The following is a 55,848-nucleotide window of genomic DNA, read 5'->3' on the forward strand; positions in this document are numbered from 1 at the left end:
GGTTCCGGCCCTGGAACCCCTGAGCGCGATTTACAGACAAGTGGCCAGTGCCCGCACAAGCTTTTGCGCGCGCGGATCCATCAAGACGTACGGCCCTAAGGTATTTGTCACAAAGCCGAAAGCCACATCGTGTTCTGGGTCAGCAAAGCCGATGGAACCGCCGGCACCCGGATGGCCGAACGCACGAGGGCCGAGGCCGTAGGTGGCGTTGGGGACGTCCGGTTGATCGAGCATGCAACCCAGGCCGAAACGGGTCCGGGTCAGTAAAGTCTTGTCCTCGCCGAGGCTGTGTTCGCGCGTCAGTTCGTCGAGCATTTCGCTTTCCAGCAAGCTGCCATCGAGCAGACCGGCATAGAACCCGGCCAGGCTGCGGGCATTGCCGTGACCATTGGCAGCCGGCTGCTGCATGCGTCGCCACTCGGGTTTGTTGGTGCTGGTCATGATCGACGGCGGGTTAGTGAACGCCCTCGTGGTCATGGCCGTCGGCTCGCGCATAGTCACTTGCAGCAAGCGCTGGGCGGCGGCGTCGCCGACATTACCCTTGACACGGGCGATGTGCGCCACGCGATGGAACTCTTCATCCGCCAGACCGACGTGGAAATCCAGCCCCAAAGGCTTCGCGACCCGTGCCACGATGGACTCACCCGGACCACGACCGTCGGCACGACGCAGCAACTCGCCGACGAGCCAGCCGTAGGTGATCGCGGCGTAACCGTGACCGACCCCCGGCGTCCACCACGGCTCCTCGGCGGCCAAGGCGTCAACCATGGTTTGCCAGTCGTAAAGGGCTTCCGGGGCCAACAGCTCACGCACCGCCGGAAGACCGGCCTGATGGCAGAGCAATTGACGCAAAGTTACCGACTCTTTGCCCGCCGCGGCGAACTCCGGCCAGTAGCGAGCAACCGGGGCATCCAGTTGCAGTTTGCCTTCGGCCACCAGTTGCAGGGCGGTCACAGCGGTAAAGGTCTTGGTGCAGGAAAACAGGTTGGCGATGGTGTCGCTGTGCCAGGCTTCAGCGCCATCCTTATCGGCGCTACCGGCCCAAAGGTCGACCACGGTTTCACCGCCGATCTGGATGCACAGCGCTGCGCCACGTTCCTGAGGATCGTCGAACAGCGCCGCGAAAGCCTCACGCACCGCTTCGAACTTCAGCTCGTAAAAACCCTGAATCTGCACCTCGCAACTCCCCTGGATAATGTTCTACAACGTGGCCCGCATTGTTCCAGCCCTAGAAGGTTTTGGGAACTGTGGCGGGCCGGGTGGTCGCCATACAGCCCGGCGAAAAACACTTAGCAAATCAACGTACCTGTCAGCACTCAGTGACCATTGCCGGCATGCCCACCCGCATGGCCAGCGCCCTGCCCTGCGCCTTTGCCAGCATCGCCTTTTTTGCCGCCCTCAGCTTCGTGACCGGCTTTATCCGCTTCAGCCTTCGCCTTCTCGGCTTCTTTACCGAGCTGATCGACGGTCTGCAAATTGCTCTTGCGTACGCTATCGACGAACCCCTGGAACGGCAGATCGGTGATGCCCACCAAACCAAAGTGCCCGTTCTCGCCATCCAGCAGACGACCGGTCACCGGTTGATCGAGGTATTGGAACCAGTGCACCCCGACGATCGACGGTTCGCTCATCGCCTGTTTGAGGAAATTGGCGTAAGCCGGCCCACGGTCCTCTTCCTTCGCCAATTGCGTCACGCCACCCCAGAACGGGCCGCGATCCGCGGCGCCGAAGTTGAACTCGGTGATCAACACCGGTTTATCCAGGCTGCGCAGCTTGGCGAAATCGTAACCGTCCTGCGGTTGCAGGGTATACATGTTGAAGCTCAGCACGTCGCAATACTGGGCACAGGACTCAACCGCTTCCGGGGTGCTGATGGCAAACCGACCGCCCAGCAACAGCTGATTCGGCGCGTGCCACTTGAGCGAGTCGGAAATGGTCTTGAAGTACGTGTCGGCGAAGACCTTCTGGAAGTATTTGAAGTCGGCTTCGATTTCCGGGTGTTCGGCGCTGGGCAGCGGCGGCACGAAGCCCGGGTCTTCCATCAATTCCCAGGCCGGCAAATCAATGCCCCAGGCTTTGGAAAGACCCGCCTGATTGCGGTATTTGTCCCGCAGTTGCTTGAGGAACGCGCGTTTGGCCGGCACGTCGGTAGTCATCTTCAACGTGCCGTACGCGAGGGCGTAGCGGGCTTTCGGGTCATCGCCGGGGCCGGCCCAGGCCAGTTCGTTATCGGCAAAGTAACCGATCAGCCACGGGTCGTCGCGATGGTCGCGGGCGGCAATGGCCACGGCACGTTCGGTGGCCATGGCGAAACGCGGGTCAAACGGGTCGGGCATGCCACCCCACCAGTCAGTGCCAGTGCTGATGCTGGCGTAATCGCCGACGATCGACAGCGGCAACGTGTACGGCACACGGTCAGCGCTGGCCAGCGCCGGGGCGCTCCAGTTGCCGAGGGTATTGAAGCCCCAGGCTTGCAGACGATCAAGGGTGTGGCTGGCCCATTGTTTTTCATCGACAACCGCTTTGCAGGGTTCGGCGGGGGTTTTCTCAGCCGCTTTCGCGGCCGTCGCTTCCACGGCGTCAGCCTTGGCGGCTTCGGCGACACCGGCCTTGGTGTCGCTGCCCAGTGCGCAAGGTTCGCCATACAAACGCTGCAGGTTGGCACCATAGAAATCGTACCAGCGACCGGCGTTATATCCACGGCCCTGATCGACACCGTTGCCACCGCGGTTGTCGCCTTCGCCATAGTGGCTGGCCAGCGGCTCGTCGGGTTTTGGCAGGGATTCGAACATCCATTCGCGACCGGCGATGTAAGTCTGGTTGACGTCCGGGGTGACGGTGTTGACCCCAAGCGAATAAAACGGATGCCCTTCAGGGGTCACCAGGTACCAGCGACCGTCGCGCTTCTCTGTGCGGAAAAAGCCGCTGGCCTTGAATGCCGGGCCTTTGTTCCAGCCACCGAACTTGTCCAGGGACGACTTCTCGCGCTCGGCCAGCCAGGTTTTCAGTTGCTGCTGTTCTTTGGCGGCGGCGCTTTTCAGTTGCTCGTCGCTGCTGACTTTCTCTGGCCATTTGGTCCGGGTTGACTGGCCGTAAGCGTCTACAAGGCCGCCAAAAGCCGCTTGGGTGAGCGCATCGCCGTCCTGCACGCCAAAGCGCTCAAGCAGAATACTTTGAGCGACTTTCGGCTGATCCATCGACAAGGTCACCGATACCACTTGGCTGCGCTCCAGCTCACCGACGCTGCTGGCCAGCAATACGCGTTGCCCCTCAAACATCATCGGCATCGGCGGGCCAGCTTTCAGGCCGAGGCTCAATGGCGAAAAGGGCTGCAGCGGCACCCATAACGTTTGCGCAGGGCCGGCCGGCAAGTCGACGCGGCTTATCAGCGTCTTGCCGTCGTTGCTCTGAATTTTCACGTACAGGGTCACGGCCCAGTCCATTGCACTCTGAATCCGTAAACTCATGAAGCCCGACTGCGACCAGTCCCAGGCGCCGGTCTGCGGCGTCAGACGCAAGGTCGGTTGGGCCACCGGGTTGAACGTCACCCGACGCAGCACTTCGCCCTCGGCCGTTTGCTCGGCGTTGGATTGCGGCAGGCTGGCGTCCTGAGTCGCCACTTGGACTACGTCGGCGGGGCGCACGAAGTTGAACAGCGTCTGTTGGCCGGCAGGGGCTGCCAGCACAGGGGCTGCGAACATCAGAGCGAAAACAGCGGGCAACGAACGGCGGATCATAAGAACGAAGTTCTCCCTAACGACCAACAATGGTCAATGGAAAAGCGATGGTAGAGAGATAGACAACGCGGTGGGCATATTTGCCCACCGGTGTATCAGGAAATTTCACGACGGAAGGGAGGCAACGCATTGAGGATTGCCTTGCCGTAACGCTGGGTGACCAGGCGTCGATCGAGCAACGTGATGGTGCCGCGGTCTTCTTCGGTGCGCAGCAAACGACCGCAGGCCTGGACCAGCTTCAGCGAAGCATCCGGCACCGAGATTTCCATGAACGGATTCCCGCCCCGAGCCTCGATCCACTCGGCCAGGGCCGCTTCGACCGGATCGTCGGGCACCGAGAACGGAATCTTCGCGATGACCACGTGCTCACAATACGCACCGGGCAAGTCGACCCCTTCGGCAAAACTCGCCAGGCCGAACAACACGCTGGAATCACCGCCATCGACCCGTGCCTTGTGCTTGTTCAGGGTTTCCTGTTTCGACAGGTTGCCTTGAATGAACACTTGCTTGCGCCAGTCGCGATCGAGGCCGTCGAACACGTCCTGCATCTGTTTGCGCGAGGAGAACAGCACCAGGGTGCCGCGCGAACCTTCCACCAAGGCTGGCAGGTCGCGGATGATCGCTGCGGTGTGGGCCGGCGCATCACGCGGATCGGCCTTCAGGTCCGGCACTCGCAGCACGCCAGCGTCGGCATGATGGAACGGGCTCGGGACGACCGCAGTCACGGCTTTTTTCGGCAGGCCGGCACGCATGCGGAAACGGTCGAAGGTGCCGAGGGCGGTCAGGGTCGCCGAGGTCACCAGCGCGCCATAGGCCACGTTCCACAAATTGCGCCGGAGCATTTCCGCCGCGAGGATCGGGCTGGCATTGACCTCGATGTCGAACAGCGAACCGCTTTCGGCCAGGGTCAGCCAGCGAGCCATGGGCGGGTTGTCTTCCGGGTCTTCTGCGGTGAACGCGCCCCACAATTCCCAGTTGCCCGAAGAGCGGGACAACAGGCTGCCAAACAGCGGATACCATTCTTCGGCCTGGTTACTGGCGATGCCGATGTTGACCTCGCCGTCCATGCCGTCCTTGAGCAGTTCGGTCAGTCGGGTAAAGACATCGGTCAGACGGGCAAAGCCCTTCTTCAACTCGATGCCCATTTCGCGCATGTGCTCGGGAATGACCCCGCCAACGAAGCGATGACGCGGCCGCTCGCGACCTTCGACGTCTTCGCCGGGCTTGAAATCGGCGACCTGCTCGCAGGCGGTGAACATGAATTGCTGCTGTGTCTTGATCTCCCGCGCGAGTTCCGGCACCTGCTCGATCAACTTGCCCAAGTCGCCCGGCAGCGGATGCTGGGCCAGCAATTTGGCGAGGTTCTTGGCGGTGGTTTCCAGCCAGTCGGCGGTGGAACGCAGACGTGTGTAATGGGCGAAATGGCCGATGGCCTTGTCCGGCAGGTGGTGGCCTTCGTCGAACACGTAGAGGGTGTCGCGCGGGTCCGGCAGCACGGCACCGCCGCCCAGCGCCAGGTCGGCCAGGACCATGTCGTGGTTGGTGACGATCACGTCGACCTTGCCCATGCCTTCGCGGGCCTTGTAGAAGGCGCACTGGCCGAAGTTCGGGCAATGACGGTTGGTGCACTGGCTGTGATCGGTGGTCAGACGCGCCCAATCGGCATCTTCCAGTGCGGTCGACCAACTGTCGCGGTCGCCGTCCCACTTATTGCCCGCGAGTTTCTCGATCATGCTGGTGAACAGCTTCTGACTGGCCTCATCAACCTCGATCTTGAAGCCTTCTTCTTCGAACAGCTGCGCCGTGGCGGTTTGCGCGTGACCTTCCTGAAGCAACATGTCGAGCTTGGACAGGCACATGTAGCGCCCGCGCCCCTTGGCCAGGGCAAAGCTGAAATTCAGCCCGCTGTTGCGCATCAGGTCAGGCAAATCCTTGTAGACGATCTGCTCTTGCAGGGCCACGGTGGCCGTGGCAATCACCAGGCGCTTGCCGGCGGCCTTCGCAGTGGGGATTGCAGCCAGGCTGTAGGCCACGGTTTTACCGGTACCGGTGCCGGCTTCCACCGCGACAATCGCGGGGTCGCCACTGCGCCGGCCTTCGTCGTCGGTGTCGATGTCACCGAGGACCTTGGCAATTTCGGCGATCATCAGGCGTTGCCCGTAGCGCGGTTTGAGGCTCTTGGCTTCGAGAAAACGCGAGTAGGCGCCCTGGATCGTGGTTTTGAGTTCGGTGCTGATCATGGATTGTCGGGCGCAAAAAACGCTGGATAAATTTTCAGTGGTACGGATCGGCGGCTATCATACCGCGCTAATTAATCCCGCGCAGAACGGAGTACCTCAATGACCGCTTTTAGCCTCGTTTATACCCTGCATGTCCTATCCGCCCTGGTATGGGTGGGCGGCATGTTTTTCGCGTGGATGGTCTTGCGCCCCGCGGCGATGAAGGCCCTGGAAGGCCCTGCCCGTTTAAAGCTGTGGATAGAAGTGTTTCAAGGTTTTTTCCGCTGGGTCTGGGTCGCGGTGGTGCTTTTGCCGATCAGCGGTGTGGGCATGATTCATTTGCAGTACAGCGGTTTTGAAGCGGCGCCGCGGTATGTGCAGGTGATGATGGGATTGTACGTGGTGATGACGGCGCTATTTATCCGGATTCAGGCATTGTTGTTGCCGGAGTTGCGCACGGCGGTGTCGGCGCAGGATTGGCCGACGGGGGCCTCGGTGCTGGGGAGGATTCGCAAGTTGGTGGGGATTAATCTGATTGTCGGGTTGGGGCTGGTGGCGATTGCTGCAGCGCGGCCTACGTTCTAAAGCCTCGCAGCTTTTGTGGCGAGGGGCATTCTTACAACCGCTGAACAGTCACCGCCCCCGTCGCACCCGCAGACCCAGGCTGGCCATCAGCACCTGGACGACCACTTTTTCCGCCATCGGCCTTGTAGACGAAGCAGCCCTTGGCCTTGCCACCCGCTCCCGGCTTGCCGCCGGGCCCGGCCACGCCACCGGCACCGCCGGCCACCTGAACCTTGATCTGTTGCGCCGGGTAATCGCGCGGCACTTCCAGCCTTACCAGCGCACCCGGTGCTCCCGGCTGACCGTCGCTGCCATTACTGCCATCAGCACCGCGACCGGCCTGACCCCAAGTACAACCCGGCGCCTGACCGTTGGCCCCATCGAGACCGACGAAACCCGGTGCGCCCGCGCCGCCGCGAGCGTCCACCCACAATAGCGGCGCGCTCAGCGCCCTGATCTGCACATTCAGGTTACGCCCGGAGCGAGCCGCTTTGAGGTAAGTCCCCGGCGCACCGCGAGCAGTGATCTGGCTGCCTTCGGACAACTGCGCACGACTGACCTTCAGCTCAAGCGGCTGTTCGCTGGGTACGATGGCGATCCGCGCTTCACGACCCAGACGCAATTCACCGACGATGACCTCGGTCACATTCGAGGGAATCAACAAGGTACCGTAATCGGCCACTTCCAGGCGTTCCAGCTGCAAGGTGCTGGCGGTGTTGGGCAAACGCATCAAGGAGTTGCTTTCGACGCTCACCACCTGAGCGCAAGCCAATGGGCTGATGAGTGCAGCGAGCAGACAGAGTTTACGCATGGGAAGCCTTCAGTACGGTGGGAGCCGGGATGGTTTGCAGGTGGAAAACGCCGAAAAAGAGGATCTTCAGGCGATCACGCCAAGGGTGAGCGCGACCTCTGAGACTGCGGTAGCAGAACACCGCCTCCAGAAAATGGAGCAGCGCCAACAGGCTGCCAACCAGATCGACCAATAGATGCAGAGGATTGATAAACGGCGTGAATTGATTGACCAGCACCACCAGCCAGAACAGCAGGGTCAATAACTTCCCCAGCGCCCAAAACACGTTCATACGCTCCCCCGTTGAGAATTATTCTTTGCGCGCACAGTACCGGCTTCCATGCGGGATAAGCCAGAGGCCAACGGAAAATTCTTCATGAAGGCCGTCGAATGGCCGCCGGACCGACTTCACTTGTCGCCCAACGGCTCTATTACGGGGCTCAGCGATTGATGTGCAACGCCACCCGACGGTTCTTCGCCCGCCCTTCATCCGTTTCGTTATCGGCCACCGGCTGACTTTCGCCCTTGCCCGCGCTGGTGACTTTGTTTGGCGCCAGGCCCTGACTCAACAGGTAGGCCGCCACGCTACTGGCGCGGTCCGTGTGAGAACACTCATGGTGAAAGCTCCTGTGTTACCGGCCAATGCCGGTTACACAGGAGTAAAGATCCGCATCCGCGACTGCACAAGCCGCGGAATACGAGGGGTTTAGCGGTTGATTTTGATTTCAGTGCGACGGTTCGACGAGCGGCCGTCAGCGGTTTGGTTATCGGCGACCGGTTGGCTTTCACCGGCACCGGTGACAGATACGAAGCTGCTGCGTGGTACACCTTGGGAAATCAGGTATTCGACCACCGAGTGCGCACGACGATCCGACAGTTTCTGGTTGTAGGCGTCACTGCCCACGCTGTCGGTGTGACCGGTTACGGTCAACTGGGCGGTACTTGATTCCTGCTTCAGGCGCGTGGCGATGGTGTTGAGGACTTCTTTATCGGAAGGAGTAAGTGTGGCTTTGTCGAACTGGAAATGAACATCGCGAATGACGATGACTTCTTCTTTAACCACGGCCGCTTCTTCGACCACTGGCGCAGGCACCGGTGGAGGGCAGCCGTCGGCATCGACCTGCACGCCTCTAGGCGTACCCGGGCACTTGTCGCGGCTATCCGGCACGCCATCGCCGTCTTCGTCGCCATCACCGTGAACCCAGCAATAGGCCGCAGCCGTGGCGCCGACGATCAGCGCGCCATACCCCGCCCATGCCGAGCTCTCGGTCGCGCCGAGACCTGCACCCACGACACCACCGACCGCCGCACAGGTCGGCCAGTCGGTTTTCTGCAAACCTGCGCAACCAGTCAACACACTGGTTAGCAGAACCAAGGGTAATGCTGTGCGAACTATGCTCATCTGGTTTTCTCCTGAGGGGACCGGCTTAGGACCGATTCAGGTAGTAAAGACCCGAGTTTTAATCTCCGCCAGCAATAGGCCATTGCAGTTTCGTCCCGTGTTCACGGTAGATCGACGCTTTTGAGAGAAACCACCTCTAGGCCCGGTCCCTTGAGCAGGCTAGTCTTGGCAGCTCTGATTGAGGAACTTAGATGATTGCAGGTATTTCTTCGCGCACGCCCCAGCAGGCGTTGGCCGCTTTGCTTGATCGTTACGCCCCCGCGCGCCTGTTGCTGATTGGCGCCAGCGAATTCCCCGCGCTTGAGGCCTTCAAGCTGGCGCACCCGGACACCTGTGTTGCACACGCGGCACCCAGGGCGTTGCCGGCCGAATTGGCCGCGCGCCGGTTTGACTTGGCGCTGGTGGTCGATTGCCTCGAACATTTGCCCAAGCGCGATGGCCTGAATCTGCTTGGCGGGATCCGTAACCTCAACGCCAGTCGCATCGCGGTGCTGGCGGACTTGCCGGCCAGCGGCTGGCAGGAGACCGACTTTTTCTCCCTGGCCCTGCAGGCCAGCGAACGCTTCCAGCGCGACGATCAGGTGCTGACCCTGTTCACCTATGATCTGCTTGACTACAAACAAGTACCCGACTGGCTAAACTCACGGTTCTGGGCCAATCCGGAAAACTTCGGTAAATATTGGTGGTAACGCAATGAGTACGTCCATTTGCCCCTGCGGCAGCGGCACCCTGCTGGATGCCTGTTGCGGTCATTACCATGCCGGCCATCTGGCGCCTTGTGCCGAAGCCTTGATGCGTTCGCGCTACAGCGCCTATGTATTGGGGCTGATCGATTACCTGGTGACAACCACCCTGCCCGCGCAACAGGCCGGCCTCGATCGACAGTCCATCAGCGACTGGAGCGTCCAAAGCACCTGGCTGGGCCTTGAAGTGGAAAGCTCGGAGGTCTTCGGCGGTCAGCCGGAACACGCCTTCGTGACCTTCACCGCGCGCTGGCACGATGGCAGCGGTGAACACAGCCACCGCGAGCGCTCGTCGTTCGTGCAGAACGCCGGCCACTGGTACTTCATCGACCCCACCGTACAACTCAAGGCCGGACGCAATGATGCGTGCCCTTGCGCCAGCGGACAGAAATTCAAGAAGTGTTGTGCGGGTTATTTCAGCAGTTGAGGTAATCGCAAGAGACTAGACTGGGCATCAAAGGGAGTCACTCCATGCTCAGTCAACGGCGCGTCTTTCAAACCCTCACCTTGCTCCTGTTTCTGGGGCTCGGCGGCTGCGCGTCCTGGTTCGGCGACGATTTGCCGGAGCCGCAGGTGCATCTGGTCAAGGTCGAAGTGGTCCAGGCCAAGCTGATGCAGCAACGATTCCTCCTGCACTTTCGCATCGACAACCCCAACGACAGTGACCTGACCGTGCGAGGCATCGAGTACCGCATTCACTTGGGCGACATGCTGCTGACCGAAGGCGAGCACGAGCATTGGTTCACGGTCGGTCCCAAGCGCAGTGCCTACTTTAAAGTGCCGATCCGCACCAATCTTTGGCCCAAGGTCCGGGATCTGGTGAAACTGCTGAAAAAACCCGACCAGCCCATCCCCTATCGCCTGGAAGGTGAATTGGAAACCGGTTTATTCATCGCCCACTACGTGCACCTGGCGCGTAATGGCGTGATAATCCCCGCCGATTTAATTCCGGAGCAAAACCGATGACCCAGCAACCCCATGTCCATGGCCCTGACTGCAACCACGATCACGACCATCACGACCACCATGATCACGACCACGGCCATGTTCACGGTCCGAACTGCGGCCACGCCCACCAGGAACCGGTGCGCAACGCCCTGAAAGACGTCGGTCGCAACGACCCTTGCCCCTGCGGCAACGGCAAGAAATTCAAGAAGTGCCACGGCGCATAATGCGTTGAAGCACTGTTCTGCGCAGAAGCCGGGCGTCCCCCGGCTCCTGCACGGTTTCAGTCGGACTTGAGAATTGCCGCAGTGCTCACGACCGTCGCGTATTCCCCATGCAAATTCCCCAGCGACATCGCATGCACTTCCTCGGCTGTATGGGCTTTACCAAAGAAGTCAGCCTTGTCGAAGGTAAAGCACGCATCCTCCGCCACCCACGCATCAAACCCAAGATTCCCGGCCGTTCGCACCGTGGACTCCACCGAGTTGTTAGTCGCCACGCCAACAATCACCAGTTGATCAATCCCAGCCTCGCGCAAACTCGCCTCCAAACGGGTCGAACAAAACGCATCCGGGACCTGCTTTTGTATGAGCTGCTCACCGGTTCGTGGCTGGAACCGCACCTGAAACTCCACCCCGGACTGCTCCGGCCAGAACACCGATTCCGGCGACCGGGACAGGTGCTGCACGTGAATCACCGGTCGCCCGGTTCGCCGCCAATGCGTTAGCAAATCGAGGATTCGCTCCTCGGCCTGAGGGTTATTTCGGCGACCCAGTTTGGGATGCAGGATGCCTTTTTGTTGATCAATGATGATCAGCGCCGCGTTCGTTTTGAGCTCCATGCCGGTTTTTCTCATGCTGGGTCATTGAATTTCACGCACTTCAGCATCACCTCCTTTTACAGGCAAGCGATCGAACGCAAACAGGACGAATCCTGAAAAACGACGCAATCCCCTCGCCACCGGTGAAGAAATAACCCCGCCGCCGCTTGCGCGGCTACCTCCTGCTCACTAACGTAGCGCCCTTAATGTGCCCGGCCTCGGAAGTCCGTTCATCTTTTGACGAGTGGCTAATGTTGTCAGACAAGGCGCCGCGACGAGTCATAGCCCGCTATGGCGAGGAGCGGCAACGCAGTCTGGCGACATTAGACGCCGTCAAAAGTGAACAGCGACTTTCGAGGCCGGGCACCACTACCCCCGCAGGAGCTTTGCCATGGCCTCGCCAGCCCTTACACATTTCCTTCCCCGGTTCGGCGTTGCCGCAGCAGTGGCCAGTGTTTTAAGCCTGACCGGTTGTCAGACCTGGAACACCCAGGACACCCTCCCGCCGACCAGCGGCGTGCAGCCGCTCAAGGGCCTGGCGCAGAACGTTTCGGTGCGCCGCAATGCCATGGGCATGCCGTTGATCGAAAGCAACACTTTCCACGACGCGCTGTTCGCCCTTGGATACGTCCACGCCAGCGATCGCATCACGCAAATGGTCACCCTGCGCCTATTGGCTCAGGGCCGCTTGTCGGAGATGTCCGGTCTGGACCTGCTGGACGCTGATCGCTACATGCGCGCCGTCAACCTGAAGAAAAGCGCCGGCGAGCTATACAAGGCGTCTTCGCCGCGCCTCAAACGCTTCTTCGAAGTCTATGCGCGCGGGGTCAACGCCTACCTGTTCCGCTACCGCGACAAGTTGCCAGCAGACCTCGCGGCCACTGGTTACAAGCCTGAATACTGGAAGCCGGAAGATTCAGCGCTGATTTTCTGCCTGCTGAACTTCAGCCAATCAGCCAACCTGCCCGAGGAAATTTCCTCACTGATGCTGGCTCAGACCGTCAGCACCGACAAACTCGCGTGGCTGACGCCGTCTGCCCCCGATGAAAAACTGCCGCTGGCCGACGCTGAAAAACTTCAGGGCATCAAGCTCAACGGGCAAATCCCGGGCCTGGCCGACATCAGCAAAGCCACGAGCCAACTGTCCGATCTGAATCTGCTGGGCGCCACCTCGTCGAACAACTGGGCGATCGGCCCGCAACGCAGCCGCAGCGGCAAAAGCTTGCTGGCCAGCGACAGCCATGGACCACTGGGCGTGCCGTCGTTGTTCAGTTACGTGCAGATTCGCGCGCCGAAGTACCAGGCTTCTGGTGTGACGATTGCCGGTTTGCCAATGGTGCTCGGCGGTTTCAACGGCAAAGTGGCGTGGAGCATGACCACCGTCATGGGCGACAACCAGGACCTGTTCCTGGAAAAAATCAAACGCCAGGGCAACGGACTTTCCTACGAGGTGGGCGGCAAATGGCAGCCGGCGATCATGCGTAACGAAACCTACTTCGTCAAAGGCCAGCGGCCGATTCGCGAAGTGGTGTACGAAACCCGTCACGGCCCGCTGCTCAACAGTGCCCAAGGCACGACGCTGGCCAACGGGTTCGGCCTGGCCTTGCAGACGCCAAACTTCACCGACGACAAGACACTGGACGCGTTTTTCGACCTGTCCCGGGCGCAGAACGTCGAGAAAGCCTCGGACGCCAGCCGTGAAATCCGCGCCATTGCGCTGAACCTGGTATTTGCCGACGCCAGCAACATCGGCTGGCAAGTCACCGGTCGCTACCCCAACCGTCGCGAAGGTGAAGGCCTGATGCCGTCGCCGGGCTGGGAAGGTCGTTACGATTGGGACGGTTACGCCGACCCGATGCTCCATCCCTATGACCAGGATCCGGCCCAAGGCTGGCTCGGCACCGCCAACCAGCGAGTCATTCCCCATGGCTACGGCATGCAACTGTCCAACTCCTGGTCAGCGCCGGAACGTGGCGAACGCCTGGCCGAACTGGCAGGCGTGGGCAAACACGACACGCGCAGCGTGATCGCCATGCAATACGATCAGACCACCACCTTCGCCGCCAAACTGAAGAAAATGTTTGCAGCACCGGGCATGTCCCAGCCGCTCAAGCAGGCCATCGAAGCGTTGCCTGACGCGGATCGCGGCAAGGCTCGCGAGGCGTATACCCGCCTGATGGCCTTCGACGGCAAACTCAGCCCAACCTCCGCCGATGCGGCGATTTATGAGCTGTTCCTGCAGCAAAGTACCCAACAGACTTTCCTCGATGAACTGGGTCCGGAAAGCAGCCCGGCGTGGAAAGCCTTTATCGCCAACGGTAAGTTGTCCTACACGGCGCAGGCCGACCACCTGCTGGGGCGTGAGGACAGTCCGTTCTGGGATGACACTCGCACACCGCAGAAAGAAGACAAACCGGCGATCCTCGCCCGCAGTCTGGCGGCGGCGATCAGCGCTGGCGACAGTCAGTTGGGCGGCGATCACAAAGCCTGGCAGTGGGGCAAACTGCACCGTTATGAATGGAAGAATGCCAGTGGCCAGACCGTGCGCGGGCCATTCGCGGCGGGTGGCGATCACACCACGCTCAATACCTCGGCGTTCGCCTGGGGTCAGGATTTCAACACGACCCTGGCACCGGCCATGCGCTTTATCGTCGACTTCGGCCAGGCCGAACCGCTGATGGGACAGAACGGCACCGGCCAGTCCGGTAACCCGGCCAGCCCAAGCTACCTCAACAGCATTGATCCTTGGCTCAAAGGGCAATACATGAGCTTGCCGATGCAGCCGCAGAACTTTGACAAGGTGTATGGGAAGACGCGGTTGACGCTGACACCTGGCAAGTAATCCCTTTCGCGACTGATTTGATCGTTCCCACGCTCCGCGTGGGAACGATCATCATTGGCCGATGAAAATTCAACAGAACTTCCAGCCTCGCGCAAACCTCATAGCTAACAAGTCCCTCCATTTTTGGTAACAACATGGACCTTGTTATCGCGCGTCCTGAGGGTTTGTACTGCCCGCCCGGGGATTTCTATATCGACCCGTGGCGGCCGGTCGAACGTTCGGTCATCACCCATGCCCACGGCGACCATGCCCGCACCGGCAATCAGCACTATCTGGCGGCCGCGGCCGGCGCAGGGATTTTGCGTGCGCGACTGGGCCAGGACATCGATCTGCAAACGCTGGCGTATGGCGAGCCATTGTTGCATCACGGCGTAAAACTGAGTTTTCACCCCGCCGGCCATGTGCTTGGCTCAGCCCAGGTGCGTATGGAATACGGCGGTGAAGTCTGGATCGCCTCGGGCGACTACAAGATCGAGCCCGACGGCACCTGTGCGCCGTTCGAACCCGTGCGCTGCGATACCTTCATCACTGAATCGACCTTCGGCCTGCCGATTTATCGCTGGCAACCCCAGGCGCAGGTCTTTGCCGAGATCAATCAGTGGTGGCGGGCCAATGCCGCCGCCGACAAAACCAGCGTGCTGTTCTGCTATTCCTTCGGCAAGGCCCAGCGCATTCTCCACGGCATCGACGCCAGCCTCGGCCCCATTCTGGTGCATGGCGCTGTGGAACCGCTGAACCGGGTTTATCGCGAGAGCGGTATTTACTTACCGCCAACGATCTATGCCGGCGAGGTCAAAAAGAGCGATCCGATGATGCGCAAAGCCTTGGTCATCGCCCCACCTTCTGCTGGCGGCAGTACCTGGATGCGCCGATTCGGCGACTACAGCGACGGCTTCGCCAGCGGCTGGATGCGTTTGCGTGGCACACGGCGGCGGCGCGGCGTGGATCGTGGCTTCGTACTGTCTGACCACGCCGACTGGCCGGGCCTGCTCTGGGCCATCGAACAGACCGGTGCGGAACGGGTCATGGTGACCCATGGTTCGGTGGGTGTACTGGTGCGCCATCTGCGCGAACAGGGTCTTGATGCTCAGAGCTTCAGCACCGAGTACGGCGACGATGAGGAAGAAAACGCCGCCGTCGAACCCGAGCGCGCCGAGGTGCTGCCATGAAGGCCTTCGCCGAGTTATACGCCGAACTCGACGCCACAACGTCGAGCAACGCCAAACTGGCGGCGATGCAAAACTACTTCGCCAACGCCGCGCCGGAAGATGCCGCATGGGCTGTTTACTTTTTGTCCGGCGGGCGACCTCGACAACGGGTGCCGGTGCGCATCCTGCGAGAGCTGGCGGTGGCGTACTCCGGCCTCTCGCCGTGGTTGTTCGAAGAGAGTTATCAGGCGGTCGGCGATCTGGCGGAAACCATCTCACTGGTATTGCCCGAAGCACTTCACAGCTCCAGTGACGGATTGGCGGTTTGGATTGAAGACAAACTGCTGCCACTGCGCGGTGAAACCCCGCAAGTCCTCGCCGAGCGACTGCCAGCCCTGTGGTCGCAACTGGACCGCCAGAGTCTGATGCTCTGCATCAAACTGATCACCGGCAGTTTTCGCGTCGGCGTCTCCAAGTTGCTGGTAACCCGTGCCTTGGCGGCCATGGCCGGGCTCGACAGCAAACGAGTGGCCCAGCGACTGGTGGGTTACACCGACCTGTCCCACCGCCCGAGCGCGCCCGGTTACTTGAAGCTGATCGCCGCTGAATCAACTGACGAACATGCGCAACGCGGTGGTCAGCCCTACCCGTTTTTTCTCGCCCACGCGCTATCGCAACCCGTTGAACAATTCGAAGCCCTGCTTGGCCCCGCCAGCCACTGGCAAGTGGAATGGAAGTGGGACGGCATCCGCGCGCAGGTCGTCAAACGCGACGGGCGACTGTGGATCTGGTCGCGAGGTGAAGAGTTGGTCACCGAGCGCTTTCCCGAACTCGATAGTCTGGTTCACGGCTTGCCCGATGGCACCGTGATCGACGGTGAAATCGTTGCTTGGAAAGCCGCACAACCCACCACCGAGGACGTCTTCGACCCTCCTTCCCCAGCCTCACCCGCGGTAAAACCTTTCGCTCTGCTGCAACAACGGATCGGCCGTAAAACCCTGGACAAAAAAATCCTCGAAGCAGTGCCGGTGGTCGTCCTCGCCTACGACCTGCTGGAATGGCAGGGCGAAGACTGGCGCAATCAGACTCAGGCCACGCGTCGCACTCAGTTGCAACAGGTGGTTAAAACCTGCGCTAACCCGGTGCTGCTGCCCTCGCCTGTGCTCACTGGCGAAGACTGGTTCGACCTCGCCCGACAACGGGAAGCCTCCCGCCGTCTCGGTGTCGAAGGCATGATGCTCAAAGCTCGGGATGCGCTGTATGGTGTCGGGCGGACCAAGGACATGGGCGTCTGGTGGAAATGGAAAGTCGACCCGTTCATCGTTGACGCGGTGCTGATCTATGCGCAACGCGGCCATGGTCGCCGCGCCGGTCTCTACAGCGATTACACCTTCGCTGTGTGGGACGGGCCGCCTGACGCGAGCGAACGCACACTGGTGCCGTTCGCCAAGGCTTATTCAGGGCTGACCGACGAAGAAATGCGCCAGGTCGACAGCATCGTGCGCAAGACCACTGTAGAGAAATTCGGGCCGGTGAGCAGTGTGACGCCGAGTCTGGTGTTTGAACTGGGATTTGAGGGCATCGCCCTGTCCAAAAGACACAAGAGCGGCATTGCAGTGCGGTTTCCGAGGATGTTGCGCTGGCGGCAGGATAAGTCGGTTGAAGAGGCTGACAATCTTGGGACGTTGCAGGATTTACTCAGCTGACTATCAGGTTATGCTCCACGCCAGTGCATCAAATTTTCAACGCCCGTTTTCGTGCACAAATCCCTCCTTGCCATTTCTTGAATCACCTTTTAAAACGCTTGTTCGGGACTCTGGTTCGGAAATTGCTACTTTCAGTAGGTCTTACGCTTTCCAGTAACAATAATTCTGCGCCACAAGCGCTCATATTGGTTCTTAGGGATTGAATAATGAAAAAAGCATTGCTGACCCTTTCTGCACTGGCGTTGTGCATGGCTGCCGGCTCCGCGCTGGCCAAGGAATACAAAGAACTGCGTTTTGGCGTTGACCCTTCTTACGCTCCGTTCGAGTCCAAAGCAGCTGACGGTAACCTGGTGGGCTTCGATATCGATCTGGGTAACGCGATCTGCGCCGAGCTGAAGGTCAAGTGCAAATGGGTCGAAAGCGATTTCGACGGCATGATTCCGGGCCTGAAGGCCAATAAATTCGACGGTGTGATCTCTTCGATGACCGTCACCCCGGCCCGCGAAAAAGTCATCGACTTCTCCAGCGAGCTGTTCTCCGGCCCAACCGCTTACGTGTTTAAGAAAGGTTCCGGCCTGACCGAAGATGTGGCTTCGCTGAAGGGCAAGACCGTCGGCTACGAGCAAGGCACCATTCAGGAAGCGTACGCCAAAGCTGTTCTGGACAAGGCGGGCGTGAAAACCCAGGCCTATCAGAACCAGGATCAGGTGTATTCCGACCTGATGTCCGGCCGTCTCGACGCGGCGATCCAGGACATGCTGCAAGCCGAACTGGGTTTTTTGAAGTCGCCAAAGGGCGAGGGCTACGAAGTCAGCGAGCCGGTTGACAGCGAATTGCTGCCAGCCAAAACGGCTGTCGGTATCTCTAAAGGTAACAAAGACCTCAAGGCACTTTTGGATAAAGGTATCAAAGCGTTACACGACGATGGCACCTACGCCACCATTCAAAAGAAACACTTTGGCGATCTGAATCTGTACAGCGGCAAATAATGCGCGGCGCCCATCTCACGACGGGCGCTTTTTTTATCCGATCAGGTTGCTGATTTATGTTCGAAAACCTCTTACAAAATCTGGGGCTCTCAGCCTTCAGCCTCCAGGGCTTCGGTCCGTTGCTGATGGAAGGCACCTGGATGACCATCAAATTATCGGCGTTGTCGCTGCTGGTGGCCGTGTTGCTCGGCCTGCTCGGTGCCACGGCCAAACTGTCGAAAGTCAAACTGGTGCGAGTTCCGGCACAGGTCTACACCACGCTGATTCGCGGCGTGCCGGACCTGGTGCTGATGCTGCTGATTTTCTACAGCCTGCAAACCTGGTTGACGTCGTTCACCGATTTCATGGAATGGGAATACATCGAGATCAACCCGTTCAGCGCCGGGGTCATCACCCTGGGCTTCATTTATGGCGCGTATTTCACCGAAACCTTCCGCGGGGCGATCCTCGCTGTGCCACGGGGCCAAGTCGAAGCCGCCACCGCTTATGGCCTCAAGCGCGGCCAGCGTTTTCGTATCGTGGTGTTCCCGCAGATGATGCGTTTCGCCCTGCCGGGCATCGGTAACAACTGGATGGTGATGCTCAAGGCCACCGCGCTCGTCTCGATCATCGGCCTTGCCGACTTGGTCAAGGCTGCGCAGGATGCCGGTAAAAGCACCTATCAACTGTTCTACTTCCTGGTGCTGGCAGCCGTGATTTACCTGCTGATCACCAGCGCGTCCAACGTCGTCCTGCGCTGGCTCGAACGCCGCTACGCCGCCGGTTCCCGGGAGGCCGTACGATGATCGAACTCTTGCAGGAATACTGGAAACCCTTCCTTTATACCGACGGCTATAACATCACCGGCCTGGCCATGACCCTGTGGCTGCTCAGTGCGTCGATCTTCATCGGTTTTGTGGTGTCGATTCCACTCTCCATCGCCCGGGTTTCGCCGCACCTCTACATCCGCTGGCCAGTGCAGTTCTACACCTACCTGTTTCGGGGTACGCCGCTCTATATCCAGCTGCTGATTTTCTACACCGGTATCTACAGCCTGGCCGCCGTGCGTGCCCAGCCAGTACTCGATGCGTTCTTTCGCGATGCGATGAATTGCACCATCCTGGCCTTCGCCCTGAATACCTGCGCCTACACCACGGAGATTTTCGCCGGGGCAATTCGCAGCATGGCTCATGGTGAAGTCGAAGCGGCCAAGGCTTACGGTCTGACAGGCTGGAAGCTTTATGCCTACGTGATCATGCCTTCGGCCCTGCGTCGCTCGTTGCCTTATTACAGCAACGAAGTGATTCTGATGCTGCACTCGACCACCGTGGCGTTCACTGCGACCATCCCGGACATATTAAAAGTCGCGCGGGATGCCAACTCGGCGACCTTTCTGACCTTCCAGTCGTTCGGCATCGCCGCGCTGATCTACCTGACCGTTACCTTTGCGCTGGTCGGCCTGTTCCGCCTCGCCGAACGCCGATGGCTGGCCTTCCTCGGGCCGACCCACTAGGACCCGCTTTCAGGAATAAAGAGACGAACATGCGCCACCAGATTCATGACCTGCTGGCCCCACTGCCGGGGACCGCACGACAGATTCACAGTTTCCACTTCGGCCCATCGTCGGCCAAAGGCAAGATCTACATCCAGTCGTCCCTGCATGCCGATGAAATGCCCGGCATGCTGGTGGCCTGGCACCTCAAGCAACGTCTGGCGGAGCTGGAAGCCGCCGGCCGCCTGCGCAGCGAAATCGTGCTGGTGCCGATAGCCAACCCGGTCGGCCTCGAACAAGTGCTGATGGATGTGCCGCTGGGCCGTTACGAACTCGACACTGGGCAGAACTTCAATCGCTGGTTCGTCGATGTGAGCGAAGCCGTCGGCAACGAGATCGAAGGCCAACTCGGCGACGATCCGCAGCTCAACCTCGAACTGATTCGCAGCTGCCTGCGCAATGCCCTCGCTCAGCAGACTGCCAGCACGCAACTGCAATCCCAGCGCCTGACCCTGCAACGGCTGGCCTGCGATGCCGACATGGTGCTGGACCTGCATTGCGATTTCGAAGCGGTCGCCCACCTCTACACCACGCCAGAGGCCTGGCCGCAGGTCGAGCCGCTGGCGCGGTACATCGGGGCCGAAGCCAGTCTGCTGGCCACCGATTCCGGCGGTCAGTCGTTCGATGAATGCTTCACCCTGCTCTGGTGGCAGTTGAAGGAGCGCTTCGGCGAACACTTCAACATTCCGTTGGGCAGTTTTTCGGTCACCGTTGAATTGCGCGGTCAGGGCGACGTCAATCACCCGTTGGCCAGCCTCGATTGCCAGGCGCTGATCGATTACCTGATTCACTTCGGCACGATTGCTGGCGAACCCGCTTCGCTGCCCCAGCTGCCCTACCCGGCCACACCCCTGGCCGGCGTAGAACCGGTGGCAACACCGGTCGGCGGGTTGCTGGTGTTCACCGCGCTGCCAGGGGAATACCTCGAAGCCGGGCAACTGATCGCTGAAATCATCGACCCGATCTTTGATCGCGTCACCCCCATTCATTGCACCGTCGCCGGATTAATGTACGCCCGCTCGCTACGGCGCATGGCCACTGCCGGCATGGTGATCGCCCACATTGCGGGCACCGAAGCCTATCGCAGCGGCTACCTACTTTCGCCTTGAGGATGCATGCCCCATGTACAAACTGACCATCGAAGGCCTGCATAAAAGCTATGGCGATCATCATGTGCTCAAAGGTGTTTCACTCAAGGCCAACACCGGCGACGTCATCAGCCTGATCGGCGCCAGCGGCTCGGGCAAAAGTACCTTCCTGCGTTGCATCAACTTTCTCGAACAGCCCAACGATGGCGCCATGAGCCTGGACGGCCAGAACATCCGCATGATCAAGGATGGCCACGGCATGCACGTGGCTGACGCCGATGAACTGCAACGGATCCGCACCCGCCTGGCCATGGTGTTCCAGCACTTCAACTTGTGGAGCCACATGACGGTGCTGGAAAACATCACTATGGCCCCGCGAAGGGTGCTGGGTTGCAGTAAGAAAGAGGCCGAAGACCGTGCCCGACGTTACCTCGACAAGGTCGGGCTGGCAGCGCGAGTGGCCGATCAGTACCCGGCGTTCCTCTCCGGCGGTCAGCAGCAACGGGTCGCCATTGCCCGCGCATTGGCCATGGAACCGGAAGTCATGCTGTTCGACGAACCGACCTCGGCGCTCGACCCGGAACTGGTGGGCGAAGTGCTCAAAGTGATCCAGGGCCTGGCCGAAGAAGGCCGGACCATGATCATGGTGACCCATGAAATGAGCTTCGCCCGCAAAGTATCGAGTCAGGTGTTGTTCCTGCATCAAGGGTTGGTGGAGGAAGAAGGCGCTCCGGACGACGTGTTGGGCAATCCGAAGAGTGAGCGGTTGAAGCAGTTCTTGAGCGGTAACCTCAAGTAAAACTAATCCCGTGCCGGCGTGGTCACTGAAAGAAGACTTTCAGAGCGCACACGGCCGGCATGGGAACCTCCTCCGACTTCGCAAAACAATGGTTCACCGCTCGCGGCTGGAAGCCGTTCGTCTTTCAGAAACACGTGTGGTCGGCAGTTAAACGCGGTGAGTCCGGGTTGCTGCATGCCAGTACCGGCGCCGGTAAAACCTATGCCGTCTGGTTTGGCGCGCTTAATCGCTACGCCTCTTGTGTTGAACAACCTCGTAAACGAGAAACGGTTGCCGACCCGTTGACGGTGCTGTGGATAACGCCCATGCGCGCGCTGGCTGCCGACACCGCTCGCGCACTGGAAACCCCGCTACACGACCTGCAGATTCCGTGGAGCGTCGGCCTGCGAACCGGCGATAGCAGCAGTAGCGAACGTGCGCGTCAGCGTCGACGATTGCCCACCACGTTAATCACTACCCCGGAAAGTCTCACCCTGATGCTCGCCCGTGCTGACGCACAAACGGCGCTGTCGACCCTGCGCATGGTGGTGGTCGACGAATGGCACGAACTGTTGGGCAACAAGCGCGGCGTGCAACTGCAACTGGCCCTTGCCCGTTTGCGCCGCTGGCATCCTGAGCTGATTGTCTGGGGCGTTTCCGCGACCCTGGGAAATCAGGCCCACGCCGAACAGGTATTAATCCCACAGGGCGCTGGCATCAGCGTCCAGGGCCAAACCCATAAAAAACTACACGTCGATACGCTGCTACCGCCCGCCACCGAGCGATTTCCATGGGCCGGGCACATCGGGCTGAAGATGTTGCCGCAGGTCATCGCCGAGATCGATTCCAGCCCCAGCAGCCTGGTGTTCACCAACACCCGTGCGCAATCGGAGATCTGGTATCAAGCCCTATTGGAGGCGCGCCCCGATTGGGCTGGATTGATTGCCCTGCATCACAGCTCACTGTCACGAGACACGCGTGACTGGGTCGAGCGCGCCCTCAAGGAAGGTCAGCTCAAAGCCGTTGTCTGCACGTCCAGTCTGGATTTGGGGGTGGACTTCCTGCCAGTGGAACGCGTGCTGCAAATCGGTTCGGCCAAAGGCGTGGCGCGACTGATGCAGCGTGCGGGGCGTTCCGGTCATGCACCGGGGCGGGTTTCGCGGGTGACGCTGGTGCCAACGCATAGCCTCGAACTGATCGAGGCCGCTGCGGCACGGGACGCCGTAGCACAACGGCGAATTGAACCACGCGAGTCACCCTGTAAACCGCTGGATGTGCTCGTTCAGCATCTGGTCAGCATGGCGCTGGGGGGTGGTTTTCTGCCCGATGAGTTGTACGAGGAAGTCCGCGGCGCCTGGGCTTATCGCGACCTTACGCCAACGGACTGGACTTGGGCGTTGGCTTTCGTACGCCACGGCGGACTTTCCCTGACGGCTTATCCGGATTATCGCCGGGTCGAACCGGATGAACACGGTGTCTGGCGCGTACCCGATGCGCGATTGGCCCGCCGACATCGCCTGAGCATTGGCACCATCGTCAGCGACGCGAGCATTCAGTTGAAGTTCTGGAGCAAGGGTGGCGGCGGCAAGCAATTGGGCAGCGTCGAGGAAGGTTTTATCGCACGGCTCAAGCCCGGCGACGGTTTTCTGTTCGCGGGGCGCTTGCTGGAGTTGGTGCGGGTGGAAAACATGACCGCCTATGTAAAACGCAGCATCGCGAAAAAAGCTGCGGTGCCGCGCTGGAATGGCGGGCGCATGCCATTGTCCAGCGAGTTGGCCGATGCGGTGGTCGCGCGCTTTAGTGCGGCGGCGCAGGGCGAGTTCGCTGGGCCGGAAATGCAGGCGCTGCGCCCACTTTTAGAGGTGCAACAACGCTGGTCCGGGCTACCGACTTCGGACACTTTGCTGGCCGAAACGCTGAAATCACGCGAAGGCTGGCACCTTTTCCTCTATCCATTCGCCGGGCGCCAGGTACATCTGGGGTTGGCGAGCTTGTTGGCATGGCGGGTCAGTCAGCAGCAGGCGGTGACGTTTTCTATGGCGGTGAATGATTACGGGCTGGAATTGCTCAGCGCTACCTGTGTGGATTGGTCCGACCCTCTGCACCCCGGACTATTAAGTCCGGAGCATCTGCTCAGGGACGTGCTCGCCAGTCTGAATGCCGGTGAACTCGCGCTTCGCCGTTTTCGGGAAATCGCACGAATTGCCGGGCTGGTGTTTGCCGGCTACCCCGGCGCACCGAAAAGCACCCGCCAGGTTCAGGCCTCGAGCGGGTTGTTCTTCGAAGTGTTCAAGCAATACGACGCGGGGAATCTGCTACTGGCCCAGGCAGGGGAAGAAGTCCTACGGGAGGAATTGGATACTCATCGACTGAAACAGACGCTGGAGCGGATCAACCGATTGAAACTGGACCTGCATCACATCAAACGTCCTACGCCGCTCGGGTTTCCGCTGCTGGTGGAGCGCATGCGGGAAAGCATGAGTTCGGAAAAACTCGCGGATCGCATCAGGCGCATGGTCACGGATCTAGAAAAAACCGCCGGAACCGGGAAAGCCAGATGAATACGCCCTATCCCGTGCAATTGGCTGGCGAAGAACTGTGGCTGCTGCCAGAAAAAGCCATCTACTGGCCCGCCCAACAAGCGCTGCTGATTGCCGACGTGCATTTCGGCAAGGCTGCGGCCTATCGAAGCCTCGGCCAACCCGTGCCTCACGGCACCACCGCCAGCAACATTGCCGTGCTGGACGGGATACTGGCCGCCCTGCCCTGCCATCAGCTGATTTTCCTCGGGGATTTTCTTCACGGCCCCGGTTCCCACGCAACGGCCACACTAAACGCCTTGGCTGGATGGCGCGCCCGACACCGCGATTTGCCTATGACACTGATCCGCGGCAACCACGACAGGCGAGCGGGTGATCCGCCGGCCTCGTTAAACATTCGTGTGGTGCCCGAGCCGTTGCTGCTGGGGCCGTTTGCCTTGCAGCATGAACCCGACCCGCACCCAGGCCGGCACGTAATCGCAGGCCATGTGCACCCGGTTTTTCGGCTGAACGGCCGGGGACGGCAGAGTCTGCGGCTGGCGTGTTTCAGGCTCGGTATGGAAATTAGCCTGCTACCGGCCTTCGGCGCATTCACCGGCGGATATCAAGTCGAACGGGACGATAGCTGTAGGATTTTTGTCATCGGCGCCAATGAAATATGGCCAGTCAGCTGAAGTCTTTAAGGACATCAGCTGACTGGCCATTCATTTCAGCAACAGATCAGGCTACAGGCGCGGGAGGCGGCTCATCCGGCAGGGTGGGCTCACCGGGCTCGGTAGGTTGTTCGTTGGGCGTATCGGGATCAGGCTGACCGGGGATGCCCCCTGCCATGCTGATGGGTGGATGTGCCAACAAGGACCAGGCCAAAACGCCAACCTGATTGGGCTCAAGCTTTGCCAGTTCGGCACTTATTCGCGGATCGATCTTCATAGAGCACTCCTGAGCGATGGCCCCGTCCGCATTGCGCGGACCGGGCAGTACACCCAATAGAGTGTCTACTCGCTCAAGAATTCCCACGACTTGCCAGACAAACCGATCAGGTGCGTGGCAGGGTGACGCCGCGCTGGCCCTGATACTTGCCGCCACGGTCCTTGTAGGACACTTCGCACTCTTCGTCGGATTCGAAGAACAGCATCTGAGCCACACCTTCGTTGGCGTAAATTTTTGCCGGCAACGTGGTGGTATTAGAGAATTCAAGGGTCACGTGGCCTTCCCACTCAGGCTCAAGCGGTGTCACGTTGACGATAATGCCGCAACGAGCGTAGGTGCTTTTACCCAGGCAGATAGTCAGCACATTGCGCGGAATACGGAAGAATTCCACGGTGCGCGCCAAGGCAAAGGAGTTTGGCGGGATGATGCAGACATCGCTCTTGACGTCGACGAAGCTCTTCTCGTCGAAGTTCTTCGGATCAACGGTCGCCGAATTGATGTTGGTGAACACTTTGAATTCATCGGCGCAACGTACGTCGTAGCCATAGCTCGACACGCCGTAGGAAATCACTCGGTCGGCGCCTTCGCCGCGCACCTGGCGCTCTACGAAGGGCTCGATCATGCCGTGCTCTTGCGCCATGCGGCGAATCCACTTGTCCGATTTGATGCTCATGGCGGGTGTCCTGAATAGCGAGGTGGAAAAAATCTGTCCGGCATCTTACCGGGCGCGCGCTTCGGGTTCAAAGTCCGGGGCACACAATTCTCGGCAATCCCCCGTGAAATCTGGCCCTTCGCCGCAATCGGGTGCACCGTCAGTCATGAAAACAGAGAAACCTTCGCAGGAAGCATTGGCACGTTCCGGAAAAAGGGTTAAGGTGGCGCCACTGTGCTGCTTGTGTCACTGAGAATCTCTACACGATATGTTGAATTTCGATCCAACCATCTACAAGAATTTTTCCTGCTCTTTGCACTCAGTCTCGGCCAGGGTTCTTCCTGCGTCGCAGTTATCTTTGTTCAAGGAGTTACACCATGTCTAATCGCCAAACTGGTACCGTTAAGTGGTTCAACGATGAAAAAGGCTTCGGCTTCATCACTCCACAATCCGGTGACGACCTGTTCGTTCACTTCAAAGCTATCCAATCCGACGGCTTCAAAAGCCTGAAAGAAGGCCAACAGGTTTCTTTCATCGCTACCCGCGGTCAGAAAGGCATGCAAGCTGAAGAAGTTCAAGTTATCTAACTTGTACTTGCTTTAGTAAAAAGCCCCGCCCTCAAAAGCGGGGCTTTTTTGTGCCTGCCTGTTTTGCAGGCAAAAAAAATCGCAGCCCGTGGCTGCGATTTTTTGCGTCTTACCAGGCCACGCCAAACCCTGCGGTGTAGCGGGTCTTGTCCAGATCGGCATCGTCGGTACCGCTGATAATGTCTCGCTCGGCCTTCAGGTTAAGCGACGCCCAATCCGTCACCTTGTAACGCAGCCCGATCTCGGCATCGAGGGCGTAGTCGGCCACACCCGACAGAGGCTTGCCAACTTCTCCGTTGGTGAAGAACTCCACCTTCTTGCCGATCAGGTAGCGGTTGTAATCCCATTTCATCGCCAGGGAATAGAAGTTTTCTTTGCCGCCGTCGGCGAACTCATAGTCCGTGCGGTTGACCAGCGAGCCCAAGGAGAATGCGCCCAACTCGTCGTCCCAGAACTGGTAACCAGGGCCCGTACCGACCGTGCGCTGGCGGGAAAGGTCTTCAACCTTGTCGCGTTTATAGACCGCCCGACCTTGCCAGAACCATTTCTCGGTCAGGAAGCGGTCAAGGGAGTACTCGCCCCGCCAGTTGTCCGTGGTGACTACGTCATCCTGGAACTCGCGGTTGTACTCGCCTTCCGCCGTGTGCCGCCACCGGCCATGGCGCGCAGTGGTTTTGAAGTCGATGTCGTAGTCATCGGTGTCTTTTTCGGCCCGCTGATAATCAAGCGCCGCGTCGACATTCCCCTTCCACACCAGATCCTCGACCACCGGTTTTGGCTTGAGAATCTGCTGAATACTGGCCAGCTCGACGGTCTTGGGAGCGTCGCCATTGGCCAAGGTGACCTTGCCGTCATCTGCCGCATGCAGCGCCTTGGCCTTTTCGCCCGTGTAGGCATCCTGCTTGACCAGCAACTGCTGATCACTTTCCAGGGTTTTAACCTGCTTCCAGTCGATCGGGACGGCACCGGCGTATTCGGTCTGGATCAACAGCTTGCCGCCATCGAAAACGGTGATCTTGCCGCTCAGCTTGTCACCGTTCTTCAACCAGACGGTATCGGCGAGTAAGGGTGTAGAAGCACTGGCGACAGCGAGGCACAGCAGGGTTCTGGACAACATAAGCAAATACAGGCTCAAATTTGCGAAAAAAAGTCGGCATTATCCGTAGGAATAAGACCCTAGCAAGGACTGACCCGACTAATTCTATTGAGTTCCTTTCTCAATGGGTGATCCAGGATTTACTCTACAGACGGTAATGCGAACTTTTTTTCAGGAACTGCGGACGTGACCGACTCAACCACTGAAACCGATAGTCCGGCGCAAATCCGACGCACGGCGCTCTACCTGACGCTGGCCCAAGTCCCCGAGGGCAAAGTCGTGAGTTACGGGCAGCTTGCCGAGCTGGCGGGATTGGGTCGCGCCGCCCGCTTCGTCGGGCGGACATTGAGCCAACTGCCGGGTGACAGCAAATTACCCTGGCATCGTGTGCTCGGTGCCGGCGGGCGTATCAGCCTGCCGGTAGGCAACCCTTCGGGGGATGAACAACGCGCGCGTTTGCGCCTGGAGGGCATCAGTATCCTGAACAATCGTGTTGATATTCAGCGCCATGGCTGGCGCCCGGTAGAGCACAGCGGTTAGAGTGCGCGCTTTGTTTCCGTATTTCTTGAGGCAGACTTCAGCCCATGCCCCGTAAAACATGGCGCGCCGCGCTCGCCGCCTATGCCAGCCCTTCGACGCTCGTACTGTTGCTGCTTGGTTTCGCCGCCGGCCTGCCCTACATGCTGGTGTTTTCGACACTTTCGGTCTGGCTGCGCGAAGCCGGCGTGGCTCGCGAAACCATCGGCTATGCAAGCCTGATCGGCCTGGCCTATGCCTTTAAGTGGGTCTGGTCACCGCTGCTCGACCAATGGCGCCTGCCATTGCTCGGCAAGCTCGGTCGACGACGTTCCTGGTTGGTGCTTTCCCAGGCACTGGTCATCCTCGGTCTGATCGGGATGGGTTTCTGCGACCCGCAAAAGCATTTGTCCTGGCTGATCGCTATCGCCGTAGTCGTCGCCTTCTCCTCGGCGACTCAAGACATCGCGGTCGACGCCTATCGCCTGGAAATTGCCGACGACAGCCGCCAGGCAGCGCTGGCCGCCAGTTACATGGCCGGTTATCGGATCGCAGCGCTACTGGCCACCGCCGGCGCCCTGTTCTTCGCTGAAGGCTTCGGTTCCACCGGTTTCAACTATAAGCATTCGGCATGGGCCGGCACTTACATACTTTTCGGCGCCTTGATGGTTCCGGCGCTGCTGACCTCCTTTTTCATGCGCGAACCGCCGGTGCCGCTGCGCACCCAGCTTCAGGCCGGGCGCTACAGCTTTGTGCATCAACTGGCATCGGTGTTTGTGCTGATCGTGTTGCTGGTTTCCGTGCCGGCCATGTTCACCCAGTTGTACAACACCGATTTCGCCAGCGTGCTATTCGAAGGCGTGAGCCTGCTCGACCTGCTGCTCGAAGACCGCGCGCTCCTGCGGGCAATCCTCTACACCACACTCACGGCTATATGCCTGTCGGCCATTGGACGCCGCGGCCTGGCGCCGGTGCTGACGCCGATCAACGACTTTATTCTGCGGTACCGCTGGCAGGCGTTTTTGCTGCTCGGGCTGATCGCCACCTATCGGATGTCCGACACGGTCATGGGGGTGATGGCCAACGTGTTCTACATCGATCAGGGCTTCACCAAGGATCAGATTGCCAGCGTCAGCAAGATCTTTGGCCTGATCATGACTTTGGTTGGCGCCGGCATGGGCGGCCTGCTGATCGTGCGCTTTGGCATCCTTCCGATTCTATTCATCGGCGGCATCACGTCGGCCGGCACCAACCTGCTGTTCCTGATGCTCGCCGACATGGGCGCCAACCTGAACATGCTGATTGGCACCATCTCCCTGGACAACTTCAGCTCGGGCCTGGCGACCTCGGCGTTCGTCGCCTACCTGTCGAGCCTGACCAACCTCAAATTCTCGGCCACCCAGTACGCCCTGCTCAGCTCGATCATGCTTCTGCTGCCACGCCTGATCGGCGGTTACTCAGGTGTCATGGTGGAGAAGTTCGGCTATCAAAACTTCTTCCTGATCACCGCCCTGTTAGGCGTGCCGACCTTGCTGTTGATCGCCTTGCACTGGTTCCAGGAGAGCCGTCGTGCAGGTCCGACACCAACGCCAGAACCGGTTCCGACCCAGATCGCGGAAGAATCATAGGCTCGTAACAAAGGAAGCATCGCAGAGGGTGCGGCGATTCCCGCCCTCCTGCCACACCGCCGACCGCACGCCTGTACGCCAGCAGATCTCGCCCGTACAATGTTCCGTCATTTCTCGTCATCAGCAACCGACAACGGCCAACCATGCGCACCAGTCAATTTTTGCTCGCCACACAGAAAGAAACGCCTTCCGACGCGGTCGTGATCAGCCACCAGCTGATGCTGCGCGCCGGCATGATCCGCAAACTTGCCTCGGGCCTGTACACCTGGCTGCCGATGGGCTTGCGAGTGATGCGCAAGGTCGAAGCCGTCGTTCGTGAAGAAATGAACGCCGCTGGCTCTCTCGAAGTGTTGATGCCGAGCACCCAACCGGCTGAGCTGTGGCAGGAATCCGGTCGCTGGGAAGAATACGGCCCTGAATTGTTGCGCTTCAAGGATCGCCACGGTCGCGACTTCTGCGCCGGTCCGACTCACGAAGAAGTGATCACCGACCTGATGCGCAACGAGTTGAGCAGCTACAAACAGCTGCCGATCAACCTGTACCAGATCCAGACCAAATTCCGTGACGAAATTCGCCCACGCTTCGGCTTGATGCGCGGTCGCGAATTCATCATGAAGGACGCCTACTCTTTCCACGCTGACCAGCCATCGCTGCAGGTCACCTACGACCGCATGCACCAAGCGTATTGCAACGTGTTCACCCGCCTGGGCCTGAAGTTCCGCCCGGTTGAGGCCGACAACGGCTCCATCGGCGGTGCCGGTTCCCACGAGTTCCACGTGCTGGCCGAGTCCGGCGAAGACGATATCGCCTTCAGCAACGGCTCCGACTACGCCGCGAACATCGAGAAAGCCGAAGCCGTGCCGCGCGAAACTTCCCGCGCCGCACCGAGCGAAGCGCTGCGCCTGGTCGACACGCCGAACGCCAAGACCATCGCGCAACTGGTCGAAGGCTTCAACCTGCCGATCGAAAAGACCATCAAGACCCTGGTGGTTCACGCTGAAGAGCAAGGCAAGCTGATTGCCCTGATCATCCGTGGCGACCACGAGCTGAACGAAATCAAGGCCGCCAACCAGCCTGGCGTTGCCAGCCCGCTGGTCATGGCGTCCGAAGCCGAACTGCGCGACGCCATTGGCGCTGGCGCCGGCTCCCTCGGCCCGTTGAACCTGCCACTGCCAATCATCATCGACCGTTCCGTCGAGCTGATGAGCGACTTCGGTATCGGCGCGAACATCGACGACAAGCACTACTTCGGTGTGAACTGGGAGCGCGATCTGCCGGTTCCGACTGTTGCTGACCTGCGCAACGTCGTCGCCGGCGACCCAAGCCCGGACGGCAAAGGCACCCTGGAAATCAAGCGCGGCATCGAAGTCGGGCACATTTTCCAGCTGGGCGACAAGTACAGCAAAGCGATGAAGTGCGAAGTGCTAGGCGACAACGGCAAGCCAGTCACCCTGCAAATGGGTTGCTACGGCATCGGCGTTTCACGCGTGGTGGCGGCGGCGATCGAGCAGGGCAACGATGCCAACGGGATCATCTGGAGCGACACGCTGGCTCCGTTCCAGATCGCTCTGGTACCGCTGCGCTACGAAACCGAACAGGTTCGCGAAGCCACCGACAAGCTGTATGCAGAACTCACTGCAGCCGGTTTCGAAGTACTGCTGGACGACCGCGACAAAAAAACCAGCCCGGGCATCAAGTTCGCGGACATGGAGCTGATCGGCATTCCTCACCGGATCGTGGTCAGTGACCGCGGTCTCGCCGAAGGCAATCTGGAGTACAAGAGTCGCACCGAACCCGAAGCGCAAGCGCTGCCGGTCGCCGACGTACTGTCCTTCCTCCAAACCCGTATCCGCCGCTGACACCAGATAGAGAAGTCATGTTCAAGCGAAACACCTTAGGCCTCGGTGGTGCCGCCCTGTGCGGCGCCCTGCTGGTCAGCGGCTGTGCCAATCACATGTCGCAACGCAGCGAGCACGAGGAACGTGTCGAGCGCAAATTGCTCGATCACAGCCTGCAGATCGATGTCGGCGAGCCAAAGGTGCTTGAGCTGCCGCAACGTCGGGTGAAGATCCACGAGCAGAAGACTTTCGAAGTCACCGAATTCGAAGTCACCCGCCACTACGACCGCTACACACCTTACCAACCCTGGCGCGAGGCTTACGAGATCCCGCTGGGTGCGGTGGCCGTGGTCGCCGGTGTCGGCGCGAACGTGGTCAACGTGTTCACTCTCGGCAACCTGCCGGACAGTGTGACGAAAGATTGGTTGAGCTACGGTTTCGCCGGGCTCAACCCGTTCATGAACGTGCAGTCTCATGGTCGCGCGCAGCAGAACCTGGCGGGAATCGACGAGGTCCAGCTCGACAAGCGCACCGAATACTCGAGCCTGCCATGGAGCGAGCGACCGGTTGAGGTCAAGGCTGGCAAAGAAACGTTCGATCTGAGCACCGACAAAAACGGCGTATTGCGCGTGAACCTGCTGGACAGCCCGTTCGCCGAACATGACATCAATCATCTGAGCCGACTGCTGATCAGCGTCGAAGACGCCCAGGACGATGTGCACACCGATTCGTCCCTGGCGATCAGCAGTTCCTTGCGTGGCAAGCTGCTCGAAGCTCACAGCCTGATTTACGACGACCTCGAAGACGACGAAGTGAGCCAGTGGGTACACCGGGTCAAACGTCTGTCGGAACTGGGTCTGGAAGAAGAAGCCACCGAGCTGGAACAGAGCCTGATCGAACTGACGCGCAACGATCCTGAGTTGCAGACCGAATTCCTCAAGTCGTTGACCAAGGATGCCGGGCGACTGGTAGCGGATCCGGGACCGAATTAAACCCGGAAAAGCTTCGCGGGCAAGCCTCGCTCCTACAGATTTGGGTTGAACGCGGTATCGCGCACGACACAAATCCGTAGGAGCGAGGCTTGCCCGCGAAGAGGCCTTGACACTCACCGAAATCTACCGCTCAAACAACTCCATCTGCTCAAAGCCACCCCGCAAATCCTCCAGCCGCACTCCAATCCCCAACAAACGCACCGGTTTGCCGCCGCGATTGAACGCCTGGGTCAGCAACAACTGATAACTCCCCAAATCCCGCCCTGCCCCGGCCTGCTCCAGAGTGGTCTGAGTGAAGTCATGGAATTTCACTTTGACGAACGGCTTGCCCGGCCGATAGCTGCTGTCGATCCGCGCCATGCGGCCGGCGAGGGTTTCCAGCAACTCGGGCAACTTATCAAGGCAGCTCACCAGATCCGGCAGGTCCACGTCGTAGGTGTTTTCGACACTGATCGACTGCCGGCGACTGTCGTTGTGCACCAATCGGTCATCGATCCCACGAGCCAGGCTCCAGAGTCGCTCGCCGAAGCTGCCGAATTCCCGCACAAGCGCCAACTTGTCCCATTCGCGCAGATGCGAGCAATCGACGATGCCAAGCTTGCCCAGTTTGTCTGCGGTCACTTTGCCAACGCCGTGCAGCTTACTCACCGGCAAACCACTGACAAAATCCTCGACCTGATCCGGCGTGATGACGAACAAGCCGTTGGGCTTCTTCCAGTCGCTGGCGATCTTGGCCAAAAACTTGTTCGGTGCTACGCCAGCCGAAACGGTGATGTGCAGTTGATTAGAGACACGACGGCGAATGTCTTGGGCGATCCGCGTGGCGCTGCCGCCGAAATGCGCGCATTCCGACACATCGAGGTAGGCCTCATCCAGCGAAAGCGGTTCGATCAAGTCGGTGTAATCGCGAAATATCGTGTGAATTTCCTTCGAGGCTTCTCTATAGGCATCCATGCGCGGCTTGACGATGGTCAGGTCCGGGCACAGTTTCAAGGCATGGCCGGAAGACATGGCCGAGCGCACCCCATATGCCCGCGCTTCATAATTGCAGGTGGCGATCACGCCACGTCGATCCGCCGAACCGCCCACCGCCAGAGGTTTACCGGCCAGGCGCGGGTCGTCACGCATCTCGATGGCGGCGTAGAAGCAGTCACAATCGACGTGGATGATTTTTCGCTGCGTCATATAAAAGCAGTGTTCATGGTGAAGAAAGGGAGTCTTGGCGAGTCAGATCGGCAGTATCTCACTGACACCTGTATATAGCACCAGTACTCAGAATGTTCTTTTCCACTTGTAGGAAAAGCGCCAGATGAATTTATTTTTTCAATCGAAAAGCGCCACCCGATAGAGCTGAAAGCCCTGCCACACCGGCCTTTCAGCCGATCACACGGCCCTTTTTTCAAGCTAAGCGATTGAACAGGAAGAGGTTTTCTCTGGATTGAAGGTTGACAGCCCGCCGATCCTCTGTAGAATGCCGACACACAGACGCGGGATGGAGCAGTCTGGTAGCTCGTCGGGCTCATAACCCGAAGGTCGTCGGTTCAAATCCGGCTCCCGCAACCAAACATCAAAAAAGGCTACTCGAAAGAGTGGCCTTTTTTGTGCGCGCTTGTTTTGTACAGATGAAGTGCTTTCGCCTGCGCAGCGCAGAAATGAGAAATCATTCTGATTCCGAAACTTAGGTCTCCCCCCACGACCGTTCGCCGGTCATTTACGCTTATTTGACCCTATTCAGGATTAACGGTTGACACCTAGGCGTATCTCTATAGAATGCCGCCACACAGACGCGGGATGGAGCAGTCTGGTAGCTCGTCGGGCTCATAACCCGAAGGTCGTCGGTTCAAATCCGGCTCCCGCAACCAAACATCAAAAAAGGCTACTCGAAAGAGTGGCCTTTTTTGTATCTGCTGAAAAAGTCCTTTCGCAACAATGATCTGCCACTGTGTAGTAAGCCGTTCGGCATCACCCACACTCTGAGCCCCGAACTATCTGAACCGCAGACAAAACCCTCTACGACTGAAGACGCACCCTCGCCGATACCCGGTGGGGGGCGTTAATATTTGTGATTATTTTTTTCTACAGGGATTGGTAACTTGGCTGGATACCCCCATCCTGTCGCGCACAATCCAAGAGGTGATTGATGCGCGCCAACTCGTCTGATCCACAAGACACCGTCACAGCGACACAACCGATCAAGGCCGAGCGTCTGCGCTTGCTTGATCGAATCAGCAAATACCGCCACCCCATCGGCCTGGCCGTCACTTTGCTGTTGTTCGCTATCGCGCTGATTGCCTGTCGCCACCTGCTGAGCGAACTCGATCTGTACGCTCTGCACGACTCAATTCTCGACGTTCCGAAACCGGCATTGCTGGGCGCACTGGGCGCGACCGTGGCCGGCTTCATCATTCTGCTGGGCTACGAATGGTCGGCCAGCCGCTACGCGGGCGTGACACTGGCGCCGCGAATCCTGGCCCTGGGCGGGTTCACCGCCTTCGCCATCGGCAATGCGATTGGTCTTTCGATGCTCTCGGGGGGCTCGGTTCGTTACCGTTTATATGCACGTCATGGCTTGGGAGCTTCTGAAGTCGCCCATATGACGCTGTTCGCCAGCCTCTCGCTCGGCTGCGCCCTGCCCCCACTAGCCGCCCTCGCCACCCTCAGCAACCTGCCTGCCGCCTCTGCCGCACTGGGTTTGTCCGAGACGTTGCTCGGCGCGATTGCGGTGGCCGTACTGCTGCTGTTCACGGTGCTGGCCATCGGCATCTACCGCCGCCGCCTGCCAGAACAGCCTTATCCCGACAACCTGCTGGTCAAGGCTGGACGCCGCACTTTGCGCCTTCCGGGCCGTCGCCTGACGTTCCTGCAACTGATCATCACTGCCCTGGACGTCGCCGCCGCGGCAACCGTGCTCTATCTGCTGCTGCCTGAAGCGCCGCCCTTTGGCGCGTTCCTGCTGGTGTACCTGCTCGCCCTGGCCGCCGGTGTGCTCAGCCACGTTCCCGGCGGGGTCGGGGTGTTCGAAGCCATTCTGCTGGCCGCCTTCTCCGACAAACTCGGCGCCGCGCCACTCGCTGCCGCCCTGCTGCTCTATCGCCTGATCTATGTGGTGCTGCCGTTGCTGGTGGCCTGCTTATTCCTGCTCATCAACGAAGGTCAGCGCCTGTTTCAATCGCGTCAGTCTTTAAGGGTGGCGTCCGGCCTGGCCGCGCCGATTCTGGCGTTGCTGGTGTTCCTGTCCGGCGTGGTGTTGCTGTTCTCCGGCGTCACCCCGGAAATCGACACCCGGCTGGAACACATCGGCTTTCTGATCCCGCATCGACTCGTAGACGCCTCGCACTTCGGTGCCAGCCTGGTTGGCGTACTGTGCTTGCTGCTGGCTCAAGGGCTGCGCCGCCGACTGTCGGCCGCCTGGATGCTGACCACCATATTGTTGCTGGTCGGCGCCCTGCTCTCTCTGCTCAAGGGTTTCGACTGGGAAGAAGCGTGTCTACTGACCCTGACTGCGAGCTTGCTGGGTGTTTTTCGCAGCTCGTTCTATCGCCCCAGTCGCCTGACTGAACTGCCGTTCTCGCCGCTGTATCTGGTGGCCAGCCTGTGTGTACTCGGTGCGTCGATCTGGCTGCTACTGTTCGCTTATCAGGACGTCCCGTACAGCCACCAGCTCTGGTGGCAGTTCACCCTCGATGCTGATGCGCCACGGGGCTTGCGCTCGCTGCTCGGTGCCGCAGTCCTGCTGGTGGTGGTGTCCCTGACCTGGCTGCTGCGCACCGCGCGCCCGGTGATCCATCTGCCGACGCCCGATGAGCTGGACCGCGCGGTAAAGATCCTCATGGCCTCCGCACAACCGGATGGCGGTCTGGCCCTGACCGGTGACAAGGCGCTGCTGTTTCACCCCAACGACGAAGCGTTCCTGATGTACGCCCGCCGCGGTCGCAGCCTGGTGGCCTTGTATGACCCGATCGGCCCGACCCAGCAACGGGCGGAAATGATCTGGCAGTTCCGCGACCTCTGCGACATCCACCACGCCCGTCCAGTGTTCTATCAAGTGCGCGCCGAGAACCTGCCGTACTACATGGACATCGGCCTGACCGCGATCAAGCTCGGCGAAGAAGCCCGGGTCGACCTGCTTCGCTTTGATCTCGACGCCAAAGGCAAAGAGATGAAAGACCTGCGCTACACCTGGAACCGTGGCACTCGCGATGGCCTGTCGCTGGAGATCTTTGATCCGGGGCAAGCGCCGATGGATGAGCTCAAGGTGATTTCCGATGCCTGGCTGACCGGCAAAAACGTACGCGAGAAAGGCTTCTCGCTCGGCCGCTTCAGCGATGACTACCTCAAGCATTTCCGCGTCGCGGTGATTCGTTTCGAAGGGCGCCCGGTGGCGTTCGCCAACCTGCTCGAGACCTACGGCCATGACCTGGCCAGCCTCGACCTGATGCGCGCGCACCCGGACGCCCCCAAGCTGACCATGGAGTTCATGATGGTCGGCCTGATTCAACATTATAAAAATCATGGATACGCGCGCTTCAGCCTGGGCATGGTGCCATTGTCGGGGTTGCAACCCCGTCGTGGTGCACCACTGACCCAGCGTCTGGGCTCGATGGTGTTCCGCCGTGGTGAGCAGCTCTACAACTTCCAAGGTTTGCGCCGCTTCAAAGACAAATTCCAGCCTGACTGGGAACCCCGTTATATGGCCGTGCCCGCCGGACTCGATCCGCTGGTTGCCCTGGCCGACACTGCTGCCCTGATTGCGGGCGGATTGACTGGATTGGTGAAACGCTGATGATTCAACGCTCCTTGCGGTACGTACTGGCCACACTGGTAGTGCTGGCCCTGATTCTCGGTGGCGGTTACTGGTACCTGAAACGCCCGGCGCCCGAACCGACACTCGAACTGCTGACCCCGGCCGATGGCGCCGCAATGACCCGTGTCATCCCGGGTAACACGCCACGCGCCCAGGTGCTGGTGGCGGTCATTGAAGACCAGAAGCTCAGCGACAAACAGTTGATGACCCTGAGCCGCACCGGTTCGGCGCAGATTGTTCAGGTGATCCTGCCCAAAGACTGCCTGCTGCAAAGTCGCGCCCTACAATCGGCCCTGAGAGAGCTCAAAGGCCCGGCGACCCTGGTCAGCGGCATCGGCCCTGGCGCCGTGCTGGCGTGGCGCTGGTTGTCCGAGCAGAAGGACGTCAAGGCTCAAGCCGTCTCGGTGGATTTGGCCCTGGAAAAACCCGGCTGCACGCACCTGCTACCGAAAAGCGCCACTCACGGTCACTGGCTGGTGGCATGGAACGACAACCCTGACGACACCAGCGCCGGCTTCGTACGTGATCAACCCAACGCCGAAACCAGCATCAGCGACTACGACATCAACCTGCCGCAAGTGCTGAACAACGAACTGCGCAAGCTCCTCGTTGGTGGCGATAAAGCCGCCGGCGGCCTGCAGATCCCGGTGGTCGAAGTGCCCGCCGGCCAAGCCAAGGACACCGTGACCCTGTTCCTCTCCGGTGACGGCGGCTGGCGCGACCTTGACCGCGACGTAGCGGGCGAGATGGCGAAGATCGGCTATCCGGTGGTCGGCATCGACACCTTGCGTTACTACTGGCAACACAAGAGCCCCGAGCAAAGCGCTCTGGACCTGACCGAACTGATGCAGCACTACCGGCAGAAATGGGGCACCAAGCGCTTCATCCTGACCGGCTACTCGTTCGGCGCCGACGTCCTGCCGGCGATCTACAACCGCTTGGAGCCATCGGAACAGCAACGGGTCGATGCGATCATCCTGCTGGCCTTCGCCCGCACCGGCAGCTTCGAAATCGAAGTCGAAGGCTGGCTCGGCAACGCCGGCAAAGAAGCCGCCACCGGCCCGGAAATGGCCAAGCTGCCGCCGGAGAAAGTCGTGTGCATCTACGGTGAAGAAGAAGTCGACGAGAGCGGCTGCACCGACAAGACTGCGGTGGGCGAAGCGATGAAACTGCCTGGCGGTCATCACTTCGACGAGAATTACCCGGCTTTGGCGCAGCGTTTGGTGGATGTGATCGAGAAGCGTCAAGCGAAGGAGACGGCGGCTCAGGAGTGATCTGAGCCCCACACGAAAAGCCCCCGCTACCTCACGGTTGCGGGGGCTTTTTACATGTACAAACATGCAGCGCTACCAGCTAGCCGGACTGCATGTGGATGTTCTGTGCTTCCACGGCTAAAGCTGAACATCTATCCACGTTACGTCATCTTCAACAGTGATAAAGTCGCTATCCGGTGCTGCCAGCAAGCTGCTTTGCTGCGACTCCGTCAATTCTGCCCAGAAGCCATCGGTTACGAACACCAGTCGCGCACCGACAGACAATGGGTGAAAAACAAAGTCAGGGTCCGGGGCACGATTAACCTTCAGGCATCGGGTTACCCAGTTTCGAGCCGGATCTTGCGCCAGCTCACGGTGCGAACGGTCGCGCCTCCAATTGGCCTTGCAGTGGGGCGGCGTAATCCACTCGATCGTACCTGCCAGTGTCACTACACCGCACGAACAGTCCCCCTCATACGCAAGCGTGAGCTTCCCATGAGCAGCGAAACCGACCAGGTAACAAGTGGTCCCTGTCTGGTCCGCAAACAAGATGGGGTGAAGCTCGGCCAGCACTGAACTAAGTACCTGCTCAACTGCTCCGTGCTCAGTGATATCGCCCCCCTGATCTATGTGTTTTGGGTAGGCAGCTAAAACACCTTTTACGAAGCATTCTGCCAGTTGGCCACTGCCGGGTTTCGAGGTACCGTCCGTGATGACGAACAGCCCTCTGTCGCCGTCGCAGAGAGCTCCAGCACAGTCATGATTGGCTTTCCTGGTCCGTCCTATTACTGATCTGGTGTCATATCTCATGCGTTGCCCAGGTCCTTCATGCGCATGTGAATGATTCGCCCTCTACCCGGATTAGCCTGCACCGAGCCCGAGCTTTCAATCACGTAGTCGATACCACTGAGCGCCGTGAGCTCTCGAATTCCAGCCGTGATGAATTCCTTGAGCTCAGACTCAGCTTGGCTAATTTCCTCCAGAAGCTCTGGACGACCATCAATCAAGATGATGATATCTTCGACGTCCTTGTGGTAGGGGTTGCCCTCACCGCGACCGCTAAAGGCCTCTAGTTTGGTGGCAAGAAAGTAGGTCGGTTTAAAGATCTGGATAACGATACCGCTGGGCAACGTAAATTTATCAGCCTTCGCCAGCCCTTCCACGAACCAACGATTGGCATATCCGAGAACAGCTGGGTCAGAAGGCATCACGTCAACGACGACGTCGTTGAAGCGGAAACGACAGTTGACTTCATCCTCACCGGTGATCTTGAAATTCTTAGCCGCCAGCCGTTCTGTGAGATGTTGCCAGGCGCTAATGCCTGCCAGCTCGATCACCAAGTCAACATCATCGGTGAAACGAATGTCATCCAGCACAGCAGCATCAGTAACCAGCATGGCCGTGGTGCAACCGCCGACAAAGGCAACCTCAGCGAGAAACGCCTCCCCCAAGCCCTCTGCAACAAATTCTATGAGCTCATAGTTGTGATCAGCGTTTGATGACATGTTATTTCAGCCCCATCCCTGCCTTTAGAATGTTAACCGCCACACCACACTCTCTCGGGCCACCAAGACGGATCGCATCAGCAAGCGCAAGATAATGATAAAGGGTTCTGTCCTTCTTCACCGCTTCCGGCACGGTCTTGTAGAGCGGCACTATCGCCTGACCACGCTCAGTTCCGAGTGCATCAGGCCAAACCGGAATCAACCCGCCAGCGCTCTTGATGCTTTTGGACAGGGCTGGCGCTGCGAAGCCTGTTGGAATACCGCGAACCATCGCGCCCAGCTTCACGGGAAAAAAGTATTTCAGAGCGTGCTCGGTGATTTTCAGCAGCTCTCGCCGATTAACTTTCGGAAGCCCGGTGTCGTAGTCATTGGTGAGCATTCCGGACTCACGACACCTAGCTATAGAGTTTGAAACCTCGCTTTTGCTTAGCCCAAGAGACGCAGATAACGCACGCAACGAGTAACCTTCACTCCAGCTCGCCAGCGGTGGAGAAGGTACAGGCTCCGACCACCCTTCCCACCCATCCTCATCGCCCAAGGATGAGTCGAACTCCTGGCGGTGGAATACAGCTTCTTCACCATCAGCGGGATAGGTGACTAGCGGCTGCCCCACTCGCCCCCCTGCCGTCATTCGATTTATCTGCTGGGGCTTCAACAATTCCTCAACCATGTTCGAATTAGACTCAGATTCCATCTTCCCAAAGAGATTTTCTTCCTGGGCGTGCAGGCTGGCCATCTTGAACAAAAGCAAAATGTCTTGACTCTTCATGAAGCTAAAAACTCCAAGTGTCCATACTCCATAAAACGTGGACACTTGTCTCATTGGAAATATCGAGCCGTCAAGTCATTTCGATATTTATCAGATCTCACTGGGAAACCTGTCGATGTCCGCCAATTCGCCAACAGGCGGGATAGTGACAACACCGGTTTCATTCGTCTGCTGCAACAACGCAAAAATCCAGCGAGTTGTAAAATCGCTCGCCGCGTTTAGTTATGTTTACTTAAGGTGTCGAAATATCGGATGACGCCCGCAGACCTTGTAGGCAAACTCCGAATCTCGCGTTTGGGCACTTTGATGCCTTGTTGCGCTTTTCTTCGACGGGATACTCTCCGGACGTCGCTGACCATTCAGCGATCGGGTGTGGTAACCCGGCTAGGCAAAGTGCAACACCGCTCCCATCACGGTTCGTGCGTTTTTACGTCTGTAATCCCGTGTTATGGCGGCTGTGCGTGGGAGACCTTCGGGTCTGCCGGTTCCTTTGCTCCTCCGGTTTACCACCCTGCGTACAGCTGCCACCCATTCGTGTGGTAACGAATTCGGCAGCTCCTCGTTTTAAGGAGCGAAACAATGAGCAAAACAAATCCGCCCACACCCTCAGAACTGAAAGCCATCGGCCTCACCCCCTTCATCTACTGCTCAAATCAGGCGCTGTTCCGTGTCAGTCGAGACGTTCCCCTCGGTGATGCGCTAGCCATGGCCTCTGATTTTCTGTTCCTTGCCAAGGAGCTGACTAAAGATGCTGCCTACGCCCGAGACACCGACCGACACGCCTGGGCCGCGCATTATCTGACGGCAATGAGTAAGGCTGTGATTGATGATGTGGTGAAGGTGCTGACGCCGCCACCTGCTCGCACAAAGGCCGAATCTAAAAAATAGCTGCCTGAGCGCAATTAAAGGCACCGAGATACAAGACATAAAAAAGCCCCCGCTACCACAAGGCAACGGGGGCTTTTTGATCCGGCTTACATCTCTACCTGAGTACCCAACTCAATCACCCGGTTCAGCGGCAGGTTGAAGAAGCGCAGGTTGCCGTTGGCGTTCTGCAACATGAAGGCAAACAGCGTCTCACGCCAGCGCGCCATGCCTTCGAGCTTGGAGGCGATGACCGTCTCGCGGCTGAGGAAGTAGGTGGTGCGCATCGGGCTGAAGTCCAGGTCATCGAGATGACACAGCTTCAGCGCTTGCGGCACGTCCGGCTCGTCGACGAAGCCAAAGTGCAGGATCACCCGGAAGAACCCTTCGCCGTGAGATTCAACCTCGAAACGCCGTTGCGCCGGCACCCGCGGGATGTCTTCGTACACCACCGTCAGCAACACCACTTGCTCGTGCAGCACCTGGTTATGCAGCAGGTTGTGCAACAGCGCATGAGGCACGGCATCCGGCCGCGCGGTCAGGAATACGGCAGTGCCCTGAACGCGATGCGGCGGTTGCACGCGAATACTGCCGATGAAGATCGGCAGCGGCAATCCACCTTCGTCCAGACGATCAACCAGCAATTGCTTGCCGCGTTTCCAGGTGGTCATCAGCACAAACAGCACGATACCGGCGATCACCGGGAACGCCCCGCCCTGAATGATTTTCGGCACGTTGGCAGCGAAGTACAGACCGTCCACCAACAGGAACCCGAGCAATAGCGGAACCGCGAGGACCGGAGGCCATTTCCACAGCAGCAATATCACCGCCGACACCAGAATGGTGGTCATCAGCATCGTGCCCGTCACGGCCACGCCGTAAGCCGCAGCCAGCGCGCCGGAGGACTCGAAGCCCAGCACCAACAGGATGACGCCGACCATCAGCGCCCAGTTCACCGCGCCGATGTAGATCTGGCCTTGTTCGGCACTGGAGGTGTGCTGAATGTGCATGCGCGGTATGTAACCGAGCTGAATCGCCTGACGAGTCAGGGAGAACGCACCGGAAATCACTGCCTGGGAGGCAATGACCGTGGCCAGGGTCGACAACCCCACCAACGGAATCAGCGCCCAGCTCGGAGCCAATAAGTAGAACGGGTTACGCGCCGCTTCCGGGTCACCGAGCAGCAACGCGCCTTGGCCGAAGTAGTTCAGCACCAGCGCCGGCAGCACGAGGATGAACCACGCACGGGCAATCGGCTTGCGACCGAAGTGCCCCATGTCGGCGTACAGCGCTTCGGCACCGGTCAGTGCCAGCACCACCGCGCCGAGGATCGCCACCCCCATGCCCGGGTGCACGATGAAGAAGCGCACGCCCCAGACCGGGTTCATCGCTTGCAACACTTCCGGGTGCTGCATGATGCCGTAGACACCCAGCGCCCCCAGCACGACAAACCAGGTCACCATGATCGGCCCGAACAGAATGCCGATCCGCGCGGTGCCGTGACGTTGTATCAGAAACAGCGCCACCAGCACGACCAACGACAGCGGTACCACCCAATGGTCGATACCCTCGAATGCCAGCCCCAGGCCTTCAATCGCCGAGAGCACTGAGATCGCCGGCGTGATCATGCTGTCGCCATAGAACAGCGCCGCGCCGATCAGCCCGCAGACCACCAGCAACGTGCGTAACTTCGGATGCCCGGCCGCAGCCCGCCGAGCGAGGGCGGTCAAGGCCATGATCCCGCCTTCGCCCTGGTTGTCGGCACGCAGCACGAACAGCACATATTTGATTGAGACAACCCATATCAGCGACCAGAAAATCAGCGCCAGAATCCCGAACACGCCGTCATGGTCGACCGGTACACCATAATGACCGGAAAACACTTCTTTGAGGGTGTACAGCGGGCTTGTGCCAATATCGCCATAAACCACCCCGACCGCCGCGACCAGCATGCCGATCGGCTTCGCGGCCGAATGCTCGGTGCCCGCCGCCTGACTACTTGCCTGACCCATCCACTACTCCTACTACTCAGACCGGACTGCTTTGGAAGAAGCACTATGCTTTGCCGTGCAGCATGCGCTGTTTTACTTCACGTTGAAGACGTTTTGTTGACTGTAAAAAATCGGTAAAGCGTAACGGCTCGAAGCATAGCGCAGCACTCGTCGTATTTCCCTGCATAAAGCTGGTCAAGTGAGCTCCCCATCGCTAGAATTGCGCACTTTTTGATCAGAGGCACACCGAGTGCCCGTCTGTCGCCTTGCCGTTCATGGCTGGAGGCGTCACAAAACACCGAGGTTAGACATGTCCACCACTCCTGCGCCGGCCAATCCAAAGGTTGGCTTCGTATCCCTGGGTTGCCCCAAAGCACTGGTCGACTCCGAGCGCATCCTTACCCAGCTGCGTATGGAAGGCTATGACGTTGTGTCCACTTATCAGGACGCTGACGTCGTGGTGGTCAACACCTGCGGTTTCATTGACTCGGCCAAGGCTGAATCCCTGGAAGTGATCGGCGAAGCCATCAAGGAAAACGGCAAGGTCATCGTGACCGGCTGCATGGGCGTTGAAGAAGGCAACATTCGCAAGATTCACCCAAGCGTGCTGGCCGTGACCGGTCCGCAGCAATACGAGCAAGTGGTCAACGCCGTGCACGACGCCGTGCCGCCGCGTCAGGATCACAACCCGCTGATCGACCTGGTGCCGCCACAAGGGATCAAACTGACCCCGCGCCACTACGCCTACCTGAAGATTTCCGAAGGCTGCAACCACAGCTGCAGCTTCTGCATCATCCCGTCGATGCGCGGCAAACTGGTCAGCCGCCCGGTCGGTGACGTGCTCGACGAAGCTCAGCGCCTGGTCAAGGCCGGCGTCAAAGAGCTGTTGGTGATCTCCCAGGACACCAGCGCCTACGGCGTCGACGTGAAATACCGCACCGGCTTTTGGAACGGCGCGCCGGTGAAAACCCGCATGACCGAACTCTGCGAAGCCCTGAGCACCCTCGGCGTCTGGGTTCGTCTGCACTATGTTTACCCGTACCCCCACGTCGACGAGCTGATTCCGCTGATGGCCGCCGGGAAAATCCTGCCGTATCTGGACATCCCGTTCCAGCACGCCAGCCCGAAAGTCCTGAAAGCCATGAAACGCCCAGCCTTCGAAGACAAGACCCTGGCGCGGATCAAGAACTGGCGCGAAATCTGCCCGGACCTGATCATCCGTTCGACCTTCATCGTCGGCTTCCCCGGCGAAACCGAAGAAGACTTCCAGTACCTGCTGAACTGGCTGACCGAAGCCCAACTCGACCGCGTCGGCTGTTTCCAGTACTCGCCGGTCGAAGGCGCCCCGGCCAACGATCTGGACCTGGAGATCGTCCCGGATGACGTCAAGCAAGACCGTTGGGACCGCTTCATGGCGCATCAACAAGCTATCAGCTCGGCGCGCCTGCAAATGCGCGTCGGCCGTGAAATCGAAGTGCTGGTGGACGAAGTCGACGAACAAGGCGCCGTCGGCCGCTGCTTCTTCGATGCCCCGGAAATCGACGGCAACGTGTTCATCGACAACGGCAGCAACCTGAAACCAGGCGATAAAGTCTGGTGCAAAGTGACCGACGCCGACGAATACGACCTGTGGGCTGAACAGATCTAAACGCAAAAAATACGAAAAGCCCCGCTCTCTTGACGAGATGCGGGGCTTTTTTACGGCTATCGTTTTGTGAGGAAAGGATTCTCAACATTCACAGAAGCAGCGAGTAAAAAGAAGGAGCCGCCGGCCATGCGCCAACATTCGGTCATCCACACGCCGAAACACAGCGACTACGAAGAACTCACGCAAGTCTGGGAAGCGTCGGTGCGCGCCACCCATGACTTTCTGCCGGACAGTTATATCGAACTGCTGAAGAACCTGGTGCTGACCCGCTACCTCGATGCGGTGATGCTGATCTGTACCAAAGACCCGCGCCAGCGCATCACCGGGTTCGCCGGGGTGGCGGCGGGCAAGATCGAAATGCTCTTCATCGACCCGGCTCACCGTGGCCAGGGCCTGGGCAAGCAGTTGCTGCGCTATGCCATGGAACACCTGAATGCCGATGAACTGGACGTCAACGAACAGAACCCGCAAGCCTTGGGTTTCTACTTCAAACAGGGCTTCGAAGTGATCGGTCGCTCCGAGCATGACGGCATGGGCCAGCCTTATCCGCTGCTGCACATGCGCATGAAACAGGCGAATCAGCGCGCTCAACCAGGCTAAAAGCTTTACTGCGCAAATGGACCCGCGATTAACCGGCGCCCAGCAGGTACAATGCCCACCCCTTTTTTGTTACGGCCCTGTCATGACTGACCCGATTCGTCTCTCCAAACGCCTCATCGAACTCGTCGGCTGTTCCCGTCGGGAGGCTGAGCTGTTCATCGAGGGCGGCTGGGTCACCGTGGACGGCGAAGTCATCGACGAGCCGCAGTTCAAGGTCGACACGCAAAAAGTCGAGCTTGATCCAGAAGCCAAGGCCACTGCGCCGGAGCCGGTGACCATCCTGCTGAACGTGCCCGTGGGCATGGATGCGGAAACGGCCATGGCGACGATCAGCGCCGAGACCTTGAGCGAAGAACATCGCTTCAGCAAACGTCCGCTCAAGGGCCACTTCCTGCGCCTGACCGCCAGCACCGACTTGCAGGCCAATGCCAGCGGTCTGCTGGTGTTCACCCAGGACTGGAAGATCCTGCGCAAACTCACCGCCGATTCCGCCAAAATTGAGCAAGAGTACGTGGTCGAGGTTGAAGGCGACATGGTGGCTCACGGCCTCAACCGCCTGAACCACGGCCTGACTTACAAGGGCAAGGAACTGCCGCCGGTCAAGGCCAGCTGGCAGAACGAAAACCGTCTGCGCTTTGCGATGAAGAACCCGCAACCGGGCGTGATCGCCCTGTTCTGCCAGGCCGTAGGCCTGAAGGTCGTCGCCATCCGCCGCATCCGCATTGGCGGCGTATCCATCGGCAAAGTGCCGCTGGGGCAATGGCGCTACCTGTCCGGCAAAGAGAAGTTCTAATACTTTTCACGCCGCCACACTTTTCGGCGCCGCTGTGTATGCGGCGCCCACTGCTGAATATCAGGATTGCACACCATGATTCATAACGACGTACTGCGCAGCGTGCGCTACATGCTCGACATCAGCGACAAGAAAGTCATCGAGATCATCAAGCTCGGCGGCATGGACGTGACCCTGGAAGACCTGGTGACGTACCTCGATAAGAAAGAGGAAGACGAGGAAGGCTTCGTGCGCTGCCCGGACGAAGTCATGGCGCATTTCCTCGACGGCCTGGTGACCTTCAAACGCGGCAAGGACGAAAGCCGTTCGCCGCAACCGATCGAAGTGCCGGTGACCAACAACATCATCCTGAAAAAGCTGCGTGTGGCCTTCGAACTGAAAGAAGACGACATGCACGCGATTCTCAAGGCGTCCGAGTTCCCGGTGTCCAAGCCTGAACTGAGCGCGCTGTTCCGCAAGTTCGGCCACACCAACTACCGTCCGTGCGGCGACCAGTTGCTGCGCAACTTCCTCAAGGGCCTGACCCTGCGCGTGCGCCCGCAGTAAGCGTCCGCCAGCCTTGAGCTGCAAACCTGTAGCTCAAGGCCAGGCTGTATAGACCCTCATTCCTCGCAAAAATAGTGGCTCCGCTTCTGGCGGCTGACGACTAGGGTGTATTGACCCTCAGCTCTCAGGATTCGCCATGCACCCGTACTTTCCCCTGCAAGGCCGCACCGCTCTGGTGACCGGCGGCACCCGTGGTATCGGCAAAATGATCGCCAAGGCTTATGTCGAGGCTGGCGCCACCGTGTACGTCTGCGCCCGGGATGCTGGAGCCTGTCAGCACCGAGTAAAGCGGCCCTGCATCAACTGCCTCGGATTCTCGCGCGGGAGCTGGTGAGCCAGCACATCAACGTCAACGTCATCGCCCCGGGGCGTTTTCCGAGCAAGATGACTCAGCACATCGGCAATGATGAACAGGCGCTGGCTGAGGATACGGCGCTAATTCCAATGAAGCGCTGGGGCCGGGAGGAAGAGATGGCGGCGCTGGGGATCAGTTTGGCGAGTACGGCTGGGGCGTACATGACCGGGAATATTATTCCTTTGGATGGTGGTTTCAGTCTCTAGATCGGCGGTGCGGCCATCACCAGACTTGAGGCCCGTCGGGTTATCATGCCCACCCTAACCCCGCTTCGACCCCAAACCATGACCTACAGCGTTTCCCCCATCGGCTTCGTGCGCTCCTGCTTCAAGGAGAAGTTCGCCATCCCGCGCCAGCCGCAACTGGCCCCGGCCGCTCGTGGCGTGCTGGAACTGGTGGCGCCGTTCGATCAGGGTGACGCAGTGCAAGGTCTGGAGCAGGTCAGCCATGTCTGGCTGCTGTTCCTGTTTCACCAAGCCCTGGAAGAAAAGCCACGACTGAAAGTGCGCCCTCCTCGCCTCGGCGGTAACAAATCCATGGGTGTGTTCGCCACCCGCGCGACGCATCGACCCAATGGCATCGGCCAGTCAGTGGTCAAACTGGACAAGGTTGAAGCCAATCGGCTGTGGATATCCGGTATCGACCTGCTGGACGGCACGCCGATTCTCGACATCAAACCCTACGTGCCTTACGCCGACATCATTGATACGGCCTCCAACAGCATCGCCAGCGCAGCGCCGCAGCTGATTCCCGTGCAGTGGGCAGATTCAGCGCTGCAACAGGCTCACGGCCATGCTCAGCGCCTTGAAGAACCGCTGGTGGCGTTGATCGAGCAATGCCTGGCACAAGATCCACGTCCGGCGTACCAGATTCCCACCCCTGAACGGGGATACGGCGCACAGTTCTGGGATCTGGATGTGCGTTGGCACTACCCCGAAGCCGGTGTAATTCGCGTCCTCGAAGTCATTCCCGCCTCCAACCCGTAGGAGCTGTCGAGTGAAACGAGGCTGCGATCTTTTGATGTTGCTTTTAAAAACAAGATCAAAAGATCGCAGCCTCGTTTCACTCGACAGCTCCTACAAGGTTTGCGTCAGGCATAAAAAAAGCCCCCATGCCTGCACAGGCAATGGGGGCTTTTTGGTGATGCGGTTTGCTTACTTCTCGACGAACGCACGCTCGATCAGGTAATCACCCGGCTCGCGCATCCGCGGCGACACTTTCAGGCCGAAGCTGTTCAACACTTCGCTGGTCTCGTCGAGCATGCTCGGGCTGCCGCACAGCATGGCGCGGTCGTCCTGCGGATTGATCGGTGGCAGGCCGATGTCGCTGAACAGCTTGCCGCTGCGCATCAGGTCGGTCAGGCGACCTTCGTTCTCGAACGGCTCGCGGGTCACGGTCGGATAGTAGATCAACTTGTCACGCAGGGCCTCGCCGAAGAACTCATTCTGCGGCAAGTGCTCGGTGATGAATTCGCGGTAAGCGACTTCGTTGACGTAACGCACGCCGTGGCACAGGATCACTTTTTCGAAACGCTCGTAGGTTTCCGGGTCCTGGATGACGCTCATGAACGGCGCCAGACCGGTACCGGTGCTGAGCAGGTACAAATGTTTGCCGGGCTTCAAATCATCCAGCACCAACGTACCGGTAGGCTTTTTGCTGATGATGATCTCATCGCCTTCCTTCAGATGCTGCAACTGGGAAGTCAGCGGGCCATCAGGCACCTTGATGCTGAAGAACTCGAGATGCTCTTCCCAGTTCGGGCTGGCAATCGAGTAAGCGCGCATGAGCGGCCGGCCGCTGGGCTGTTGCAGGCCGATCATCACGAACTGACCGTTCTCGAAGCGCAGGCCCGGATCGCGGGTGCACTTGAAGCTGAACAGAGTGTCGTTCCAGTGATGAACACTGAGGACACGCTCGTGGTTCATGTTGCTCATGTACGTGGGACTCCTGGGGATTTTGTCTGCGCTTGCTCTGCGCCTGCTCTGCGAAAAATGAGCTGATGTGCACAATTGCATCGCATTCTAATGGCAGCCACAATATCTGTTAACTGGATTATTAAGATAAGGGTTATCGGTTATATAGATATGCGATTTACTCTCCGTCAACTTCAAGTATTCGTCGCCGTCGCCCAGCAGGAAAGCGTGTCCCGTGCTGCGGGTCTGCTCAACCTCTCGCAGTCGGCGGCGAGCACCTCGATCACCGAGCTAGAGCGTCAGTCCAGCTGTCAGCTGTTCGACCGCGCCGGCAAACGGCTGAGCCTCAACGCCCTCGGCAAACAGCTGCTGCCGCAAGCGGTGGCGTTGCTCGATCAGTCCAAAGAAATCGAAGACTTGCTCAATGGCAAATCGGGATTCGGCTCTCTGGCGGTCGGCGCGACCCTGACCATCGGCAATTACCTGGCCACCTTGCTGATCGGCAGCTTCATGCAGCGCCATCCGGAAAGCCAGGTGAAGCTGCACGTGCAGAACACTGCCAACATTGTGCAGCAGGTTGCCCACTATGAAATTGATCTGGGTCTAATCGAAGGCGACTGCAGCCATCCAGACATCGAAGTGCAGAGCTGGGTCGAGGATGAGCTGGTGGTGTTCTGCGCGCCCCAGCATCCGCTGGCCAAACGCGGCACGGCGACTATGGAAGAGCTGACCCACGAAGCCTGGATTCTGCGTGAACAGGGTTCTGGCACGCGACTGACCTTTGACCAGGCCATGCGTCACCATCGCAGCTCGCTGAATATCCGACTGGAGCTTGAACACACCGAAGCGATCAAGCGTGCTGTGGAGTCCGGGTTGGGGATTGGTTGCATTTCTCGCCTGGCACTGCGCGATGCATTCCGCCGTGGCAGCCTGGTGCCAGTGGAGACACCGGATCTGGACCTGGCGCGGCAGTTCTATTTCATCTGGCACAAACAGAAATATCAGACATCAGCGATGCGTGAATTTCTCGACCTGTGCCGCGCCTTCACCGCCGGGGTTCAGCGCAGCGACGAGATTGTGCTGCCCACCATCGCTTAAAGCAGAATCACCGCCCACACCAGCGCGATCATGCTCAACGCCACGAACTGAGCGGCGCTGCCCATGTCCTTGGCATTCTTGGACAGCGGGTGCAATTCAAGGGAAATGCGGTCGATGGCCGCTTCCACTGCCGAATTGAGCAATTCGACGATCAATGCCAACAGGCAGACTGCAATCAGCAACGCCTGTTCGACGCGACTGACGTTCAGGAAGAACGACAGCGGGACCAATATGACGTTGAGCAATACCAGTTGCCGAAAGGCCGCTTCGCCGGTGAAGGCTGCGCGCAGGCCGTCCAGGGAATAACCGGAGGCGTTAAGGATGCGTTTTAGGCCGGTTTGGCCTTTGAAAGGTGACATAAAGTAGGTAACTGACCAAGAAGGAAGTGGGAAAGCTAGATTAAGCAAAGTCAAAAAAGCGTGAACATGTAGCGCCTTAGTGGTTCGAAATTGACTCAAGTTGTTGCAGGAGCAACGCCGCCTGAGTCCGGGTCCGCACATTCAACTTGCGAAAGATCGCTGTCACGTGGGCCTTGATCGTCGCTTCGGAAACACTCAGCTCGTAGGCAATCTGCTTATTCAGCAAACCCTCACAGACCATGGTCAGGACACGAAACTGCTGGGGCGTGAGGCTCGCAAGGCCTTCGCTGGCGGCTTTGGCTTCGGCGGAAACGCTGACCGCCTCGAACGCCTGGGGCGGCCAGAACACATCACCATCGAGCACCGCGCGTACGGCTTTCTGGATGACGCTCAGATCACTGGACTTGGGGATGAAGCCGCTGGCGCCGAACTCTCGGGACTTCACCATGATCGACGCTTCTTCCTGGGCCGACACCATGACTACCGGAATCTGTGGATACTGACCGCGCAGCAGCACTAGTCCGGAAAAACCGTAGGCCCCCGGCATGTTGAGGTCCAGCAGCACTAAATCCCAGTCGGACTTCTCGTCCAGACGGGTTTCCAGCTCGGCAATGCTCGCCACTTCCACCAGACGGACTTCGGGGCCCAGACCCAGAGTCAACGCTTGATGCAGGGCGCTACGAAATAGGGGGTGGTCATCGGCAATCAGGATTTCGTATGTGGCCATTTTTCAAATGATCCTGTTTTTCAAACAACTCGAGGTGCAGCCACGGAGCGGCACCAACAGGGCACGTTCAACGCCAATCACGTGGCTATTCACGCAAAGAATACGGCGTATCAAACTTTGGCCGCGCCCTAATCGGCGCCAAGCATGCCCAGCGAAACCGGGGTGGTCAAGGTGCATGGCCGGTACAGTTCTTTGCAGTATGGGCGACAATCAGCAGATGACCGGGGCCGTGTTCTGCACGAAAGGCATCAGTTCGGCGTGGGCTGGCGTTGCTACGTTCATGTCCAGCTGATGTTTCGCATCCAGGTAATGCTGGCTGAACACGTCGAAATAAGCGTCCAGCGCCGATGCCGCTTCGGTATCCCCCGCAAGCTCGAGACACAGTGCCGCCACTTCAGCTGTGCACAAATGCTCGCTGCGGGTCGACCTGCGCAACCGGTACCGCGACAGCTTCTCGGGCAACAGGCTCAGGATCGGCAACGTATCAAAATACGGGCTTTTGCGGAAAATCTTCCGGGCTTCGGTCCAGGTCGCGTCGAGCAGAATGAACAGTGGTCGCTTGGTGCTATCGGCTTCGACGGTGTTCGTCACTCGCTCAGGCTCGACGTATTCACCTGGAAAGACCAGATACGGTTGCCATTGCGGGTCGGCCAGCAACGCCAGCAACTGCGGATCAGTTTCCGTGCGTGACCAGATAAATGCATGGTTGTCGCGCACCACATCGGCGATCAGCCAACCGGTGTTGCTCGGCTTAAACACTTCCTTATTGGTCATGATCAGGCACACACCAGAGCGGGCCTCGACCTGCGGGCGCCAGGCGCATAGGCAGTGGCTCTCGATCACGCGGCAGGCTCGGCAACGCGGCGCCCTCCAGCCTCGGGCCTGAATCGGCTTGATACCCTCTTCCTCTCGCTCATCGCGCAAGCGGGCTACTGCGTTTGCAGCAAAGCGTGGGGTTGCAGGGTTCATCGCAGGCAACGCCGGCGGGGGAAGAAAGTCGACACGAAAAACACTCGGCAAGGCAGAAAGTGCCGGCAGTTTATCAGAGCAGCCGGCGCAAGCCTGTACCGTCCAGGCCTCGTCCCCTATAATTCGCCGCCACTGAACGCACAGTCATGTGACGGGTCGAACCACCAGTCACTGAACCAGGAGAGTTTCATGCTGCGCCTTATCGTTCCCACCGCTGCCATTTTGCTGGCGTCGTCTTTCAGCGCTCAGGCTGCGTCCTTGAGTGAGCAGAATCTCAACAGAGAGCTGCGAAACGTCGCCGCACAAAGCAGTGCTGGCACTCCACGGGCGATCAACGAAGACATTCTTGATCAGGGCTACACCGTCGAAGGCAACACGCTGATCAACCATCTGAGCGTACAAAGCAGCCACGCCAACAAGATGCGTGCCGACCCGAAAGCCGTGTATTTCCAGCTGGGCGCTTCTGTATGCAACAACCCATCGTTCCGCAAGCTGATGGCCAAGGGCGCGGTCATGCGTTACGACTTCACTGAGGTGAAGACCAACCGCTCAGTCGGCTCCGCCAGCTATCAGGAATCGGATTGCCCGAAAGCGGCCCCGACCAAGAAGAAGTAATCATCGGGAATTGGCGCGCCGCTGTTCATCCTCGGCGCGCAGTTCTGCCACCAGCGCCTGTAAGTAGCGCGAGCGTCGGTCGGCACCCTCCAGACGTCGGCAGCACTCCTCTTCGAGACTCAAATGATTGGTCTCGGCCGATGACTTCAGTAATCGATACAGTTGCGTATCGATCTCCAGAGTGACTCTGGCCATCTCTACCCGCCTCCTTGCACCTCGCCCTTGCTTGAGCGATAAAATCCTTGAACCGCTTGTACCGTACGCCCTGCCTTTGACGCAAAGTTGTCGTGTCATGCCTGTCATTTAGTAAATCAGACTATCGGACACGCGGGCTGCGTTCAGACGAGCGGTGAAAGCACCTTGCAAATCGCCATTAAGCGGTTGCCAGGAAAGACTTTGCGGCGCAATGATCAAGTCAGCGAAAATCTCTGCGAGGGTCTAGATTCATAGTGTTCACGTTCACTTTTCAGGGCAGAAAAGGGGCTGCCCATTGCACGTCTTGTTGTGCGAATGTTTCCTTCATCCAAGGGAAAAACAGAGCCTGTATGGAAGGAGAAGTTGATGCCTTACCAACCGAATGACCTCCTGAGCCGTCATTTTGAAGAAAGCGGCCACGACCTCATCATCAAGGTCGAAGAGCAACTCAACCTGGTTTCACCCAACAGCCCAAACATCCCGATCTACCGCGACATGATCCTGACCGTGCTACGCATGGCCCAGGAAGATCACAACCGCTGGAATGCCAAGATCACCCTGCAAGCCCTACGCGAACTGGAACATGCCTTCCGTGTGCTGGAGCAGTTCAGGGGGCGCCGCAAGGTCACCGTTTTTGGCTCGGCCCGAACACCGATAGAACATCCTTTATACGGTCTGGCCCGGGAACTTGGCGCCGCGCTGGCGCGCTCAGATCTGATGGTCATCACCGGTGCCGGTGGCGGCATCATGGCGGCGGCCCACGAAGGTGCCGGCCTGGCACACAGCTTGGGATTCAATATAACCCTACCCTTCGAGCAGCATGCCAATCCCACCGTGAATGGCACCACCAACCTGCTGCCCTTCCACTTCTTCTTTACCCGCAAGCTGTTCTTCGTCAAGGAAGCCGATGCGCTGGTCCTGTGCCCTGGAGGTTTCGGTACCCTGGATGAAGCGCTGGAAGTGCTGACTCTGATCCAGACCGGCAAAAGCCCGCTGGTGCCCGTGATACTGCTGGACGCTCCCGGCGGCAGGTTCTGGCAAGGCGCGCTGGACTTCATTCACCATCAACTGGAGGAAAATCGCTACATCCTGCCGACCGATATGAAACTCGTGAGCCTGGTCTACAGCGCGGAAGAGGCTGTGGAGCAGATCAACCAGTTCTACAGCAACTTCCACTCCAGCCGCTGGCTCAAGCATCAATTCGTGATTCGCATGAATCACAAACTAAGCGACCAGGCGCTCGAACACATGCAGGAGGCATTTGCCGACCTGTGTCTGAGCGATCATTTCCATCAACATGCCTACAGCGGTGAGGAGCACGACGAACCGCAGTACAGCCATCTGGCGCGACTGGCCTTCACCTTCAATGCCCGTGATCATGGTCGGCTGCGGGAACTGGTGGATTACATCAACCTGCCGGAAAACTGGGCACAGTCCAAACCCCAGTCGCAACAGCGCACGCGGGAACCGTCCAAGGTTACGTAGGCAAAAAAACGGCCCGCTATCGAAATAGCGAGCCGTTTCAGTCAATCGTCCATCCCTCGGCCGCTGAACAAGCGGCTGATCATTTCCATTGAATATCCCCGGTAACTCAGGAACCTGCCCTGTTTGGCACGTTCCCGGGCGTCTATCGGTAAATGGCCGGAAAACTTTCGCCGCCAAGTGTCTTCCAGTTGTTCCTGCCAGTTGATACCGCTCTCGCGCAAAGCGAGTTCTATGTCGGTACGTTGCAGGCCGCGCTGGCTCAACTCTTCACGAATACGCAAAGGGCCATAGCCGGAACGGGCACGGTAGGAAACAAAGCTTTCGAGATAACGGGACTCGGACAGCAGACCTTCTTCCGTCAAACGGTCGAGTGCCGTGTCGATCATTTCAGGGAGGGCGCCGCGTTGACGCAGTTTACGCGTCAACTCGACACGACCGTGCTCGCGTCGCGCGAGCAGGTCCATTGCGGTTCGCCGCACCGCGACGGGTGTATCGAGTACGGCAGTCATCGGATCAATCAGATATCAGCGTCAGCCAGGTCATCAGCAGTCTCTTTGACTGGCGATGCTTTGACGTCCGGTGCTGGAGTCAGCAGCTTGTCGCGCAGCTGCTTCTCAAGTTTCTTGGCGATTTCCGGGTTGTCCGCCAGGAACTTGGCCGAGTTGGCCTTGCCCTGACCGATCTTGGTGCCTTCGTAGGCATACCAGGCACCGGACTTCTCAACGAAACCGTGCAGCACGCCGAGGTCGATCATCTCGCCGTTGAGGTAGATACCCTTGCCGTAAAGAATCTGGAACTCGGCCTGACGGAACGGCGAAGCCACCTTGTTCTTCACAACCTTGACGCGGGTTTCGCTACCAACGACTTCATCACCTTCTTTCACCGCGCCAGTACGACGGATGTCCAGACGAACAGAAGCGTAGAACTTCAGCGCGTTACCACCGGTGGTAGTTTCCGGACTGCCGAACATCACGCCGATTTTCATACGGATCTGGTTGATGAAGATAACCAGGCAGTTGGCGTTCTTGATGTTACCGGTGATTTTACGCAGCGCCTGGGACATCAGACGGGCTTGCAGGCCCACGTGCATGTCACCCATTTCGCCTTCGATTTCAGCTTTTGGAACCAGAGCCGCCACGGAGTCGACGATGATCACGTCAACCGCGTTGGAACGCACCAGCATGTCGGTGATTTCCAGGGCTTGCTCGCCGGTATCCGGCTGCGAAACCAGCAGGTCGTCGACGTTGACGCCCAGTTTGCCGGCGTACTCAGGGTCGA

Annotated in this window: 52 protein-coding genes, 2 tRNA genes and 2 pseudogenes (1 of these 56 only partly in view); 34 read left to right on the top strand and 22 right to left on the bottom strand. The window is 59.1% G+C overall.

Annotated elements, in window-relative coordinates:
- Positions 1-30 precede the first annotated feature (30 nt).
- From ACYZT3_RS23000 to dinG, 3 genes are all read right to left on the bottom strand, one after another.
- Positions 31-1,176, bottom strand: a complete 1,146-nt coding sequence (locus ACYZT3_RS23000) for a serine hydrolase domain-containing protein (protein WP_462030833.1) — start codon at positions 1,174-1,176, stop codon at positions 31-33.
- Between the two features lie 140 nt (positions 1,177-1,316).
- Entirely contained in the window at positions 1,317-3,737 is a 2,421-nt protein-coding gene (locus tag ACYZT3_RS23005; protein WP_462030834.1) for a beta-galactosidase, read from the bottom strand.
- Positions 3,738-3,832: 95 nt separating this feature from the next.
- Positions 3,833-5,977 (bottom strand): ATP-dependent DNA helicase DinG, encoded by a 2,145-nt coding sequence (dinG, locus tag ACYZT3_RS23010; RefSeq protein ID WP_282376872.1) that lies wholly within the window; start codon positions 5,975-5,977, stop codon positions 3,833-3,835.
- Between the two features lie 99 nt (positions 5,978-6,076).
- On the opposite strand from dinG, the gene ACYZT3_RS23015 reads away from it, so the two are divergent.
- Entirely contained in the window at positions 6,077-6,541 is a 465-nt protein-coding gene (locus ACYZT3_RS23015; RefSeq protein ID WP_282376873.1) for a CopD family protein, read from the top strand.
- A 31-nt stretch (positions 6,542-6,572) separates the two neighbouring features.
- On the opposite strand, the gene ACYZT3_RS23020 is transcribed toward ACYZT3_RS23015, so the two are convergent.
- From ACYZT3_RS23020 to ACYZT3_RS23035, 4 genes and pseudogenes are all read right to left on the bottom strand, one after another.
- Positions 6,573-7,331, bottom strand: a complete 759-nt coding sequence (locus ACYZT3_RS23020) for a collagen-like protein (protein ID WP_462030835.1) — start codon at positions 7,329-7,331, stop codon at positions 6,573-6,575.
- On the bottom strand, positions 7,324-7,602 hold the full coding sequence (locus ACYZT3_RS23025; protein WP_282376875.1) for a DUF1145 domain-containing protein: 279 nt from the start codon (positions 7,600-7,602) through the stop codon (positions 7,324-7,326). Before ACYZT3_RS23025 ends, ACYZT3_RS23020 begins: the two co-directional genes overlap by 8 nt.
- 148 nt (positions 7,603-7,750) lie before the next feature.
- Positions 7,751-7,906: pseudogene (locus ACYZT3_RS23030) on the bottom strand (OmpA family protein); the annotation flags it as partial.
- 110 nt (positions 7,907-8,016) lie between these two features.
- Positions 8,017-8,712, bottom strand: a complete 696-nt coding sequence (locus ACYZT3_RS23035) for an OmpA family protein (protein WP_462030836.1) — start codon at positions 8,710-8,712, stop codon at positions 8,017-8,019.
- Between the two features lie 191 nt (positions 8,713-8,903).
- Here ACYZT3_RS23035 and ACYZT3_RS23040 point away from each other — a divergent pair, with 191 nt between their 5' ends.
- The 4 genes from ACYZT3_RS23040 to ACYZT3_RS23055 are packed head-to-tail and all read left to right on the top strand — an operon-like array spanning position 8,904 to position 10,627.
- Positions 8,904-9,401: a DUF6231 family protein gene (locus ACYZT3_RS23040; protein ID WP_462030837.1), complete on the top strand. Its 498-nt coding sequence runs from the start codon at positions 8,904-8,906 to the stop codon at positions 9,399-9,401.
- A gap of 4 nt (positions 9,402-9,405) precedes the next feature.
- On the top strand, positions 9,406-9,882 hold the full coding sequence (locus ACYZT3_RS23045) for a YchJ family protein (RefSeq protein WP_282376878.1): 477 nt from the start codon (positions 9,406-9,408) through the stop codon (positions 9,880-9,882).
- Between the two features lie 44 nt (positions 9,883-9,926).
- Entirely contained in the window at positions 9,927-10,421 is a 495-nt protein-coding gene (locus tag ACYZT3_RS23050; protein WP_462030838.1) for an LEA/WHy family protein, read from the top strand.
- Complete coding sequence (locus ACYZT3_RS23055; protein ID WP_007906737.1) at positions 10,418-10,627, top strand: SEC-C metal-binding domain-containing protein; 210 nt, start codon at positions 10,418-10,420, stop codon at positions 10,625-10,627. Before ACYZT3_RS23050 ends, ACYZT3_RS23055 begins: the two co-directional genes overlap by 4 nt.
- Before the next feature lie 56 nt (positions 10,628-10,683).
- On the opposite strand, the gene ACYZT3_RS23060 is transcribed toward ACYZT3_RS23055, so the two are convergent.
- On the bottom strand, positions 10,684-11,241 hold the full coding sequence (locus ACYZT3_RS23060) for a cysteine hydrolase family protein (protein WP_282376880.1): 558 nt from the start codon (positions 11,239-11,241) through the stop codon (positions 10,684-10,686).
- 370 nt (positions 11,242-11,611) lie between these two features.
- Here ACYZT3_RS23060 and ACYZT3_RS23065 point away from each other — a divergent pair, with 370 nt between their 5' ends.
- From ACYZT3_RS23065 to pdeM, 10 genes are all read left to right on the top strand, one after another.
- On the top strand, positions 11,612-14,062 hold the full coding sequence (locus ACYZT3_RS23065; RefSeq protein ID WP_282376881.1) for a penicillin acylase family protein: 2,451 nt from the start codon (positions 11,612-11,614) through the stop codon (positions 14,060-14,062).
- Between the two features lie 134 nt (positions 14,063-14,196).
- Positions 14,197-15,231, top strand: coding sequence for a ligase-associated DNA damage response exonuclease (locus ACYZT3_RS23070; protein WP_462030839.1), 1,035 nt, complete (start codon positions 14,197-14,199; stop codon positions 15,229-15,231).
- Positions 15,228-16,916: an ATP-dependent DNA ligase gene (locus ACYZT3_RS23075; RefSeq protein ID WP_462030840.1), complete on the top strand. Its 1,689-nt coding sequence runs from the start codon at positions 15,228-15,230 to the stop codon at positions 16,914-16,916. Before ACYZT3_RS23070 ends, ACYZT3_RS23075 begins: the two co-directional genes overlap by 4 nt.
- Positions 16,917-17,122: 206 nt before the next feature.
- Complete coding sequence (locus tag ACYZT3_RS23080) at positions 17,123-17,905, top strand: transporter substrate-binding domain-containing protein (RefSeq protein WP_282376884.1); 783 nt, start codon at positions 17,123-17,125, stop codon at positions 17,903-17,905.
- Between the two features lie 56 nt (positions 17,906-17,961).
- A complete protein-coding gene (locus tag ACYZT3_RS23085; RefSeq protein ID WP_282376885.1) occupies positions 17,962-18,690 on the top strand; it encodes an ABC transporter permease in 729 nt (242 codons plus the stop codon).
- Positions 18,687-19,397, top strand: a complete 711-nt coding sequence (locus ACYZT3_RS23090) for an ABC transporter permease (protein ID WP_282376886.1) — start codon at positions 18,687-18,689, stop codon at positions 19,395-19,397. The genes ACYZT3_RS23085 and ACYZT3_RS23090 overlap by 4 nt, the downstream gene beginning before the upstream one ends.
- Before the next feature lie 29 nt (positions 19,398-19,426).
- Positions 19,427-20,545, top strand: a complete 1,119-nt coding sequence (locus ACYZT3_RS23095; protein ID WP_462030841.1) for a succinylglutamate desuccinylase/aspartoacylase family protein — start codon at positions 19,427-19,429, stop codon at positions 20,543-20,545.
- Positions 20,546-20,558: 13 nt separating this feature from the next.
- Positions 20,559-21,323: an ABC transporter ATP-binding protein gene (locus tag ACYZT3_RS23100; protein WP_282376888.1), complete on the top strand. Its 765-nt coding sequence runs from the start codon at positions 20,559-20,561 to the stop codon at positions 21,321-21,323.
- A gap of 59 nt (positions 21,324-21,382) precedes the next feature.
- Entirely contained in the window at positions 21,383-23,863 is a 2,481-nt protein-coding gene (locus tag ACYZT3_RS23105; protein WP_462030842.1) for a ligase-associated DNA damage response DEXH box helicase, read from the top strand.
- A complete protein-coding gene (gene pdeM / locus ACYZT3_RS23110; RefSeq protein ID WP_282376891.1) occupies positions 23,860-24,516 on the top strand; it encodes a ligase-associated DNA damage response endonuclease PdeM in 657 nt (218 codons plus the stop codon). Before ACYZT3_RS23105 ends, pdeM begins: the two co-directional genes overlap by 4 nt.
- A 46-nt stretch (positions 24,517-24,562) precedes the next feature.
- Here pdeM and ACYZT3_RS23115 read toward each other — a convergent pair whose 3' ends face one another.
- Both ACYZT3_RS23115 and dcd read right to left on the bottom strand, forming a co-directional pair.
- Positions 24,563-24,772, bottom strand: coding sequence for a hypothetical protein (locus tag ACYZT3_RS23115; RefSeq protein ID WP_282376892.1), 210 nt, complete (start codon positions 24,770-24,772; stop codon positions 24,563-24,565).
- Between the two features lie 106 nt (positions 24,773-24,878).
- On the bottom strand, positions 24,879-25,445 hold the full coding sequence (gene dcd / locus ACYZT3_RS23120; RefSeq protein ID WP_282376893.1) for a dCTP deaminase: 567 nt from the start codon (positions 25,443-25,445) through the stop codon (positions 24,879-24,881).
- A gap of 356 nt (positions 25,446-25,801) precedes the next feature.
- Between dcd and ACYZT3_RS23125 the strand changes: the two genes are divergently transcribed.
- Positions 25,802-26,011 carry a cold-shock protein gene (locus tag ACYZT3_RS23125; RefSeq protein ID WP_002554837.1) on the top strand — a complete coding sequence of 70 codons (210 nt, stop codon included), beginning with the start codon at positions 25,802-25,804 and terminating at the stop codon, positions 26,009-26,011.
- Positions 26,012-26,120: 109 nt separating this feature from the next.
- Here the strand turns inward: ACYZT3_RS23125 and ACYZT3_RS23130 are convergent, their stop codons facing one another.
- Positions 26,121-27,128 (bottom strand): DUF481 domain-containing protein, encoded by a 1,008-nt coding sequence (locus ACYZT3_RS23130; RefSeq protein ID WP_282376894.1) that lies wholly within the window; start codon positions 27,126-27,128, stop codon positions 26,121-26,123.
- A 165-nt stretch (positions 27,129-27,293) separates the two neighbouring features.
- Here ACYZT3_RS23130 and ACYZT3_RS23135 point away from each other — a divergent pair, with 165 nt between their 5' ends.
- The 4 genes from ACYZT3_RS23135 to ACYZT3_RS23150 all read left to right on the top strand — a co-directional run bounded on the left by ACYZT3_RS23135 (position 27,294) and on the right by ACYZT3_RS23150 (position 32,081).
- The gene (locus tag ACYZT3_RS23135; protein ID WP_462030843.1) at positions 27,294-27,647 is read left to right on the top strand and encodes an MGMT family protein; all 354 of its coding nucleotides are present in this window, start codon (positions 27,294-27,296) and stop codon (positions 27,645-27,647) included.
- Positions 27,648-27,691: 44 nt separating this feature from the next.
- Positions 27,692-29,251, top strand: a complete 1,560-nt coding sequence (locus tag ACYZT3_RS23140) for an AmpG family muropeptide MFS transporter (protein WP_282376896.1) — start codon at positions 27,692-27,694, stop codon at positions 29,249-29,251.
- A gap of 143 nt (positions 29,252-29,394) precedes the next feature.
- Positions 29,395-31,110 (top strand): proline--tRNA ligase, encoded by a 1,716-nt coding sequence (locus ACYZT3_RS23145; protein WP_462030844.1) that lies wholly within the window; start codon positions 29,395-29,397, stop codon positions 31,108-31,110.
- A 17-nt stretch (positions 31,111-31,127) separates the two neighbouring features.
- Positions 31,128-32,081, top strand: coding sequence for a hypothetical protein (locus ACYZT3_RS23150; protein ID WP_282376898.1), 954 nt, complete (start codon positions 31,128-31,130; stop codon positions 32,079-32,081).
- Positions 32,082-32,204: 123 nt separating this feature from the next.
- On the opposite strand, the gene dinB is transcribed toward ACYZT3_RS23150, so the two are convergent.
- The gene (gene dinB / locus ACYZT3_RS23155; RefSeq protein WP_462030845.1) at positions 32,205-33,266 is read right to left on the bottom strand and encodes a DNA polymerase IV; all 1,062 of its coding nucleotides are present in this window, start codon (positions 33,264-33,266) and stop codon (positions 32,205-32,207) included.
- 301 nt (positions 33,267-33,567) lie between these two features.
- Here dinB and ACYZT3_RS23160 point away from each other — a divergent pair.
- From ACYZT3_RS23160 to ACYZT3_RS23175, 4 genes are all read left to right on the top strand, one after another.
- Positions 33,568-33,644, top strand: a tRNA-Met gene (locus ACYZT3_RS23160).
- A 222-nt stretch (positions 33,645-33,866) separates the two neighbouring features.
- A tRNA-Met gene (locus ACYZT3_RS23165) sits at positions 33,867-33,943 on the top strand.
- Between the two features lie 278 nt (positions 33,944-34,221).
- Positions 34,222-36,864: a bifunctional lysylphosphatidylglycerol flippase/synthetase MprF gene (gene mprF / locus ACYZT3_RS23170; protein ID WP_282376901.1), complete on the top strand. Its 2,643-nt coding sequence runs from the start codon at positions 34,222-34,224 to the stop codon at positions 36,862-36,864.
- Complete coding sequence (locus tag ACYZT3_RS23175; protein ID WP_462030846.1) at positions 36,864-38,159, top strand: virulence factor family protein; 1,296 nt, start codon at positions 36,864-36,866, stop codon at positions 38,157-38,159. Before mprF ends, ACYZT3_RS23175 begins: the two co-directional genes overlap by 1 nt.
- 785 nt (positions 38,160-38,944) lie before the next feature.
- Here ACYZT3_RS23175 and ACYZT3_RS23180 read toward each other — a convergent pair.
- Both ACYZT3_RS23180 and ACYZT3_RS23185 read right to left on the bottom strand, forming a co-directional pair.
- The gene (locus ACYZT3_RS23180; RefSeq protein ID WP_282376903.1) at positions 38,945-39,643 is read right to left on the bottom strand and encodes a hypothetical protein; all 699 of its coding nucleotides are present in this window, start codon (positions 39,641-39,643) and stop codon (positions 38,945-38,947) included.
- A gap of 1 nt (position 39,644) precedes the next feature.
- Entirely contained in the window at positions 39,645-40,412 is a 768-nt protein-coding gene (locus tag ACYZT3_RS23185) for a MarR family transcriptional regulator (RefSeq protein WP_462030847.1), read from the bottom strand.
- A 579-nt stretch (positions 40,413-40,991) separates the two neighbouring features.
- Between ACYZT3_RS23185 and ACYZT3_RS23190 the strand changes: the two genes are divergently transcribed.
- Positions 40,992-41,300, top strand: a complete 309-nt coding sequence (locus ACYZT3_RS23190; protein WP_462030848.1) for a DUF3077 domain-containing protein — start codon at positions 40,992-40,994, stop codon at positions 41,298-41,300.
- Between the two features lie 86 nt (positions 41,301-41,386).
- Here the strand turns inward: ACYZT3_RS23190 and ACYZT3_RS23195 are convergent, their stop codons facing one another.
- A complete protein-coding gene (locus ACYZT3_RS23195) occupies positions 41,387-43,288 on the bottom strand; it encodes a potassium transporter Kup (protein ID WP_462030849.1) in 1,902 nt (633 codons plus the stop codon).
- A 289-nt stretch (positions 43,289-43,577) separates the two neighbouring features.
- Here ACYZT3_RS23195 and rimO point away from each other — a divergent pair, with 289 nt between their 5' ends.
- The 6 genes and pseudogenes from rimO to tsaA all read left to right on the top strand — a co-directional run bounded on the left by rimO (position 43,578) and on the right by tsaA (position 48,195).
- Positions 43,578-44,915: a 30S ribosomal protein S12 methylthiotransferase RimO gene (gene rimO, locus ACYZT3_RS23200; protein ID WP_282376907.1), complete on the top strand. Its 1,338-nt coding sequence runs from the start codon at positions 43,578-43,580 to the stop codon at positions 44,913-44,915.
- 126 nt (positions 44,916-45,041) lie between these two features.
- Positions 45,042-45,515 carry a GNAT family N-acetyltransferase gene (locus ACYZT3_RS23205; RefSeq protein WP_282376908.1) on the top strand — a complete coding sequence of 158 codons (474 nt, stop codon included), beginning with the start codon at positions 45,042-45,044 and terminating at the stop codon, positions 45,513-45,515.
- A gap of 82 nt (positions 45,516-45,597) precedes the next feature.
- Complete coding sequence (locus ACYZT3_RS23210) at positions 45,598-46,308, top strand: rRNA pseudouridine synthase (protein WP_010462687.1); 711 nt, start codon at positions 45,598-45,600, stop codon at positions 46,306-46,308.
- Between the two features lie 75 nt (positions 46,309-46,383).
- Positions 46,384-46,854: a YehS family protein gene (locus ACYZT3_RS23215; RefSeq protein ID WP_282376910.1), complete on the top strand. Its 471-nt coding sequence runs from the start codon at positions 46,384-46,386 to the stop codon at positions 46,852-46,854.
- Positions 46,855-46,990: 136 nt separating this feature from the next.
- Positions 46,991-47,415 (top strand): annotated as a pseudogene (locus ACYZT3_RS23220) (SDR family oxidoreductase).
- Between the two features lie 78 nt (positions 47,416-47,493).
- Positions 47,494-48,195 (top strand): tRNA (N6-threonylcarbamoyladenosine(37)-N6)-methyltransferase TrmO, encoded by a 702-nt coding sequence (gene tsaA / locus ACYZT3_RS23225; RefSeq protein WP_462030850.1) that lies wholly within the window; start codon positions 47,494-47,496, stop codon positions 48,193-48,195.
- Between the two features lie 168 nt (positions 48,196-48,363).
- Here the strand turns inward: tsaA and fpr are convergent, their stop codons facing one another.
- Positions 48,364-49,143 (bottom strand): ferredoxin-NADP reductase, encoded by a 780-nt coding sequence (fpr, locus tag ACYZT3_RS23230; protein WP_282376913.1) that lies wholly within the window; start codon positions 49,141-49,143, stop codon positions 48,364-48,366.
- A 150-nt stretch (positions 49,144-49,293) separates the two neighbouring features.
- On the opposite strand from fpr, the gene ACYZT3_RS23235 reads away from it, so the two are divergent.
- Positions 49,294-50,220 (top strand): LysR family transcriptional regulator, encoded by a 927-nt coding sequence (locus ACYZT3_RS23235; protein ID WP_008153977.1) that lies wholly within the window; start codon positions 49,294-49,296, stop codon positions 50,218-50,220.
- On the opposite strand, the gene ACYZT3_RS23240 is transcribed toward ACYZT3_RS23235, so the two are convergent.
- The 3 genes from ACYZT3_RS23240 to ACYZT3_RS23250 all read right to left on the bottom strand — a co-directional run bounded on the left by ACYZT3_RS23240 (position 50,217) and on the right by ACYZT3_RS23250 (position 52,275).
- Positions 50,217-50,579, bottom strand: coding sequence for a diacylglycerol kinase (locus ACYZT3_RS23240; protein ID WP_282376914.1), 363 nt, complete (start codon positions 50,577-50,579; stop codon positions 50,217-50,219). The genes ACYZT3_RS23235 and ACYZT3_RS23240 overlap by 4 nt on opposite strands.
- Before the next feature lie 76 nt (positions 50,580-50,655).
- Complete coding sequence (gene erdR / locus ACYZT3_RS23245; RefSeq protein ID WP_282376915.1) at positions 50,656-51,306, bottom strand: response regulator transcription factor ErdR; 651 nt, start codon at positions 51,304-51,306, stop codon at positions 50,656-50,658.
- Positions 51,307-51,516: 210 nt separating this feature from the next.
- Positions 51,517-52,275 carry a tRNA-uridine aminocarboxypropyltransferase gene (locus tag ACYZT3_RS23250; RefSeq protein ID WP_462030851.1) on the bottom strand — a complete coding sequence of 253 codons (759 nt, stop codon included), beginning with the start codon at positions 52,273-52,275 and terminating at the stop codon, positions 51,517-51,519.
- 189 nt (positions 52,276-52,464) lie between these two features.
- Between ACYZT3_RS23250 and ACYZT3_RS23255 the strand changes: the two genes are divergently transcribed.
- On the top strand, positions 52,465-52,890 hold the full coding sequence (locus tag ACYZT3_RS23255; RefSeq protein WP_462030852.1) for a PA3611 family quorum-sensing-regulated virulence factor: 426 nt from the start codon (positions 52,465-52,467) through the stop codon (positions 52,888-52,890).
- On the opposite strand, the gene ACYZT3_RS23260 is transcribed toward ACYZT3_RS23255, so the two are convergent.
- Positions 52,891-53,085: a hypothetical protein gene (locus tag ACYZT3_RS23260; RefSeq protein WP_462030853.1), complete on the bottom strand. Its 195-nt coding sequence runs from the start codon at positions 53,083-53,085 to the stop codon at positions 52,891-52,893.
- Between the two features lie 366 nt (positions 53,086-53,451).
- Here ACYZT3_RS23260 and ACYZT3_RS23265 point away from each other — a divergent pair, with 366 nt between their 5' ends.
- Positions 53,452-54,570, top strand: coding sequence for an LOG family protein (locus ACYZT3_RS23265; RefSeq protein ID WP_462030854.1), 1,119 nt, complete (start codon positions 53,452-53,454; stop codon positions 54,568-54,570).
- 41 nt (positions 54,571-54,611) lie between these two features.
- Here the strand turns inward: ACYZT3_RS23265 and recX are convergent, their stop codons facing one another.
- Together recX and recA are read right to left on the bottom strand one after the other, a co-directional pair.
- Positions 54,612-55,079, bottom strand: coding sequence for a recombination regulator RecX (recX, locus tag ACYZT3_RS23270; RefSeq protein ID WP_462030855.1), 468 nt, complete (start codon positions 55,077-55,079; stop codon positions 54,612-54,614).
- 8 nt (positions 55,080-55,087) lie between these two features.
- Positions 55,088-55,848 carry the 3' portion of a recombinase RecA gene (gene recA / locus ACYZT3_RS23275; protein ID WP_150709927.1) on the bottom strand. 292 nt of this gene lie beyond the right edge of the window, so 761 of the gene's 1,053 nt are visible here — the last part of the coding sequence; its start codon lies off the right edge, out of view; its stop codon occupies positions 55,088-55,090.

The organism is Pseudomonas sp. MDT1-16 (assembly GCF_054898115.1).

Excerpts from the sequence above, each read along its gene's own strand:
- ACYZT3_RS23130 (WP_282376894.1), bottom strand. The coding sequence starts at position 27,128 with ATGTTGTCCAGAACCCTGCTGTGCCTCGCTGTCGCCAGTGCTTCTACA.
- ACYZT3_RS23150 (WP_282376898.1), top strand. The coding sequence starts at position 31,128 with ATGTTCAAGCGAAACACCTTAGGCCTCGGTGGTGCCGCCCTGTGCGGC.
- ACYZT3_RS23100 (WP_282376888.1), top strand. The coding sequence starts at position 20,559 with ATGTACAAACTGACCATCGAAGGCCTGCATAAAAGCTATGGCGATCAT.
- ACYZT3_RS23215 (WP_282376910.1), top strand. The coding sequence starts at position 46,384 with ATGATTCATAACGACGTACTGCGCAGCGTGCGCTACATGCTCGACATC.
- fpr (WP_282376913.1), bottom strand. The coding sequence starts at position 49,143 with ATGAGCAACATGAACCACGAGCGTGTCCTCAGTGTTCATCACTGGAAC.
- ACYZT3_RS23040 (WP_462030837.1), top strand. The coding sequence starts at position 8,904 with ATGATTGCAGGTATTTCTTCGCGCACGCCCCAGCAGGCGTTGGCCGCT.
- ACYZT3_RS23080 (WP_282376884.1), top strand. The coding sequence starts at position 17,123 with ATGAAAAAAGCATTGCTGACCCTTTCTGCACTGGCGTTGTGCATGGCT.
- ACYZT3_RS23180 (WP_282376903.1), bottom strand. The coding sequence starts at position 39,643 with ATGTCATCAAACGCTGATCACAACTATGAGCTCATAGAATTTGTTGCA.
- ACYZT3_RS23025 (WP_282376875.1), bottom strand. The coding sequence starts at position 7,602 with ATGAACGTGTTTTGGGCGCTGGGGAAGTTATTGACCCTGCTGTTCTGG.
- ACYZT3_RS23075 (WP_462030840.1), top strand. The coding sequence starts at position 15,228 with ATGAAGGCCTTCGCCGAGTTATACGCCGAACTCGACGCCACAACGTCG.
- ACYZT3_RS23190 (WP_462030848.1), top strand. The coding sequence starts at position 40,992 with ATGAGCAAAACAAATCCGCCCACACCCTCAGAACTGAAAGCCATCGGC.
- ACYZT3_RS23105 (WP_462030842.1), top strand. The coding sequence starts at position 21,383 with ATGGGAACCTCCTCCGACTTCGCAAAACAATGGTTCACCGCTCGCGGC.
- ACYZT3_RS23260 (WP_462030853.1), bottom strand. The coding sequence starts at position 53,085 with ATGGCCAGAGTCACTCTGGAGATCGATACGCAACTGTATCGATTACTG.
- recX (WP_462030855.1), bottom strand. The coding sequence starts at position 55,079 with ATGACTGCCGTACTCGATACACCCGTCGCGGTGCGGCGAACCGCAATG.
- dinG (WP_282376872.1), bottom strand. The coding sequence starts at position 5,977 with ATGATCAGCACCGAACTCAAAACCACGATCCAGGGCGCCTACTCGCGT.
- ACYZT3_RS23250 (WP_462030851.1), bottom strand. The coding sequence starts at position 52,275 with ATGAACCCTGCAACCCCACGCTTTGCTGCAAACGCAGTAGCCCGCTTG.
- ACYZT3_RS23210 (WP_010462687.1), top strand. The coding sequence starts at position 45,598 with ATGACTGACCCGATTCGTCTCTCCAAACGCCTCATCGAACTCGTCGGC.
- ACYZT3_RS23195 (WP_462030849.1), bottom strand. The coding sequence starts at position 43,288 with ATGGGTCAGGCAAGTAGTCAGGCGGCGGGCACCGAGCATTCGGCCGCG.
- ACYZT3_RS23235 (WP_008153977.1), top strand. The coding sequence starts at position 49,294 with ATGCGATTTACTCTCCGTCAACTTCAAGTATTCGTCGCCGTCGCCCAG.
- ACYZT3_RS23175 (WP_462030846.1), top strand. The coding sequence starts at position 36,864 with ATGATTCAACGCTCCTTGCGGTACGTACTGGCCACACTGGTAGTGCTG.
- mprF (WP_282376901.1), top strand. The coding sequence starts at position 34,222 with ATGCGCGCCAACTCGTCTGATCCACAAGACACCGTCACAGCGACACAA.
- ACYZT3_RS23125 (WP_002554837.1), top strand. The coding sequence starts at position 25,802 with ATGTCTAATCGCCAAACTGGTACCGTTAAGTGGTTCAACGATGAAAAA.
- ACYZT3_RS23015 (WP_282376873.1), top strand. The coding sequence starts at position 6,077 with ATGACCGCTTTTAGCCTCGTTTATACCCTGCATGTCCTATCCGCCCTG.
- rimO (WP_282376907.1), top strand. The coding sequence starts at position 43,578 with ATGTCCACCACTCCTGCGCCGGCCAATCCAAAGGTTGGCTTCGTATCC.
- ACYZT3_RS23055 (WP_007906737.1), top strand. The coding sequence starts at position 10,418 with ATGACCCAGCAACCCCATGTCCATGGCCCTGACTGCAACCACGATCAC.
- tsaA (WP_462030850.1), top strand. The coding sequence starts at position 47,494 with ATGACCTACAGCGTTTCCCCCATCGGCTTCGTGCGCTCCTGCTTCAAG.
- ACYZT3_RS23205 (WP_282376908.1), top strand. The coding sequence starts at position 45,042 with ATGCGCCAACATTCGGTCATCCACACGCCGAAACACAGCGACTACGAA.
- pdeM (WP_282376891.1), top strand. The coding sequence starts at position 23,860 with ATGAATACGCCCTATCCCGTGCAATTGGCTGGCGAAGAACTGTGGCTG.
- ACYZT3_RS23140 (WP_282376896.1), top strand. The coding sequence starts at position 27,692 with ATGCCCCGTAAAACATGGCGCGCCGCGCTCGCCGCCTATGCCAGCCCT.
- ACYZT3_RS23065 (WP_282376881.1), top strand. The coding sequence starts at position 11,612 with ATGGCCTCGCCAGCCCTTACACATTTCCTTCCCCGGTTCGGCGTTGCC.
- ACYZT3_RS23070 (WP_462030839.1), top strand. The coding sequence starts at position 14,197 with ATGGACCTTGTTATCGCGCGTCCTGAGGGTTTGTACTGCCCGCCCGGG.
- ACYZT3_RS23115 (WP_282376892.1), bottom strand. The coding sequence starts at position 24,772 with ATGAAGATCGATCCGCGAATAAGTGCCGAACTGGCAAAGCTTGAGCCC.
- ACYZT3_RS23050 (WP_462030838.1), top strand. The coding sequence starts at position 9,927 with ATGCTCAGTCAACGGCGCGTCTTTCAAACCCTCACCTTGCTCCTGTTT.
- ACYZT3_RS23035 (WP_462030836.1), bottom strand. The coding sequence starts at position 8,712 with ATGAGCATAGTTCGCACAGCATTACCCTTGGTTCTGCTAACCAGTGTG.
- ACYZT3_RS23265 (WP_462030854.1), top strand. The coding sequence starts at position 53,452 with ATGCCTTACCAACCGAATGACCTCCTGAGCCGTCATTTTGAAGAAAGC.
- ACYZT3_RS23145 (WP_462030844.1), top strand. The coding sequence starts at position 29,395 with ATGCGCACCAGTCAATTTTTGCTCGCCACACAGAAAGAAACGCCTTCC.
- ACYZT3_RS23090 (WP_282376886.1), top strand. The coding sequence starts at position 18,687 with ATGATCGAACTCTTGCAGGAATACTGGAAACCCTTCCTTTATACCGAC.
- ACYZT3_RS23255 (WP_462030852.1), top strand. The coding sequence starts at position 52,465 with ATGCTGCGCCTTATCGTTCCCACCGCTGCCATTTTGCTGGCGTCGTCT.
- erdR (WP_282376915.1), bottom strand. The coding sequence starts at position 51,306 with ATGGCCACATACGAAATCCTGATTGCCGATGACCACCCCCTATTTCGT.
- dinB (WP_462030845.1), bottom strand. The coding sequence starts at position 33,266 with ATGACGCAGCGAAAAATCATCCACGTCGATTGTGACTGCTTCTACGCC.
- ACYZT3_RS23060 (WP_282376880.1), bottom strand. The coding sequence starts at position 11,241 with ATGGAGCTCAAAACGAACGCGGCGCTGATCATCATTGATCAACAAAAA.
- ACYZT3_RS23240 (WP_282376914.1), bottom strand. The coding sequence starts at position 50,579 with ATGTCACCTTTCAAAGGCCAAACCGGCCTAAAACGCATCCTTAACGCC.
- ACYZT3_RS23005 (WP_462030834.1), bottom strand. The coding sequence starts at position 3,737 with ATGATCCGCCGTTCGTTGCCCGCTGTTTTCGCTCTGATGTTCGCAGCC.
- ACYZT3_RS23095 (WP_462030841.1), top strand. The coding sequence starts at position 19,427 with ATGCGCCACCAGATTCATGACCTGCTGGCCCCACTGCCGGGGACCGCA.
- ACYZT3_RS23045 (WP_282376878.1), top strand. The coding sequence starts at position 9,406 with ATGAGTACGTCCATTTGCCCCTGCGGCAGCGGCACCCTGCTGGATGCC.
- ACYZT3_RS23085 (WP_282376885.1), top strand. The coding sequence starts at position 17,962 with ATGTTCGAAAACCTCTTACAAAATCTGGGGCTCTCAGCCTTCAGCCTC.
- ACYZT3_RS23185 (WP_462030847.1), bottom strand. The coding sequence starts at position 40,412 with ATGAAGAGTCAAGACATTTTGCTTTTGTTCAAGATGGCCAGCCTGCAC.
- dcd (WP_282376893.1), bottom strand. The coding sequence starts at position 25,445 with ATGAGCATCAAATCGGACAAGTGGATTCGCCGCATGGCGCAAGAGCAC.
- ACYZT3_RS23020 (WP_462030835.1), bottom strand. The coding sequence starts at position 7,331 with ATGCGTAAACTCTGTCTGCTCGCTGCACTCATCAGCCCATTGGCTTGC.